The organism is Mesohalobacter halotolerans (assembly GCF_006120725.1).
Taxonomy (GTDB): Bacteria; Bacteroidota; Bacteroidia; order Flavobacteriales; family Flavobacteriaceae; genus Psychroflexus; species Psychroflexus halotolerans.
This window is the reverse complement of sequence record NZ_SWMU01000002.1, coordinates 288,357-346,027: the sequence shown is the minus strand read 5'-3', so window position 1 is coordinate 346,027 and position 57,671 is coordinate 288,357. Positions and strand designations below refer to the sequence as shown.

Genomic DNA, 57,671 nt, shown 5'->3' with positions numbered 1-57,671 from the left:
GCTGCATCTTTCGACGAACCTAAATTGGCCCTAAAGGACAACTCCAAAATATCGGCCAAATGAAACGCATTTCTAGCCAAAAATGAAGTATTGACACCAATCCCAAAATCCTGAATATTACTTTGGGAGACTTCAAAATTTGGTGTAAACCCAAAACGCTTCTTTGGGGTGAGAAAAATATTGGCAATCAAATTGTCTTCGCCTGGTGTTCTCGGGTCTTTTTGATAGTTAATGTTGGGATAATCAAATATCCGGATGTTTGAAAACCTGTTGTAGGTATTTTTTCTCTTTTCATCACTAAAAAGTTGTCCCTTTTCAATAAAAATAGCATCAGCCAATATTTTAGGATTAATCTTAACCCTATCTTCTGCATAAAACGTAATATTGTTGTACGATACAGAATCTTTTGCGATGTATTTAGATTTGTTTTTATAGTCAGTAAACACATTCACTTGACTAATTTTGTGCACTTTAAAAGGGACTTGAAATGCTGTATCAAGTACTTTTTTTTCACGATTTTTAATGTTCAACTCTATGTCTAGTTGTCTAGAATTATCGTTTAAACTGTCCGCAATAAAGCTGATGTAATCTCTATCAAAATGGTACAAACCATGATTTCTAAAATACTTTTCTATGCGTAGCCTTTCACCTTCAAAATTTTGAGAATTAAACAGTTGCTTTTCTTTGATCAATGCCATTGGTTTGATGGTATTATAAACAGAGTCTGCAACTGGTGAAGCTATGTTATAACTTATGCTATCGATGATATAAGGTCGATTTGGGGTAATCTTGTAGTTGACTTTAGCTTTTTGATTGAGTGTGTCTTTTTTGATATCGTAATTAACTTCAGCATCAAACCAGCCTCTATTCCAATACCAAGACTTAAGTCTCTCTCTGGATTGTTCGAGCTTTTTATCAGTGATAATACTTGGCGGTTCACCATTTTTACGTCTTCCTTCGTGGATATCAACGTAAAATTCTCCCAAATTTTTTAACTGCCGCTCAGACAAAAAATTACTCCAACGGTTTTCTCTATTAGGGTTCTTCTTGAGCCAATCCACAAAAAGGGAGTCTGGCTTAGGTTTTCCCCAGTTATAAATATAGAGTTTTAAAGGTATTCCAAATAAAAATTTTGAGTTGGGTTTAAGGCTTAAAAAAGGCTTTAATGTATTGGCATTTATGCTATCTACACCAGTATCAATAGTGTTTTCAGTCAACAAAAATTCATCATCAGCAACGCGCTTTGTAGAATTACAAGACACAAAAAATAGTATTATGCCAAAAAGAAATGATATTTTTGTCAATCTGTTTTTCAATCTGTATTGTAAGTGTTTAAAATAAAGCTATGCATTCAATAAGCAAAAGTCAACAAAAATTAATTAATAGCCTAAAATATAAAAAATACAGACATAAGAACGGGCTTTTTGTAGTTGAAGGTATAAAGGTGATCAAAGAATTTTTAAACAGCAACTATTCTTTAAAAAGTCTTTACAGTATCGCTGATGTATTTTCGGTAAAAAATCAAACCGTCAATATCATCAGCCCTAAAGACCTTAAAAAAATTAGCTTTTTAAATTCGCCCCAAGTCGCAGTAGGGGTGTTTAAAATTAAAACCCCTAAACCCCTAAAGATAAAAGACCTGACTTTGGCTTTAGATGGCGTAAAAGATCCCGGCAATCTCGGGACAATCATTAGGTTATGTGACTGGTTTGGTATAAAAAAAATAGTCTGTTCAGAAGAAACTGTAGATTGTTATAACCCCAAAGTTGTTCAAGCTTCTATGGGCTCCTTAACCAGGGTTAAATTGTATTACCAAGACTTGAAAGCGGTATTGTCTCAAACGAGTTTACCAATTTATGCTGCAGACATGAATGGTCAATCAATTTACAAAACTGAACTAGACAAAAAGGCAATCTTACTCATGGGAAGCGAGTCACACGGCATATCATATCCGCTACAAGCATTAGTAGAAAACACTTTGAGTATTCCACAATTTGGCAAACACAAAGAAACCGATAGCCTTAATGTGGCTATGGCCACGTCTATTATGCTAAGTGAATTTAAACGGCGAACTATTGAAAGGTAAAATTGATAAATATACCTCTCGTATTGATTTCGTCAAGATTGCTAGTCCATGGACTGTCAGGATTATTATCTTTAATCAATTCATTGCTTAACCCAAACACACCTTTAATCGAAGGTGTAAATTTGAAATACTCCAGATAAAAGTCAATACCAAAACCGACTTCATAAAAATAATTGGTCGTTTTCATTCTAAACTGACCTGCCGAATTATCATCTGGATTGTCTTGGTTACTACTTAAATTGTGGGCTATTCCAATACCACCTGTGACAAAAGGTTTAAAATTATTTAGCCTTTTGGTAGAGAACTTTAATACCAGTGGAACATAGACATAGGCCGCTTTGGTTTCTCTTAAGGCCGCAACGTCATCATTGCCAAAAGCAGTAAAATTTAAATCCCGATTTGAAAAAATAACACCAGGCTCCAATCTCAAATCTAAGTAATTATTCAATTTATAGTTTCCTATTAAACCTACATTAAAACCTACGTTTTTGGTAACAAGTACGGCTTCACTTTCTGCTATACGGTCAATTTTAAAATCTAAACTATTAAACCCTAAATAATAGCCCCAAGACCATTTGCGTTGATCGAGATAATTTCGATTATTCTCGACCTTTTCTTTGTTAAAAAAACCTTGACTGTAGCCCTCGGAGAGCCCTAAAAACAATATCAATAGAATGCTAACTGTTAGTCTCATAAATTATTTTGAAGCTTTGTAAATTGTTGAAACCCCAAAGGTTTGTGGATAATGCTTTACCTCTATAAACCCATTTTTTTTCAAAATATTGTTGAAGGCTTCACCAAAAGGAAAAACAGAAGCACTTTCAGATAAATAGGTATAAGCACTTTTGTCTTTTGAAAATAGTTTTCCGATTGTAGGTAAGATATATTTAGTGTAAATGTAATATCCTTGTTTAAATGGAAATTTTGTCGGGTTTGAAGTTTCTAAGACAACAAAAATACCTTTAGGTTTTAAAACGCGGTAAATTTCAGATAAACCACGGTCTAAATTTTCAAAATTTCTGACCCCAAATGCAACGGTTATCGCATCAAAACTGTTGTCTTCATAAGGAAGATTTTCAGAATCAGCCTGAACCATTTTAATTTGTTTGGATAGCTGTTGTGCCTTAATTTTTTGTCGGCCCACATCCAGCATACCTTTAGAAATATCTAAGCCGACAACTTTTTCTACTTTATGTTTAGCGAGTGCGATGGCCAAGTCACCGGTACCTGTCGCAATATCCAATGCCGATTTTGCACCAGAGGCTTTGACCATTGCGATGACTTTTTTTCGCCAGGATTGGTCAATGCCAAAAGAAATCACGCGATTCAGTCCATCATAATTGGTAGAAATTTTATCAAACATACTCTCGACCTGCTTTTTCTTTTGGTCTTTAGAGCCTTTGTATGGTGTAACCGATTTGTGCATGCAAAAATTTTGGCAAATATAAGCTTTCAGTTTGAGCTTATTTGATTTTCAAAAGGCTTTTTAGTTTCATTTAATCCAATTGAATTTCTTGATTTATTTTAAGTTTAAAACGCTCTCTAAACGCATAAACAATAAGATAGAGTAGTGGTGTGTCTAAAAGCGCAACAATGACTTTAAATAAAAACCCCGATAGCAGAAGAGTGCCAAATTTGTCCCATGAGATTTCACCAAAACTACACAGCAATCCTACAACGACTAGGGTATCCATAAACTGAGAACTAAAGGTAGAAAAGTTGTTTCTTAACCAAAGGTATTTGCCTTTGGTCATTCTTTTCCAAAAATGATAAATAGAAATATCAATGTATTGTGCTAAAAGATAGGCAATCATCGATGCTGAAACCGCGATACCGGTCGATCCAAAGACTTGATTAAACATATCATCTTGAACAGGCGAGCTCGAACTCGCGCTAACTTGGTTTGAAACTAAAATGATGAGCAAAGAAAAAAGTGAAGCAAATATACCGACGGTTACTACTTGATTTGCCTTTTTTTTGCCATAGATTTCACTAATGCTATCTGTAATCAAAAATGTAAGTGGGTAAGGCAGAATGCCAACGGATATTTCAAAAGTGTACACCCCAAAAAAGTCCCACACAAAGAATTTTTTAAAAATAAGGTTGGAAGCAACCAAAGAAGCTATAAACAGAGCGGCCAAAATCATATAAATGAATAGCGCTTGTTTTTGTTGTTGAGACGAATTCAAAATGGCTTATCAGTTTTTCTTGCAGGCAAAAATAAAGGGTTGTAGCTTTGCACAGCGAGTTTTTGTTAAAAATTATCGCTCATCATTAGGTAAAATTTTCTTAACACATTGAATACACTCAAGAGCGTTTACATAGCTTTAGGTAGTAACCAAGGTCAACGTCAACAATTTTTACAAAAGGCCATTGATGATATATTTGAACACATTGGTCACATCGAAAAGCTCTCTAATGTCTACGAAACTCCGGCATGGGGTTTTAATGGGAATGCTTTTTTAAACGCTTGTATCAAAATAAAAACAATACTCAGTCCACCTCAAGTTTTAAACGCTATTCAGTACATAGAACATAAATTAGGTCGAATACGAAGTAATGAGGGCTATCAAAATAGGAATATCGATTTAGATATTTTGTTTTATGAAAATGACTGTATCGACGATACACATTTAAAAGTTCCACACCCTGAGTTGAGTAAACGCGATTTTGTATTATTTCCTTTGTCAGACATCGCAGCAGATAAAAAGCATCCTATCTTGGGCGAGAGCATTTTAAATTTAAAGCAAAAGCTTGATTCTAAGAGTAAAATTTTAAAAACAGATTTTCAACTTAAATCCAAAACTTATCCTCAAACAAAAATTAATTATTTATGTATAGAAGGCAATATTGGCGCCGGAAAAACGACATTTGCTCAAATGCTTGCTCAAGATTACAATGCCAAGCTCATTTTAGAACGCTTTAAAGATAATCCCTTTTTGCCCCAGTTTTACAAAGATCCCAAACGTTATGCGTTTCCAACTGAGATGGCGTTTTTGGCAGACAGACACCAACAACTTGTTGATGATATCTCTCAGCTTGATTTGTTTTCAGATTTGAGTGTAGCCGACTACGATTTGTATAAAAGTCTCATCTTTGCTCGTGTAACGCTTCAACCCAAAGAATTGGATCTCTACAAAAAGGTGTTTGATATCATGTACCGGGACATTCCTAAACCAGACTTGTACGTTTACTTTTATCAAAATACCGAGCGATTACTCGATAATATTAAAAAAAGGGGTCGCTCTTATGAACAAAACATAGATGCTGAATATCTTGAAAAAATAAATGCCGGTTACCTTGACTTTATCAAAAACCAAAACCGTTTTACTACAAAAATCATAGATCTTTCAAACTATGATTTCGTCAACAACAGAAGCGATTATTTAAAACTAATCGATTTGATTTTTAAAACTTAACTCTCATTCTTTAAGCCTTATTTTGATGATGCCATCGTAATCTTTTGAGGTTTCTTTTTTTATCAAAATCTTATTTTTGACCACTTCTATATTGTCAATATCATTGGGTTGCAGGTCGTGAATATCTTCTTGTGAAACCACCTTACCATCAACCATAAATAAAATATTCTCTTCTGCATAACCTTTTACTGTATTTATAGGTTTAGCATAAAAAGGACGAGTTGATATTTCTATCACCCCATTTACAGCTTGAGCTCCGTATTTTTTAATCCACTCAGATTGATTTTTAGGCTTAAAACTGATCTTCATGATATCTGATTTAAAAAAATCAAGCTGGATAACTTTTTTAGAATGAGTCACTACCTTATCATCAACAATGACGAGCGGGTTTTCTTTTAACATATCCTGTGCAATTGACTGCTGTATAAACTGTTGAATATAGGTTTTATCTGTTTGGTTTTCATCGCGTAACACATATTCCTGAGAAATTGCAGTTAAAGAAACTAAGCTGATAAGTAAAACGAAATAGACTCTCATAATTTTTTTTTTATAAATATAAACAATATTTAATCAACGCTTAATTTAAATTTTTTTCATCGAGTTCGTGAAAAAGCACGATGAATTCTTTAAATCTCAGAAATTGAGGATGTATTATTTCATTCAAATGCCTTAGATTTGAAGCCTATTAAATTTATTAAAATCAATACCAAAAATATGATTAAAAAACCAATCAAAGCCGTCCAAAACTTTCACGATGCTTTTGGCTTAGGCATTAAAAACAAGCCAACAGCAAGTTTAGGCAAAGATAAAAACAAGCTCAGATTTAACTTGATGAAAGAAGAAAATAAAGAATATTTTCACGCTGCACAAAACAACGACTTGATTGAAGTTGCTGATGCTTTGGGTGATATGTTATATATTCTTTGTGGCACCATCATAGAACACGGTATGCAAGACAAAATAGAAGAGGTGTTTGATGAGATACAGCGCAGCAATATGAGTAAACTCGGTGAAGATGGTAAACCTGTATATCGTGAAGACGGTAAAGTGCTCAAAGGTCCTAATTATTTTAAACCTGATATTAAACGTATATTAGACTCATAAGCAAAACAGACTAATATCACCCGGAATAATATCAATTAATGTTTTTAAGTAATATTGTTATGGTATGCCTAGCGTATTTGGTTACTTTTTTGGATAATGCAAAAAAAAAGTACACACTAAATTATTTAAGGCAGAATTGAAAATCGCCCTATTTTATGCTAATGTTTAAAATATTCGCAGATTTTAGGAGTTATATCATAGATCAAAATCCGTTATTTGTAGAGTTAATTTGTCATATATGAATTTAAAACAATATAGTCTTTTTCTTTTTTGTATTGCTTCTGTCAGTCTCTTTGCTCAGAAAGATAATGATACCATCAAAACTGAAAAACTCATTATCGTTAAACAGTATTCACCAACCCTGAATGATGCGTTTAAAGTGAAATCAAAACCCCGAATATCAGACTCTATCAAAAGTGCCCAAATAGATGTGGATTACAGCATATTTTCTGTGCCTGTAGCTTCAACTTTTACACCTACAAAAGGAAGAGCTGGGTCAGTAAGACCTCAAGCCAAACCTTACAATTATCAAAATTATGCCAGAGTGGGCGCCGGTAATTTTACTAATATTTTAGGACAGTTTTATGGGAGCTTGTTCTTAAGTCGATATCAGAAATTAAATATAGAATTTGATCACTTGTCGTCTTCTGGTGGTATCGATGGTTCACTAACTGACGATGGTTTTTTAGATTCAACATTAGACCTCAACCTACAATCTGCAGAACGCTATTTCAATTGGGAAGCCGGTTTAGGTGTAGACTATAAGCGTTATAATTGGTATGGCTTTGACCAAGAAATCCTTAGTGTTTTTCAAGATAATTTTCAAATATTTGGCACCGATATTTCAAGCATAGACACTTTGCAAACTTATTTGGGCTTGAGCGCTTATGGACAGCTCGAATTTGAAAACAGCTTAGTTAAAACTGTTAAACTCAACTTTCAAAACTTTACAGACGATTACGGTTCAGCTGAAAATCAAATCGACCTGAGTAGTGATTTTCAATTTTATTTGACTGATCAGATATTAGATTTTGAGGCAGATTTAAACTATCTCACTGGAAGTTTTGATCAAGCTTTCAATCAACCACAGCTAAGTATAGATTATGGTTTTTTAACGGCATCAGCTCAACCCTCAATGCAATTTGAATTTGGTGATATCAATTTAGACCTGGGATTGAAAGCCACTGTACTCAACGACATAGAATTAAGTGATACCGAATTTTTTATCTATCCTAAAATTAAAGCTGCTTACAAGTATAGCGATGAGATTGTGTTTTACGCCGGTGCTGATGGCGATTTAAATCAAAATTCTTACCAGAGTATCGTCAATCAAAACCCGTTTGTCTCACCAACGCTACTTTTACAGCCTACCGATAATTCTATTTCAGGTTTTACCGGTTTAAATGGTAAAATCGCAAGTTTAAGTTACAATCTTAAAGCATTTTACAAACAAGAGAACAATTATGCTTTTTTTACAGAGAACCAAACAGTGGCCGGAATATTACCTTTTCAGCCAGAAAATAATTTTGAATATTCAAATTCATTTGGGTTGTTATACGACGATTTAACAACACTGGGGCTGAATGCTGAAGTCAATTATGCTGCTTTTGATGATTTTAACATCGGTCTTTCGGCCCATTATTTTAATTATTCGGTAGATATTTTACCCGAAGCCTCTTATTTGCCTGAAATAAAATTGGATTTGCATGCAAACTACCAAATCGGTGAGAAGTGGTATTTGCATTCGACCCTCTTTTTTGTTGGTGATCGGGAAAGCGTCCGGTATACAAATTTACCCGCCGATGGTATAGGCTTAACTTCAGCGACTGTAGACAGTTTTATAGATGTAAATTTTGGTGTAGATTATCAGCTGAATGAACGTTTGGGTCTTTTTGTGACCGGAAATAACTTAATTGGCGATAACTATGAGCAATGGCGTAATTTCCAAGTTCAAGGCTTACAAATTTTGGGTGGCTTGTCTTATCAATTTGATTGGTAAAATTTCTTAACGTTTTGGAAACATTAGAAAGATAAACACCACTTAGATTTGCGATGACTTATAGCTAAAGCATGGGGAAAAGAAATAATACCAGACCAAATCTAAAACTCTTTGACTTTTTTGTAGAGGAAAAGAATTTCCTAATCATCATTATCACTGGCTTTATTCTTGCTGGGGCTTCTACAGCCTATAATTGGCAAATCGCCATGTGGATTGGATTCTTCTTTGCAGCTTACGCAGCTGTTGCCAATGATAGTATTCAAACTATTGGGACGTTTATAGAAAGTAATTCTGATAAAAAATGGTGGTATCTCTGGTTGTTTATCGGTACAATATTTCTCGCTACAGTAACTTACAGCTGGATTGTTTTTGACGGTGATATCACCTTTCAGCGTTTATTAAAGCCTGATGGGACAACACCCTATCCACATCCTGAAGAATTTTCATTTTTTCAAATTATAGCACCATTAGTTTTGTTGATACTTACACGATTGAGAATGCCTGTCTCCACGACATTTCTCTTGCTCAGTGTATTTAGCGCTTCATCTTCTGGAATTACTTCTGTGGTTTATAAGAGTTGGACGGGATATATCCTGGCATTTATTCTTTCCTTTTTAATTTGGAACCTCGGATATAACTTAATCAGAAAACACTTTAAATCTAGACGTTTTAACAAGACTTGGACTTATATCCAATGGTTTGTCAGTGGTTCACTTTGGTCGGTTTGGATTATGCAAGATGGCGCCAATATCGCAGTATTTTTACCAAGACAACTGGAGTTATATCAATTTGTGATTTTCTCCGCTACAATTTTTATCGGGCTCGGCTTACTCTTCTACTTTAGAGGAGATAAAATACAGCAAATCGTAAGTGAAAAAGCAAGAATTTCTGATGTGAGAGCAGCGACTTTGGTGGATTTCTCTTATGTTATTCTATTGATTTATAAACTTTTTATCTCCACAGTACCCATGAGTACGACATGGATTTTCCTTGGTATAATTGGCGGTCGTGAAATTGCCATCAGCTTTGCGCGAAAGAAAAAAGGAACAAGACACAAAAGAAAAGCATTTAAACTCACGCTAAGAGATTTCGGTTCGGCAATGCTCGGGTTACTGATTTCTGTGGCGCTTGCTGCAGGTGCGAACCCAAGTATCAGAGAAGAGATCATAAATCTATTTATCGGTTAGTTTTCGTAAATAAATTTAGTGAAATATTTACGGCACTTCTTACAACACATACATTTCTCGATACACCGAGTTTTCCAAACTCGGCACTCGAACTGACGTCGTATGATTTTAACGTCACTCCTGAACTTAAATAAAACAGAATGCAATGGCTCAAGACTGAGTCTCATAGTGACGGAACATTACATTATCATGGCGCCTGTCTCGATTTTATTGGGAAGGACGATAGGACGAAGCAATCTTTAGAACTGAAAACTAACTCGTTTTCAACACCCACAAAGAACTCAATTATCCCAAGATTGCCACGGTCATTTTGCCTGCAGTTGGCAGATAAATTGACCTCGCAATGACGGTTAAAAAAACTTTTTTAATTTTAATTTCTATTTGATTAACAAAATGAAAAAATCTTACACATATTTACTTAAAAATAAGAACAACAGCGTTATTTATACTGGTGTTACATCAAACCTACTCAAAAGAATTTATCAACATAAAACTGGAATATTTAAAGGATTTACAAAACGATACAACTGTAATAAGTTAGTCTATTATGAAGAATTTAGAGATATAAATGAAGCTATTCAAAAGGGAAAAACAAATAAAAGCCGGCAGTCGACAAAAAAAGATAGACCTGATAAATAAAGAAAACCCTGAATGGAAAGATTTATCTGATGGGTGGTTATTTTATTTTGATGGTTGATTTTTTAATAAATTATAAAAGCTAAAAAATACCACCGTCATTGCACTTGTCCCTTTTTTATCGGTAAGCAGGCACGACGAAGCAATCTGTTGATTTGAAATGCCACCGTTATTGCGCCTATCTCGTTTTTATTGGGAAGGACGATAGGACGATGCCAACTTTTGAATTGTTTCAAAACCAACAAAATCTGCCTTATCAAATTAACCTTTTAATTTTGAAATAATAGTTATTGCCGTTAACAAATCTGAAGTACCCTCATCAGAAGATTGCTCGATATTGGTCTTTAAGTGAAGCTCGTCAAACTTGATCAAATTCCATTTTTTATCATGGTATTCTAAAGCTGTCAGATTTTCGACCCAATCCCCAGAATTCAGATATAAGCAAGTGCCCTCATGATTGACCTTACGAACCATCTGAGGCTGATGGATATGGCCACAAATCACATATTTATACCCATTTTCAATGGCCAGGTCAGAAGCTACATTTTCAAAGTCCTGGACATATTTGACAGCTTTTTTAACTGAATTTTTAATTTTTTTAGACAGCGAAAATTTCTCGCGTTTAAATTTTATCAACCAAAAGTTTATAAACCGATTCAACAATATGAGTAAATCATAACCCCAGCCACCAAGTTTGGCTAACCATTTGGCTTGTTGAATAGAGACATCAAAGACGTCACCGTGAAAAAACCATGCCTTTTTGCCATCGAGATCCATCACTTTTTTATCGACAACAGATAAATTCCCAATTTTAATATCACTAAACTTTCTAAGCATTTCATCATGATTGCCGGTGAGGTAAATGACTTCAGTGCCGGAAGCTGATAAACTGATAATTTTTTGAATGATTTTAAGGTGTGATTTTGGAAAGTAATTTTTTCTAAACTGCCAGATATCTATAATATCTCCGTTGAGTATCAAAGTTTTAGGTTGAATACAATTCAAGTACTGAAGTAGTTCTTTGGCGTGACAGCCAAAGGTTCCTAAATGAACATCTGAAATTACTGCAAGTTGTACGTGTCGTTTTTGTGTCAAGGTATTGAGGTTTTATCAAATAAACAATATTTTAAAAAAAATAAAGTCAAGCTATTATTACGCTTATGTAGCGCCAATGTTAAAAAAGTCACTTCGAAGGTTAGCAGTTTATTAAGTTTAACCCTAAATCCATAAGGATTGATAGTCAAAGAAAACCTGTCAATTTTAGGGCTTAGGACGACGCCATCTTTTGAGTTGAAGTAACACCGTCATGGCGCCTGTCCCGTTTTTTATCGAGAACGAGGCACGACGAAGCAATCTGTTGAATTGAAAACTAATGCCTTATCAACACCCACAAATAACTCAAAATACCCCAAGATTGCCACGGTCATTTTGCCTGCTGTTGGCAGATAAATTGACCTCGCAATGTCGTTGCATATCTATGGCGTCACAACCTTGTTTCTATATTTACGCCTGGAATGCGTTAACAATAACAAAACCTTAAATATTGTAATATATTTTAATTACCCCTATAAAATAAGGGGTTAAAATTTAAAAAATAATAAAAATGAGTTTAAAGTATAAAAAATTGTAGGGGATTATAAAAATATACAATAAATTTGGCGAAAATTTTTGTCATGAAAAAAGTAGAAGCCATCATTCGAAAATCCAAATACGATGCCGTCAAAAAGGCATTGCATGATATTGAGGTTAATTTTTTTAGCTACTGGGATGTAACTGGTGTTGGTAATGAAGAACAAGGACATGTATATCGTGGCGTAGCCTATAGCACAACAGATATCCAAAGACGCTATTTGGTCATTGTCGTTTCCGATGAATTTTTAGACAAAACTCTGGAGACTTTAATCGCTGCATCAAAGACCGGCGATGTGGGTGACGGTAAAATATTTGTTTCAGAAATTTCTGACGCCATACGCATACGAACCGGAGAAAAGGGAAACAAAGCTATTAACTAAAAAAATCTCAACTATGGAACAGTCACTATTTACGGCAAACAACGTTTGGATGATGATTTGCACCGCCTTGGTATTTTTTATGCACTTGGGGTTTTCATTATTAGAAGCCGGACTGACACGTCAAAAAAATACGATAAACATATTATTTAAAAATTTATTTATCATTTGCGGCGGGCTAGTGGTTTACTACGTCGTAGGCTTTGGTTTGATGTATCCCGGCGATTTTAATGGATATATAGGCTTTGCGGGATTTGGTATAGAATCTCCGAAAAATGGCAACTTATTTTCATACGCAGATGGTGGCTATACCTATTGGACCGACTTTTTGTTTCAAGGGATGTTTGCGGCAACAGCGGCAACAATTGTATCCGGAGCCGTGGCAGAACGTATAAAGATCCATGCTTTTATGCTGTTTAGCATCATTTATATCGCTGTCGTTTACCCAATTGTTGGTTCGTGGCAATGGGGTGGCGGCTTTCTCTCAAGTCTTGGTGAAGTTTTTGGCAAAGAAGGTGGATTTTATGACTTTGCCGGTTCAACGCTTGTGCATTCTGTAGGCGGTTGGGCGGCATTGATTGTCATTATTGTTTTGGGTGCTCGATTGGGTAAATTTGACCAAAACAAAAATTCTAAAGCGATTCCCGGCCACAATATACCATTAGCAACCATGGGGGTTTTAATTTTATGGTTAGGCTGGTTTGGGTTTAACGGCGGTTCGGTATTAAGTGCCAATCCTGCATTGACATCTTTAGTTTTAGTCACCACAAGTTTATCGGCAGCCGCTGGTGGTTTGGGGGCTTTTGTCGTATCAGCTATAAAATTTAAAAACTTTGATATTACAATGTTTATGAATGGTATTTTAGGTGGGCTCGTCGGTATTACAGCAGGTGCCGATTTGATGTCACCATTAGAATCTATTGCCATAGGGATTATTTCAGGCGCTATAGTGGTTTATGCCGTAAGCTGGATCGATCAACTGAAGCTCGATGATCCTGTTGGTGCTGTAGCTGTACATTTGTTCTGCGGCTTTTGGGGAACTTTAGCGGTTGGAATTTTTGGAGATAAAGCCGGCTTTTATCAATTGGCTTACCAGTTGATAGGTGTTTTTGTGATTGGTGTATTTTGTTCTGTGTCGGCTTTTATTGTAATCAGTTTAGTCGATAAATTGGTAGGTGTTCGCGTTGGAAAACGTGAAGAAGTCGAAGGTCTGGATATCCATGAACACGGCATGGATGCTTATGCAGATTTTGGACTTAATGATCACTAATCGGCTTGTTGAGCCTCAGTTTTTTTGTTTTGCCATAACTCTACAAGGTCGAGATAGTCAATTTCAAAAGCCGGATCGTGATTGTCCAGCACACCGTCTTTAAAAGATCGCCTGAGGATGTCTTCGATTAAATAATCTTCTTTTACGCTATAAGGATCATATTTTTCTTTGAGTGAAATATTGAATAAACTCGCGGTGGTATTGTACCAAAAGGCGCGCCATCCGCTTTTTAACTCTTTGACCAAATCAAAAGTTGTGATACCGGTTTGTCGGTGCATCAATTTAACTAGGATTTGCCCTTCGGTTTTAGTCAGCTTTTTGAGACGATCGGTAAATTTGCCTTCGATATATTTTTGAATACGCTTGGTGTAACGACGCTTTTTTCGTTTAGAATCTAATTGTTCTAATCGGGCATTTAAAGTCTCAAGTCTTTCTGCAGCCAAAACGGCATAAGGCCATACTTTTCTAGTTTTGCGTTTTAAAATAAGATATGTTTTATATTCAGATTTTGATTCAAATCTTAATGGTTGGAAGACAATCACTTCATCTAAAGTAATCTCATTGACAACCAAAGTATCATGTTCTATGATAATCATTTCTTTTGGTGCCGTCTTATCTTTAGATTCTGGGACATACTCTTTAATTTGAGCATGTAAAACCTGAATAAAACTACTGCAGATTAAAAACGTAAATAGGGTAAATTTCATAAATATAATTCTCCAAAAATTATTCCAAAATTAGACTTTTATCTTCAGTAAGTCTTTTAAAATTGATTAATTTAGCTCAAAATTTTACGTTTTATGGATAAGACATCACTCAAATTTTTAGAGCAATATTTAAACAATGCCTCACCTACAGGCTATGAATCTGAAGGGCAGAAACTTTGGATGAATTACTTAAAGCCTTACGTTGATGAATTTATTACAGATATTTATGGTACAGCTGTGGGTGTGATAAATCCTGAAGCTCAATATAAAGTAGTTATCGAAGGTCATGCTGACGAAATTTCTTGGTATGTCAATTACATTACTGACGAAGGCTTGATTTATGTAATAAGAAATGGCGGTAGCGATCATCAAATTGCGGCTTCAAAGCGAGTGAACATCCATACTAAAAATGGTATTGTCAAAGGCGTTTTTGGCTGGCCGGCAATTCACACGCGAGATAAATCTAATGAAAAAGCCCCACAGTTGGATAATATTTGCATCGATGTAGGTTGTTCTACAAAAGATGAGGTTAAAGCCCTCGGCATTCATGTTGGCTGTGTAATTACCTATCCCGATGAGTTCTTTGTGCTCAACAAAGATAAATTTGTATGCCGTGCTTTAGATAACAGAATGGGTGGATTTATGATTGCAGAAGTGGCTAAAAAATTAAAGAAAAACAACAAAACACTTCCTTTTGGACTTTATATCACCAATTCTGTTCAAGAGGAAATCGGTTTGCGTGGCGCAGAAATGATCACACAGTCTATAAAACCCAACGTGGCTATCGTCACCGATGTGTGTCATGACACAACGACTCCTATGATTGATAAAAAGAAAGAAGGACTGACCAAAATAGGGGATGGACCGGTGATTAGTTATGCGCCGGCGGTTCAAAATAATTTAAGGGAAATGTTAATTGAAACGGCAGAAAGTCATGAGATTCCATTTCAACGCATGGCGGCAAGCCGAATGACTGGTACCGATACCGATGCTTTTGCCTATAGCAATGGTGGCGTGGCTTCAGCTTTAATCTCTCTACCACTGCGTTATATGCATACTACCGTAGAAATGGTACATAAAAATGATGTGGAAGCCGTGATTGAACTTATCTACCAATCCTTACTAAACATTGATTTTGGTGATGATTTTAGTTATTTTAAGTAAGAGAGAATGTAAATCCTTACATTAGACATATTGATACAGGTTATAATTAAAGCTTTTATCAGTCATAGTGAAACCTACATCTGGCAATCGATATTTGGTTTTTTTCGTATCTGTAAATAAGTTATTGCACTCTGTCTATACGGTTAGACCTATATCCATCGTATTTGTGTCTCAAAGGTTTAGGATTGCCGCTACCCTTAAAAAGGTAACGGGCAATGTCTTTAAGTGATTATTTATTGAGATTTTGGTACGGTAACCATAAAGCCAATTAATTTCTTTTAGTGGATTTTTAAGCAAAATATACCCGCCAATGATAAATAGGATACTAGTAGAAAAAAGCCTAAAAAAATAGGATTGTAAAATAAAGGATATGGATGGTTTGAATAAATCAAATAATCCATATCCATGTGATAAAATTTTAGTTAGCCGTTTGATGTTCAATATCAATGACGAGTTCTTCAGCTTTTTTATCAAAATCCATTTTGATGTAATCGCCTTCAGAAATATCTGAATTCACAATTTTTTCAGCTAAAGCATCTTCAATGTATTTTTGAATAGCTCGATTAAGTGGTCTCGCACCGTATTGCTTGTCAAATCCTTTTTCGGCAATATATTTTTTAGCCTCGTCAGTCAAGTCAAACTCGTAGCCCATTTCTTTGATGCGTTTAAAAAGTTTATCGAGTTCGATATCAATAATTTTAAAGATATCGTCTTGTTCGAGGGCGTTAAAGATGACCACATCGTCAATTCTGTTTAAAAACTCAGGGGCAAATGCTTTTTTAAGCGCACCTTCAATAACTTTTCTCGTATTGGCATCCTCTTGTTCTTTTCTCGCTTTGGTACCAAAACCAACACCTTGACCAAAGTCTTTGAGTTTTCTTGCGCCAACATTAGAAGTCATGATGATGATGGTATTTCTAAAGTCAATTTTACGCCCTAAACTATCGGTAAGATAACCGTCATCGAGAACTTGTAATAACATGTTGAAAACATCCGGATGGGCTTTTTCGACTTCATCTAAAAGGACGACTGCATAAGGTTTGCGTCTAACCTTTTCGGTCAGTTGACCGCCTTCCTCATAGCCGATATAACCTGGAGGTGCACCAATCAATCGTGATACCGCAAATTTTTCCATATACTCACTCATATCTAAACGAATAAGTGCATCATCATTATCAAATAACTCGCGGGCTAGAACTTTTGCCAATTGTGTTTTACCAACACCGGTTTGTCCTAAAAATATAAAAGAACCAATAGGTTTGTTAGGATCCTTAAGTCCGGCGCGATTACGCTGAATTGCTTTTGAAACTTTGGCAACGGCAACGTCTTGACCTATAACTTTACTTTTTATCACTTTGGGCAATTGAGCCAACTTGTTGCTTTCTGTTTTGGCAATTCGATTGACCGGAACACCGGTAATCATAGAAATAACATCTGCAATATGGTCTTCAGTTACTGTTTCGCGATTTTCCTGAGAATGTTTATCCCATTCCTCTTGAGCAATTTCTAATTCTTGTTCAATATTTTTTTCATCATCTCTCAATTTGGCCGCCTCCTCGTATTTTTGCTTTTTAACAACAGAATTTTTGTGTTCTCTTATCTCGTCAAGTTGTTGCTCGAGGTTAAGTACCTTTTGTGGTACTTTAATGTTGGTGATATGAATTCTGGACCCGGCTTCATCAAGGGCATCGATAGCTTTGTCCGGTAAAAATCGCTCTGTCATGTAGCGGGATGTCAAAGTGACACATGCTTCAATCGCTTCATCGGTATAAGTGACGCTGTGATGATCTTCGTATTTTCCTTTTATATTGTTTAAAATTTCTATAGTTTCCTCCTTATTAGTGGGTTCTACTATAATTTTTTGGAAACGTCTTTCTAGGGCACCATCTTTTTCAATATTTTGACGATATTCATCAAGGGTTGTAGCACCAATACATTGTATTTCACCTCTTGCTAAAGCCGGTTTAAACATATTGCTGGCATCCAAGCTGCCAGTAGCGCCACCAGCACCTACAATGGTGTGAATTTCATCGATAAACAATATAATGTCATCGTTCTTTTCAAGTTCATTCATGACGGCTTTCATGCGTTCTTCAAATTGACCTCTATATTTTGTACCAGCCACTAGGCTCGCCAAATCTAAAGTCACTAATCGTTTGTCGTATAATATACGAGAGACTTTTCTCTCGGTAATCCTCAAGGCTAAACCTTCAGCAATGGCACTTTTACCAACACCGGGTTCGCCGATGAGCAAAGGATTGTTTTTCTTTCTACGACTCAATATTTGAGATACCCGTTCAATTTCTTTTTGTCGTCCTACGACGGGGTCAAGCTTACCTTCATCAGCAAGTGCTGTCAAGTCACGGCCAAAATTATCTAAAACCGGTGTTTTTGATTTTTTAGAAGTCGATCCTTTGGAAGCTTTACTGCTTTCAAACGGGTTTTTTCGCTTGTCGTTATCAGAGTCATCAGAAATTGAACTCGCCGATGGAGACTCTATAAAATCATCTTCCATACCTTTTAGAGATTTAAATTTTTCTTTCACTATATCGTAGTCTATTTTAAGTTTGTTGAGCAGTTTGGTTGTAGGGTCATTGTCATTTCTTAAAATACACAATAACAAATGCGCTGTATTAATAGAAGAACTTTGAAACAATTTAGCTTCTAAGAATGTCGTTTTTAAAGCACGTTCGGCTTGTCTGGTCAGATGTAAGTTCTTTTTCTCGTTGGAGATGTGAACTGGATTAGGCTCTGTGGGATTTAAAATCTCAACTTTACGTCTTAAATGATTCAAATCTATCTCTAAGGTGTTTAAAATATCTATAGCCATACCATCGCCTTCTCTTAAAAGACCAAGTAACAGGTGTTCTGTACCAATAAAACTATGCCCCAATCTTAAAGCTTCTTCTTTGCTGAAAGCAATAACATCTTTTACCTTTGGTGAAAAATTATCATCCATAAATTAATTATCTTTTTCCTTTAAATTATAAAGCATAAATCACGCCATACATGATAGCAAATAACAATTTTTTTGTTTAAAATACTCACAAAATAATGCTAAGTTATTAACGAATTTATAATAATTCTTTGTTAATAAAAAATTTGGAAAAGCTGAGTAGAAAGATTTTTCTTTTTAAAAATTAATTAAATTAGCAGATTGATAATTTAGTAAATCAAATTTTAAAAAATGTCAGATAAAGAACAACTTATTCCTATCAATATTGAGGATGAGATGAAAACAGCTTACATAGATTATTCTATGTCTGTAATTGTTTCAAGAGCATTGCCGGATGTCAGAGATGGTTTAAAACCTGTTCACAGACGAGTGCTGTTTGGGATGCATGAACTGGGTATCACCTCAAATAAACCCTACAAAAAATCTGCGCGTATAGTTGGTGAAGTTTTGGGTAAATATCACCCACATGGTGATACTTCTGTTTACGACACCATGGTCAGAATGGCTCAAGAATGGAGTATGCGGTATCAACTTATCGATGGACAAGGTAATTTTGGGTCTGTAGACGGCGATAGCCCGGCTGCGATGAGATATACTGAAGCTAGAATGCAGAAGTTAAGTGAAGAGATGTTATCTGACATTGATAAAGACACGGTCGATCATCAACTTAACTTTGACGATACTATCCACGAACCTACAGTTTTGCCCACTCGTATTCCTAACTTACTTGTCAATGGAGCTAGTGGGATAGCAGTTGGTATGGCGACCAATATGGCTCCGCATAATCTTTCTGAAGTTGTAGATGGCACTATTGCTTACATTGACAATAAGGAAATAGAGATAGAAGATTTAATGCAACATATCAAAGCGCCTGACTTCCCAACCGGCGGGACTATCTATGGCTATGACGGAGTAAAAGAAGCTTACAAGACGGGTAGAGGTCGCATTGTTATGAGAGCCAAAACACGTTTTGAAGAAATCAACGGCAAAGAGTGCATCATAGTAGATGAAATTCCATACCAAGTTAACAAAGCGGATATGATCAAAAAAACCGCAGATTTGGTCAATGATAAAAAGTTGGAAGGTATTTCTTTGATAAGAGACGAGTCGGATAGAAATGGGATGCGCATTGTTTATTTCTTAAAACGTGATGCTGTTCCAAATGTAGTTTTAAATACATTGTTCAAACACACTGCACTGCAGTCGAGCTTTAGTATAAACAATATAGCTTTAGTCAAAGGTCGACCACAAATGCTCAATCTGAAAGACCTGATTAGCAACTTTGTGGAGCACCGACATGATGTTGTCGTTAGAAGAACCAAATTTGAACTCAAAAAAGCTGAAGATCGCGCTCATATACTAGAAGGACTTATCATTGCTTCAGACCATATTGACGAAGTGATAGCCCTAATCCGTGCCTCAGCAAATGCTGAAGAAGCCAGAAGTAAACTTATCGAGCGCTTTGAGTTGACAGAAGTTCAGGCAAAAGCGATAGTAGAAATGCGTTTGAGACAATTGACCGGTCTTGAACAAGACAAGTTAAGAGATGAATACAACGAACTTTTGAAAACCATTGAAGATCTCAAAGACATATTGGCCAATGAAGATCGTAGAATGACTATCATCAAGGAGGAACTCGAGGAGATTAAGAAAAAATATGGTGATGAAAGGCGTTCTAATATTGAATATGCCGGTGGTGATGTGAGCATGGAAGATATGATTCCAGACGAGCAAGTCGTCATAACGATATCTCATGCAGGGTACATCAAACGTACACCACTTACAGAATACAAAACTCAAAGTCGAGGTGGCGTAGGCCAAAAAGCTTCAACGACAAGAGATGAAGATTTTTTAGAATATATCTTTGTGGGAACAAACCACCAATACATGCTATTTTTTACTAAAAATGGTAAATGCCACTGGATGCGTGTCTTTGAAATTCCCGAGGGCAGTAAAGCTTCAAAAGGTAGAGCAATACAAAACCTGATGAATATTGAAAATGACGATAAAATACATGCTTTTATCTGTACCCAAGATTTAAAAGATGAAGACTACGTTAACAGCCATTACGTCTTAATGGCAACCAAAAAAGGTCAGGTTAAAAAGACTTCTTTAGAGCAATATTCCAGACCTCGAACAAATGGTATCAATGCCATTACTATAAAAGAAGGCGACGAATTGCTATCTGCGAGCTTAACAACAGGTGATAGTCAAGTTATGCTGGCTTTAAAAAGTGGTAAAGCGGTTCGCTTTGAAGAAGAAAAAACACGACCTATGGGAAGAACCGCGTCTGGTGTTAGAGGAATTTCACTTGCTAATGATTCTGATGAAGTCGTTGGTATGATAATTGTCAATCATCCACAAGAAGAAACGGTTTTAGTGGTTTCTGAAAACGGCTATGGTAAACGAACTTATATAGACGATCCTGAAACAGGTGATCAAATTTACAGGTTAACCAATCGAGGCGGTAAAGGCGTTAAAACCATTTCTGTTACAGAAAAAACAGGAAATTTAGTATCCTTAAAGTCGGTAACTGATCAAGATGAGTTAATGATTATTAAGAAATCTGGTGTCGCCATTAGAATGTCTATGAATGAGTTGAGAACTATGGGGAGAGCTACACAAGGGGTAAAACTCATCAATATAAAAGACGGTGATGCTATTGCTGCTGTAGCCAAAATTATGGTAGAAGATGATGAGAATGACGATATCAAAGACATTGAAAGTCAAGACAATATTGATAAAGAATAAATCGAAAACAAAATATACAAAACCAAAACCTAAAATGATGAAAACTAAGATTTTTTCACTATTATTAATGTGCTTTGTCATAACAGCTTATGCACAAAAAAAAGAAATTAGAAATGCCGAAGATGCCGTTGAAGATAAAAACTTTAGCGAAGCCAAATCTTTACTAAAAGAAGTTGAAAGTACATACACCAACGAGAAAGAAAAATGGCAATCCAGATATCTGTTAACTAAAGGTAAAGCCTATTTAGCTAACGGGTTGGGGAGTTCTTTTGAAGACTTAAAGACAGCAGCTGATGCATTTCAAAAAGCTGTAGACTTAGGAGAAGATGTAGACGATGCAAAAAAAGGACTTGAAGAAGTAAGAGCCGCATTAGTCAATAATGCAGTAGAAGATCAAAAAAAACAAAAAAATCTGATTGCCGCCAACAAACTTTACAGAGCTTATGAACTTGGTAAACAAGATACGTTGTACCTGTATTATGCTGCATCGAGCGCTGTAAATGCTCAAGAATATGATTTGGCGCTCGAATACTACAAAAAGCTTTTAGATCTAGATTATGATGGATCACAAGTATTGTATCAAGCTACAAATGTTGAAACAGGAGTTGTAGAGACGTTTGGAAACAAAACCCTTAGAGATGCTTCTGTGAAATCTGGTTCGCATAAAGATCCAATAGATAATAAAACTCCTTCAAAAGCAGGTGAAATCGCTAAAAATGTTTCACTTATTTATATTGAACAAGATAAACCGGAAAAAGCAATAGCTGCAATGAAACGCGCTAAAGCTGAAAATCCAGACGATGTTGCTCTTATGCAGGCTGAAGCTGATTTATATTACAATATGGGTAACATGGAAAAATATAATGAAGTAATGTCCTTCATTGCTAAAAAGAACCCCAATGATCCAGTTGTATTTTATAATCTCGGTGTGAGTGCAGAGAAATTGAAAGATTTTGATAAAGCAAAAAAAATGTACTTAAAAGCTATTGAATTAGATCCCGAGATGGCCAATGCTTACAATAATGTCGCTAGCATTATCCTGGCTAAAGACAGAAAAATTACTGAAGAAATGAATAAATTAGGAATGTCTCCAGCAGATACTAAAAAGTATGACAAGCTAAAGGCAGAGAAAATCGATATACTTAAAGAAGCTATTCCGTACTTGAAGAAAACAATTGAGCTGGATTCATCAAACATTAATGCGATGAAATACTTAAAAAGTATTTACTATCAAACTCAAGACAATGAAAAAGCTCAAGAAATGGATAAACTCATTAAAGAAAAAGAAAGTCAACAAAACTAATTTGTAAATTCAAGTCAAAAAAAAGCGGTTGAAATATTTCAACCGCTTTTTTAGTATGAAATCATCTTAGATTAATGTGTGGACATTTTTTCCTTTTTCTTTTGTAATTGACGCTTAAGCTCATCTACACTTTTGCTAATAGCCGCTTCAAATGTTTTTTCACTAGAGGATGTAAAAACATTTTGTCCCGGAGCACTGATCTGTATATCACATATCATACCCGTTTCTGGACTCGATGTGTTTTCTTTTTTTAAATGAACTTCAGCTCTTACAATCCAGCTGTATCTGTCTTTTAGTTTTTTTAGACGTTTAGAGGTAAAAGATTCAAGTCGTTCACTCGCTGATACATGTACATAATTAAAATTGATATCCATAACTTGTATATTTTAGTTTTTACTAAGATAATAATTAATCTTTAATAATTTTAATTCATTTAGCGATTAGCTGACTATAATCATCTTTTAAAGTTTAAATTAATATATAGACTGTTGTATTAGTTTTGATTAATAGCAAAATACCATATAAATAATTTATAATGATTTAAATTTTATATCAAAAAAATATACTATCTTTTTTTGCAAGACATTTAAAAAATCCATTACTTTAACAACAAAATCAAAAAAATGACCAAACAGCAACGCCTCATCATTGAAAATGTATCACCACAACTCAACTTTGGTCTTTTTTTTATAAAGCGTGTCGTCAATGAAGTTGTCAATATCTCTGCAGATATATTTGGTGATGGACACGATGTGATCCAAGCCGAAGTTGAAGTTAACCATGTAGACAACAAGCATAATTTTATATTAAGATTAGATCATGAAGTCAACGATGTTTTTAAAGGACAGTTTTATGTTGTACATCAAGGCTACTACACTTATAAATTAAGAGCATGGGTTGATCATGCCCTAAACTGGCATCACGGGATTTCTGCAAAAATAGCTGCAGAGACTCACGTCAAAAGTGAACTTTTAGAAGGGGTTCAATATTTAGAAGTTTTACTGGACAAAATCACTAAAAAAGAAGATTTAAATTTTATTCAGGACTTGATCAAATTATTTCAAAATGAAAATCAATATCAAGAGGCTTGTGATCACGCTAAATCTGATAGGTTGAAAAGATTGTTTATTGATTTTCCAACAAAATCCTTTGCTACCGAAACTCAAGATTATCAAATTTATGTCGATAGAGATAAGGCAAGATTCAGTACCTGGTATGAGTTTTTTCCACGTTCATCATCACCAAAAGAGGCTCATCATGGAACATTTAAAGACAGTGAGCAACTTTTAGAACGCATTGCTAAAATGGGTTTCGATACTTTATACTTTCCACCTATTCATCCAATCGGAGAAAAAAATAGAAAAGGTAAAAATAATACCACTCAGGCACAACCGGACGACTGCGGCGTACCTTGGGCGATAGGTTCAAAACTCGGCGGCCACAAAAGCATTCACCCTGATCTTGGGACTTTAGATGACTTTAAATCACTCATTCAAAAAGCCAAAGCTCTGGGTATCGAAGTTGCCATGGATTTGGCATTTCAGGCCGCACCTGATCATCCATATCTTACTGAACATCCGGAGTGGTTTAAATTTAGACCAGATGGGAGTATCCAATATGCTAAAAATCCACCCAAAAAATATCAAGACATCGTCAATTTTAACTTTGAGTGTGAAGCGGTTGATAAGCTTTGGGATGAACTTTTGAGTATAGGATTATATTGGGCAAAGCAAGGCATAAGAGTATTTAGAGTAGATAACCCACACACTAAACCTTATCGTTTTTGGCATTGGTTTATAGCCGAAATAAAACGTAAATACCCGGACACCTTATTTTTGTCAGAGGCATTTTCAAGACCAAAGGTTATGCAGCAGCTAGCAAAGCAGGGTTTTAGCCAGTCTTACACCTATTTTACTTGGCGAGTTGATAAAAATGAACTGATAGAATATGTCAACGAATTGACAAAAACATCTATGAAAGAATACTTCAGACCTAATTTTTGGGTCAACACACCTGATATTAATCCCTATCACTTGCAAGGTGCTAATGAAACGATGCACGTCATTAGATATGCTCTTGCCGCAACACTATCCAGTAATGCAGGGGTTTATGGGCCGGTATTTGAGCAAATGCTTAGTGAAGGTGTTTTAGGTAAAGAAGAGTACCAGAATTCTGAAAAATATGAGATTAAACACTGGGATTGGTCTATAGAAAATAAGATCACTTTTTTGATGTCCAAAATTAACCATATTCGAAAATCCCAACCCGCATTACAGCAAACCAATTATATTGAGTTTTGCGGTATCGAAAACGAAAATCTTTTAGGCTATGTTAAATGGAATGAGGAAAAAGACAATTTAATTTTAGGAGTTGTTAGTCTTGATGCTTATTACACTCAAAAAGGCATGTTAAGATTGCCTTATGAAGTGTTAGGGTTTAATGTAGGACAACATTTTAGATTAACAGATTTAATTACAGACAATCATTACAATTGGTATGACGAGTGGAATTATGTTGAGCTAAATCCAAGTCTACCATTGCACATCTTTAAACTAGAATTGGTTTAATGTCAGACAACAAACCACATATTAATGCTATTTTTAAATATGGCTCCGCATGGGAATATATATTTGAAAACCAACGGTTTATCAATGAGTTTTGCAGTGATGTTTTAGAAGATTATATTGTTTCACAACGTTGGTACGGTGGCAAAGCAAGTGCTTTAAAATATATTGATATTGAAAGTTTTTTTAAAATTGAAAATGAAAATGATTTATTTTACGGCGTTGTTTTAGAAGTCAATTTTAAAGAAGCCTTTGTTCAAGAGTATTTTTTACCAATAGGTTTGGTTAAAGAAAAAGACTATGTAGACCATAATATCATTGCTCGGATTAATCTCAATGGTGAAAAAGGCTACCTGGTTGATGCAATACTTTTAGAATCTTTCCGGTCTCAAATTTTTGATAAAATAGTAGAAGGTAATAAGTATAAATACAATAAAGTTGAATTTCGTCGTGGGCGAAAATGTAAAGCTAGTGCTTATGAGAGCTCAAAATTCTTAAGTGCTGAACAAAGCAACACCTCTATCATTTTTAATGATAAATATATTTTAAAGTTTTTTAGAAGAGTTTACACAGATCAAAATCCTGATTATGAAATTAGTAAGTATTTGACCAATAAAGGATACTTTACCAATACACCCGGATACGCAGGTAGTATTACCATTAAATTTAGCGATAAGAATATCATGACGTTAGCATTAATGCAAGAACTTATCCCTAACCAAGGAGACGCCTGGGAGTATTTCGTCCAGAATATTGAAAAAGCATATAGAAAGCTTACCGAAAAACAATACAATGTCAAATCCTTAAACGTACTGAAAAAATACAATCAAATTAAGGTCGATGATATTGATCCAAAATTACTCAAGTGGTTTGATAGAGACATTTTTGAAGATGTAGAAAAACTTGCCCTTAGAACTGCTGAAATGCATATTACTTTAGGTATGGAGCGCATCAATGCTAGTTTTACACCTACTGCATACACTTACGATTATACGGTTTGGTTAAAGAATCGACTTATGTATATGCTTGACAACCGTATAAATCTTCTCGAAAACAACTTACACAAGCTAGATGGTATGATGGTCGAAATGGCCAACGACCTCTTAGACCATAAAAAAAAAATCAAAAAGCGGTTTTTAGATTTTGATGAGAGTCAACTTAAAAGTGAACGCATAAGAGTTCATGGCGATTATCACTTGGGTCAAGTCCTGGTTCAAGACCGCGATTTTTTTATTATAGATTTTGAAGGTGAGCCCGAAAGTACAATTAGAGATAGAAAAGTAAAACAGCCGCCGCTCAAAGATGTTGCTGGGATGTTTAGGTCATTCAGCTATGCTGTTTATGCCACGATTTTCAACAATATTGACCACTATCAACATCCGGTAAAAGACTTGTTTCACAGCGCAGAAGTTGTTTATTCTTATATGGTTGGTGTGTTTTTAAACGCCTACATTGAAAAAGTGCAAAACAATAATGTCAATATCGGTTACCTGAATGAAATTGAATTTTTATTAGAATATTGTTTGCTCGAAAAAGCAATTTATGAGTTAGGTTATGAGCTCAATGCTAGGCCACAATGGTCAATTATTCCTCTCAAAGGCATAGTAAACATTTTAAAACAAAACAACGATGAGTAAAGTCAAAGTACACAGCCTATTTACAGATTTTGATATCGATCTTTTTAAAACCGGAAAACACTTCAGACTTTATGAGAAATTAGGTTCTCACCCTATGACTGTTGATGGTGAAGAAGGAACTTACTTTGCTGTTTGGGCACCTTCAGCAAAAAAAGTATCGGTGATTGGCAACTTCAATTACTGGATAGAAGGTGAACATCAGCTCAATGTAAGATGGGATGAAAGTGGTATTTGGGAAGGATTTATTCCTGGTGTGAAGCAAGGTGATATTTATAAATACAAAGTTTTATCACATAATAATGACATCAAAACTGAAAAAGCTGACCCTTTTGCAAAACACTGCGAGCATCCTCCAAAGACTGCTTCTGTGGTTTGGAAACTGAATAAAACATGGAAAGATGGAACTTGGATGCAAAAAAGAAAAACTAAAAACGCCATCAAATCCCCTTTTTCAGTCTATGAAGTTCATTTAGGGTCCTGGAAAAAAGTTGTCGAAGAAGATCGAAGCTTAAGCTATTTAGAATTGGCTGATGACCTCGTCAAACACGTAAAATCATTAAATTTTACTCATGTTGAGTTTATGCCTATTATGGAATATCCATACGACCCAAGTTGGGGCTATCAAATTACAGGCTATTTTGCCCCAACATCAAGGTTTGGTTACCCCGAAGAATTTATGACATTGGTAGAAAAATTTCACCAGAATGATATTGGTGTTATTTTGGATTGGGTGCCATCACATTTTCCGGAAGATGCTCATGGATTAGGGTTTTTTGATGGTACACATCTTTATGAACATCCAGATAGGAGTAAAGGTTATCATCCCGACTGGAAATCTCTCATATTCAATTATGGACGAAACGAAGTTAAAGCGTTTTTAATCAGTAATGCATTATTTTGGTTAGACAAATACCATATTGACGGTCTGAGAGTCGATGCCGTGGCATCAATGCTGTATCTAGACTACTCAAGAGAAGACGGTGAATGGGAACCCAATATTTACGGTGGTAATGAATATCTCGAAGCCGTTTCATTCATCAAAGAATTTAACGAAGAGGTTTACAAAAATTACCCTGATGTACAGACCATCGCAGAAGAATCTACAAGTTATCCGCAAGTGTCTCGCCCCACTTTTCTAGGTGGTTTAGGATTTGGTATGAAATGGATGATGGGCTGGATGAATGATACTTTAGAATATTTTTCCAAAGAACCAATTTATAGAAAGCATCATCATAACGAATTGACTTTTAGTTTAAATTATGCATTTACAGAAAATTTTATGCTTCCGCTATCGCATGATGAAGTGGTCTATGGCAAACAATCTTTAGTAAACAAAATGCCTGGAGATCAATGGCAAAAGTTTGCTAATTTGAGGCTGTTATTTGGTTATATGTTTACTCATCCAGGAACCAATTTAATCTTTCAAGGTGCAGAATTTGGTCAATACGATGAATGGAATTTTCAGAATAGCCTTGATTGGCATCTGTTAGAAAATAAACTTAACAAAGGTGTCTTAAATTTAATAGCAGAACTCAATGCTTTATACAGAAAAGAAACAGCTCTACACGAACAACAATTTATTGATAAAGGCTTTGAGTGGATTGACTATAACGATGCTGAAAACTCTGTTTTATCCTATATCAGAAAAGATAAGGATAATCATAAATTGATTGTGGTTTGCAACTTTACACCGGTACCTCGTGAAAACTACAGAATAGGAATTGAAAACATAAAATCTTTGAAGCTTTTGCTAAATTCAGATGACAAAACCTACGGTGGTACCGGACATTATAAGAACAAAAACGTAAAAATAGAAAAGCTTGAACACCATAATAAAAATACATCAATTAATCTTGACTTACCACCCTTAGGATTTTTAATTTTTAAAGCTATTTAAATAAAGCAAGCCTTATATTTGTGCCTTAAAATAATTGACTAAGATATGATTACAAACACCGAGTTGCATGAATTGGGAAATCAATTTCCTAACGAAGTTATTTCATTTGAACAAAATGTAGATAAATTATACTTTAAAACTAAAAATAATATTGTCTTAGAACTCAGTATTTTAAGAGATAGTGTGATAAGATTTAGATACGGCGTACGAGGGCAACTTGAAGATGATTTTTCATATGCAATATCAGAAAAAAGCGTTAAGGGATACAACAAGTTAGAAGTGTCTGAAGATGTAGAAAATTATATTGTAACCACTTCAAAACTTGTATGTAAAATAGAGAAAAAGAGTCTCCAAAATAAAATATACGATACCAAGGGTCAGCTTATCAATGAAGATGAAGTAGGCTTTCATTATGAAGAATTATACGACAAAGGCGGAAATGTCGTAAAGATGAGTAAAAAAACCCAAGAAAAAGAGGCGTTTTACGGTATGGGCGATAAGCCTATGCACTCTAACTTAAGAGGCAAGCGTGTTCAAAATTGGCCAACAGACGAATATGCATTTTCTAAAGATAAAGATCCTATTTACAAAGCTGTTCCATTTTACATCGGACTTCACCATCAACAGGCTTATGGAATATTTTTTGACAATTCATTCAGAACATTTTTTGATTTTTGCCAAGAACGCCATAATATCACAAGTTTTTGGGCACAAGGTGGTGAAATGAACTACTACTTTATTTACGGGCCAAAAATGGAAAATGTTGTGAGTAACTATACAGATTTGACTGGCCATGCCGAATTACCACCATTGTGGGCTTTAGGCTATCATCAATGCAAGTGGAGTTATTATCCAGAAAGTCGGTTTAAAGAAGTCGCTCAAAAATTTAGAGAACTTAAAATACCCTGTGACGGCCTTTATCTCGATATTGATTATATGGATGGGTTTAGATGCTTTACGTGGAATAAAGACTATTTTCCAGATCCCAAAAGAATGGTAAAAGAACTGGCAGATGATGGCTTTAAAACTGTTGTCATTATTGATCCGGGTATAAAAATAGACGACGAATACGAAATTTATAAAGACGGTTTAGAAAAAGATTATTTTTGTAAACGTGCAGATGGTCCCCACATGATAGGAAAGGTATGGCCTGGTGAGTGTTGTTTTCCAGATTTTACAAAACCAGAGGTCAGGGAATGGTGGGCAGATTTATATAAAGATTTAATCGCTGATATTGGTGTTAAAGGGGTTTGGAATGATATGAATGAACCCGCTGTTATGGAAGTTCCTAATAAGACCTTTCCAGACGATGTAAGACATGATTACGATGGTCATCCATGTAGTCACAGGAAAGCCCATAATGTTTATGGAACTCAAATGGCTAGAGCAACCTTTGAAGGAGTTAAAAAATACGGGTATCCCAAACGTCCTTTTGTGATTACCCGTTCAGCCTATAGTGGTGCACAGCGATACGGAACTTCATGGACTGGGGACAATGTTGCAACCTGGGAACATCTATGGATAGCCAATACACAAGTCCAGCGTATGAATTTGTCCGGTATGGCTTTTACAGGTTCAGATATTGGTGGTTTTGCAGAACAACCCAATAGTGAATTATTTGTGAGATGGATACAACTCGGGGTATTTCACCCGTTTTGTCGTACCCATTCAAGCGGTCATCACGGCGATCAAGAGCCTTGGACATTTGACGATGATGTCACAGACATTACCAGAAAATTTATTGAGTTGCGCTATACTCTGCTTCCTTATTTGTATACAGCTTTTTATCAATACTCAACTGAAGGTCTTCCCATTATAAAACCACTAGTCTATTTTGACCAGAATGATCCTCAAACTCATTTTAGAACTGATGAATTTATTTTTGGTAACAAAATATTGGTTTGTCCCATTTTAGAACCGCATTCAAAAGGTCGACGTATGTATTTCCCAAGAGGAGAATGGTATAATTTCTGGGATAACACTTATTTTAGTGGAGGCAAAGAAATGTGGGTAGATGCAGATATGGACAGTATGCCAATATACGTTAAAGCTGGTGCTATCATTCCAAAATACCCTGTACAACAATTTGTTGGTGAACTTGAAATTAAAGAACTAAAACTCGATATTTACTTTAAACTTGGTGAAGAAACTTCTCAAGTATATGAAGATGCACAGGATGGCTATGATTACAAAAAAGGGCGATATAGCTTTAGAAATTTTAAACTGACCGGAAAACAAGATGATCTCATCATTGCACAACATAAATTAGGTAAATACGACACATCTTATGATTATTTTAAAATCAATTTAGTAGGCTTGCCGTTTGATATTTTTGAAATTGAAATCGATAATGTTAAGGTAAGTTTGGACGAATTAGAGTTTGACGAATCTAAAACCAGTTTCAAAATCACTAAAGATTTTTCTGAAATCCATATCAAATCCAGTAATGACCGATAGAAAATTTAAAGATTACCTTTTAATTTCTTTTAAAGGTATGGCTATGGGTGCCGCTGATGTCGTCCCCGGTGTCTCTGGAGGTACTATTGCATTTATTACGGGAATTTATGAGGAATTAGTAACCACAATCAGTAATATTGATTTGAGCTTATTGAGAATCTGGAGTCAGCAAGGTTTTCCAGAGATGTGGAAAAAACTTAATGGTAATTTTTTGACATCATTATTGATTGGAATTGGCATCAGCGTTTTGTCATTAATGAAACTGATGAAGTATCTGTTAGACAATCATCCTATTATGGTTTGGTCATTTTTTTTTGGATTAGTCCTGGCCAGTGTGTGGTATATTGGTAAACAAATCCCAAAGTGGAAACTCAGTTATATCCTGTGTTTGGTTTTGGGAGCAGTTATGGCTTACTTTATTACTACCTTAACTCCGGCTGGAGAAACCCAAAGCTTAGTTTACCTCTTTTTTTGCGGTGCTTTAGCCATTTGTGCAATGATTTTACCTGGAATTTCAGGTGCTTTTATTTTAGTGCTATTAGGCGCATACAAACAAATTTTAGAGGCTGTCAGTGCTTTAGACGTCAAAACTATAGCCACTGTTGGAATTGGTGCTGTAGTTGGACTCTTGTCATTTTCAAGACTTTTAAAATGGTTGTTTCAACATTATGAAAATATAACCCTAGCCATATTAACAGGATTTATAGTTGGGTCTTTAAATAAAATTTGGCCTTGGAAAAATGTCATTAATTCTGAAATCATTCAAGGCAAAGAAGTGATTTTAAGGCAAACCTCCGTTTTGCCACACAACTTTGACGGTCAGCCACAAGTGATTACTGCTATCCTTTTAGCTATTTTAGGATTTGCATTGATATTCATTTTAGAACGATGGTCTTATAAGAAATCTTAAAAATGGAAGCCACGCGCACTTTAACAGACAAAGTAATACTCGTAGTCAAAGGAATTGCTATGGGTGCTGCAAATAAAGTCCCTGGGGTTTCTGGTGGTGTAGTCGCTTTTGTTGCAGGATTTTATGAAGAATTTATTTACTCACTTCAAAAGTTTAATACCAAAGCAGTGTTGTTGATTGTAAATGGTAGATTTAAAAGCTTTTTACAATATATCAATTACAGATTTATCAGTCTTTTAGTTTTAGGAATGGTTATCAGCTATTTTAGTGTTTCAAAAATCTTAGATTACTTGATCATAAAATTTGAAATCTATGTTTGGGCTACTTTTTTTGGAATGATTCTAGGGTCTATTTATTACCTTAGTAAAGATTTTGATCTCAAGTCAAAATCTCAAATTGTTTTTATGAGTTTAGGCGCAATAGGTGGTTTGATGATTAGCCTTTTAGAACCTGCTACACAAAATGATAACCTTTGGTTTGTGTTATTGTGTGGATTTGTGAGTGTTTCGGGTATGACTTTACCGGGTTTATCGGGATCATTTTTACTCATTTTAATGGGAAATTATGTGCTGTTATTGGTTGACTCTGTTAACGCTCTTTATGATACTATCACTGAAATATTCAGATGGGATTTCAGTTTTACGGATAATGCACAAAGGGTTCATTTACTCAAAATATTAGGTGTTTTTACAGCTGGATCTGTATTAGGATTAGTCAGCATCTCTCATGTTTTAGGTTATGTATTGAAGCATTTTAGAAATAATACATTTGCAACAATTATTGGTTTTATAACTGGGAGTTTAGGTGTTGTTTGGCCATGGAAAGAAAAAATCTTTGATAAGAATAGCGCAGGAGAAATACTTTTGGATTCAAATCAAGAGCCTATCATTAAAAATTACAAGCGCTATTGGCCAGATTTTGATTTATCTTCTACTTACATGGCTATTTTTTTTATCCTTGTAGGTATTTCCATTATATTATTTTTAGTTTGGTACGACAAACGTAATAAAACTAAGCGCTATGCATAAATTTGGTTTAATTGGAAAAGATATAGATTATTCTTTCTCAAAGACTTATTTTACTCAAAAGTTTGATAACTTAAATATTGATGCTACGTATGAAAATTATGATATTGATAATATTTTAAAGTTAAAATCAGTATTAATTCGCGAAAAAAATTTAAAGGGTTTAAATGTTACGATTCCTTATAAACAAAGTGTCATAGAGTTTTTAGATCAATTAGATCAAACCGCTAAAGCTGTAGGTGCTGTAAATACCATTAAAATTGTCCAGAATAAATTATACGGCTATAATACTGATGTATTTGGTTTTATGTCGGCGCTGTTTCCTTTACTAGAAAAACATCATCAAAAGGCATTAGTTTTAGGCTCTGGCGGTGCTTCAAAAGCAATTTGTTATGCCCTGAAGTCCTTTGATATCGATTATAAGATAGTATCCAGACAACCTGTTAACAACCAAATCCATTATAATGATATCAATAAGAATACAATGAACGCTCATTATCTTATCATTAATTGTACACCGCTGGGAACTTATCCGAATATTGATGAATCGCCGGATATTCCCTATGCCTATTTAAATCAAAAACATTTTTTATTTGATTTGGTTTACAACCCTAAAGTAAGCACCTTTTTAGCCCAAGGAAATAATCAAGGTGCTAAAATTTGTAACGGTTACGATATGTTGAGATTTCAAGCTGAAAAATCCTGGGAAATTTGGAATGCATAATCATATCTTTTTCCAAAATTTATATACCACAATCGAGCATGTTAAGGTTATCAAAGCAGAAAATAGAGTAGAAGAGAGGTGACCAAATATGGCCTGGCCAATACCAAACAGCAAAGCATAAACCCCAATGGTTGCTGCTAAAAATGATACAATTTGGTACTTAAAATTATGAAATTTTGAAGCGTTTTTAAATGCTTTCTGATCAAAGGATTCTAATGTTGATTTTTGACTTGGTGAAGTCAGTAAACTCACCCCCATCCATGCTATGCTTGTAATAATAACACCATAGATAAGTTCTTCATATTGTTGAATTGCAAACCACTGATAATCAGTTTTTTTATTAACAAAAAACACCAACGCAATGAGAAAAGAAACCAGCATGGCTGTGATTTCGCTATAGGGATTCACGCGATACCAAAACCATCTTACGATAAACAACAACCCTGTACCAGCCCCAATTTGAAGTAACAAGTCAAATGCATCTTTAGCTTCTTCTAGAACAAAAGCCAATAAAGCAGACAATACCATCATGATTAATATAGATAATCTCCCAATAAGAACCTGTTCTTTAGACGATGCATCTGGTTTGATAAATCTCACATAAAAATCATTTACGATATAACTGCTGCCCCAATTTAAGTGTGTTGATATCGTACTCATAAATGCGGCAATTAGCGAAGTCACGACGATACCAATTAGTCCAGCCGGTAAAAGTTGAAGCATAGCAGCATATGACAAATCGTTTTTGATAAATTCTGAGTCCAAGTTAGGATAAGCTTGTTGGAGATCAATAAGATTTGGATAAATCACAATAGAAGCCAAACCCATAATTATCCAAGGCCAAGGTCTTATAGCATAGTGCATGACATTAAAAAATAAAGTCGCTAAAGTCGCGTGTTTTTCATTTTTTGCAGCCAACATGCGTTGGACGATGTATCCGCCACCACCGGGTTCTGCACCGGGATACCAAACACTCCACCATTGAACGGCTAAAGGAATTACAAGTAATGGTATATAAACTTCTGGTTGGTCAAAATTGGGAAATATATTGAGCTTATGCTGTACATCAACATGCTGCATTAAATTTTGAATTCCACCAATCTCAGGTCTATTAACGATAAATATGCTAGCCCAAATACTTCCAGTCATGGCTATGATAAATTGAACGAAATCTGTAATAAGAACGCCTTTAAGACCACCTAACATCGAGTAAAATGCTGTGATACTACAGGCAATTATTAGTGATGTAGAAGCCGAAAACCCAAATAAGACATGTCCTATTTTTATCGCAGCCAGACATACTGTTGCCATGATAACAACATTAAAAAATACCCCAAGATATAGCGCTCTAAAACCTCTTAGAAATGATGCACTTTTACCACTGTAACGCAATTCGTAAAATTCTAAATCTGTTGTAATCCCTGTTCTGCGCCACAGTTTAGCATAAAAAAATACGGTCAACATCCCTGTAAGTAAAAAACTCCACCACACCCAATTACCACTGACACCATCTTCTCTGACAATTCCAGCCACTAAACCCGGTGTATCAGCTGCAAAAGTCGTAGCCACCATAGAAACCCCTAAAACCCACCACGGCATGTTTCGACCTGATAGAAAAAAGTTTGAGACACTTTTTCCACTAAACTTTAAAGTATATATACCAATACATAAGCTTAGTACAAAAAAGCTTATAACTATTGCCCAATCTATATAGGATAAGCTCATAATGCTAATCTAGACCTGCTATGAGGCTAATTTCTATATTGACATCTTTAGGAAGTTTAGCGACTTGAACAGTCTCTCTGGCCGGAGCTGTATCAGACTTAAAATATTTACCATACACAGAATTGACTACCTCAAAATCTGACATATGTTTTAAAAATATGCTAACCTTGATAACGTTATTAAAATCTAAGCCGGCTTCTCTCAAAATCGCTTTTAAGTTTTTAAAAACCTGATGTGTTTCGTCTTCAATTGAATCCTGAATTAACTTACCGTTGAGATCTAAAGCAATTTGTCCGGATGTAAATAATAAGTTACCATATCTTACTGAGTGGTTGTAAGGACCTATGGGTTTTGCTGCATGGGCGGTGTTGATAATTTGTTTTGACATATAATCCTTTTTTAAGTATGAAATGTATGAAACTTTAATTGAGTCTTCTATCTGGTTCACGGTTTTTATCGTATTTGATATCTCTAAAAATACCTGATTTTATCCCAATAAAGAAAAACCAAGACCGCTGATTGCCAATCGGGCGCCAATTAAAACTCATTTGCCAACTTTTTAAATCTCTACTAAATCTAAGTTGGGTGAAGGTAAATCCCGGGTCGACTAGATCAAACCCTGACGAACCTCCAATCGACCAGCGAGGAGACAACTCAATGTCACCGGAAAACATGATCGAGTGACTTGAAATTTCATTTTGTCGGGCAGAATTATTGTAAGTCATTGCATATTGAAGATTTAATGACCATGGTGGTTTATAATTATAAAATTCGTTGTCATCTGTTTTAGGTTTATCTTTTTTACCATTGGGGTTTAAACGATCATTTAAAGGGTCACCACTCCCAAATAAATCATCTGGTCGACCACCACTTAAAAAAGTATCATTGTTTAAATCTTCTTCTTCATCTTGCTCTTCATCCTCGTCTTCTTCTTCTTTTGTAAAATCTTCATTAGATAATCTATAACCAAAACTCACATTAGCGCGTGTTAACCTAAATAGGCTTCCACCGTTATTAATATTTAAAGTATTAATTCGTCTATTATTACTGTCCAGTGCATACATGTCTAAAGCACCAATAATATTTATATTAACTTTTTCGTCGAAAAGCGGAATATTACCTCTAAGGCTTATGGGACTTAATTTTAAGGAATCTGCAGCAAAATTATAACTCGCATTAAGCCCCAGATTACTCAACAATTTTACTTTTTTGTAAGCTTCATCACCTGTCAGTGTTGTATCTTTTTTTCTAACCTTTGCTTCAAAATCATTTGTCAAGCCAAAAGACATACTACTGGCAAAATTTGGGTTTGGTGCCCCAAACAAAGTACCATCAAATCTTGAAACTTGTCTTGTTCTGTCAGGTGTAGTTCCTACTCCTGGAATATTGATCTCTTCAAAATACTGATCAAAACCCGGATTGATTGAGTAAGACACCGTTGGGCGCATAACATGTCTTATAGCCTTTATTTTTTTATCATCACCAAAATTAAACATGCCATAAACTGTAGTTCCCACACTGGCAGAGACATTGTAAGTTCGATAAGAATCAAAACCACTGATTGTGTCACGTGCTATTGTTTGACTTTCTTCATCAAAAAAAGGTTCAAAAGTTTCAAAAACCCAGGTTTCTTGATAATTTAAGTTTGTTGATACACTAAAGTGATCAAACACTTTAAAGTTTGTCGTGATTGGAATACTATGTTGAATCCCGGCATTCAGGTCATCAAACATTTGAGGTTTTAAAAACAATGAGTCTGTAGTTTGTATTCGGTTTTCACCCCTTAAATTGTATTGAAGGTTTATGTTTTCAATTGCCCCTTTTTTTGCTCTAAATTTTGGTTCAAAAGGGTAAATACGATTTATACTAAATTGCAAGGTGGGCAACGTCATGTTAATTTGTTCCGTATTGGTATTTTGGCTATGGGTAGCAGATATATTTAAGTTCATTCCCGGTTCGCCTTCAAAAGTTTTAGAATAGGAAATAGAAGAGTTAAACGAATTGTTTAAAAAATTACCTGTATTTGTTTGATTTACAGATTGTCTGAAGAATTGACTTGAGCCTAAATTTACAGAAGCTGAAAACCTTGAGCTCGGGTTGGCTTTTTGGTCTTGATTGTGGTTCCATCTAAAATTAAATATCTGTTGTTCAGAGAAATTTGGAAAACCGCGTTCTTCAATAAATAATTTTTCATAACGCAAACTTACCCTGCCATTAAATTTATAGCGGAAAGCATAATTAGAGTCAAATCTCAAGCCATAACTACCGTTTGTATATATATCTCCAAGAACTTTTAAGTCTACATAGTCGCTGATGGCAAAATAATATCCGCCATTTTGAAGAAAAAAACCACGATTTCTATTATCGCCAAAGGATGGAATAATAAACCCAGAGGATTGTTTATCTGCTAATGGAAAAAAACCATACGGCAGACCAAGTGGTGTAGGAACATCTGCAATATACATATTTACTAAGCCTGTCACGACTTTACTGTCGGGTACAAATTTTATTTTACGCGCAAGAAAATAGTATTCTGGGTTGTCGACATCTTCAGAAGTTGTAAACTTGGCATTACGCATATAATAAACCGAATCATTGACTCGCTTGGAAGCTTCGGCTATAATATTGAGCTCTCCGTCTTGGGTTCTAGAATTATAAATTAACGCTTTTTTTGTTTTGTAATTAAAGAAAATACTATCAGGTTCTACCACATTGCTGCCTTGTTTAAAAACTGGTCTTTGTGTATAGCCTGTTGAGTCTTTTATACCTGCTGCAAATACATTGTCGTTATTATTATTTAAAATGATGCGTCCAGCCGTCAACTCAATATCACCATATTGGATTTTAGCTTCATCATAGAGATACATTTTGTTTTCAACCTTTGACATTCTTTGATAACCTGAAGCTTCCTTTTTAACAATGTCTGTCAGTGCTGCATTATTAACAGTGTCAGTTCTTACGCTGTCATTTACAATTGGATTTCTCGGGACAGTTATGATGCCTTTAGATTCTATTTTTAGGTTATCGTTTTGAATAATATCCTTTTTCTGAAGACTATCAGGGGTTGATGGAAGTGGGTTTTGATCAATTTGGGCATGAATATTAAAGCTTACGCTAAAACAAATGCATAAAAGTATATGTGGTATTCTTGCCTGCAAGATTTATAGTCGTATTTTTGTTATAATGATACTGTTATAAAAACCGTCAAAATTACATATTATTAAATGAATAGGTCACAAAAATTAAAATTAAAGCTTCAAAGTCTTTATAAAGCCTTGACTTTTAAAAAACACTTCACTTTGGGCTTTATTGTTCTTTTACACTGTTTTAATAGTGTTGCTCTTCAAGCTCAAAACCAAGAAAAGTTTAAAGTCGTTATTGATGCCGGACATGGCGGGAAGGATACCGGAACAACTGGATTTGGAATTTATGAAAAAGATATTGTTCTAGCGGTCGCTTTAAAAGTAGGTGAAAAACTCAAAACCTATCAAGATGTACAAGTGATTTATACCCGTAAAAACAATGAGTTTATTGGCCTAAATGAAAGAGCAGTTATTGGCAATAAGGCCAAAGCAGATTTGTTTGTCTCTATTCACTGTAATGGTGTAAAAAGCCGCTCACCTTACGGAAGCGAAACTTTTGTCTTGGGTTTACATCGAAACCAAGACAACCTAGAGGTAGCAATGAAAGAAAATCAAGTCATTGAACTTGAGAAAAATTACGAAGAAAAATATGGAGGATTTGATCCAAATTCCCCAGAATCTTACATTGGTTTTAGTTTAATGCAGGAAGAATATTTAGATCAAAGTATTTTACTGGCAGATTATATTCAAAAGAATTTTACTGAAAACTTAAAACGTAAAAACAGAGGTGTAAAACAAGCGGGTTTTCTAGTGTTAAGAGAAACCTATATGCCAAGTGTTCTGGTTGAATTGGGATTTTTATCTAATAAGAATGAAAACAAATTTTTAAAATCAGAGAGTGGACAATCTCATTTGGCTAAACAAATAAGCCAAGCTGTGATTAATTACAAAAATGCACTTCATATAGAAAATGATAATAATTACGCCGGTTCTGAAGTTACCAAAAATCAAGATGTTAGTGATGAATATCGGGCCACATTTTACGTACAAATTGCAGCAGCAAAGCGAAAAATTAAGGCCAGTGCAGAGAATTTTAATGGCTTAGACCCTATTTTTAGAATAAGAGAAGGAGATTTGTACAAATACCGATATGCAGAATCTCATTCTCATAAGTATATACAAAACAAGCTTTTAGAGGCCAAAGATAAAGGTTATAAAGGCGCTTTTATTATCGCCTATTTAGATGATAAGAAAATTAGTATAGAACAAGCCTTGAAAACCCAAATCAAATAATTATTTTTACCCTTATTAAATTCAACGTCTGTGAACATTTCTAAAGAATTAAGAGTGGGTCTTATGGCTATCGTTGCGATAGCTTTACTCATTTTCGGGTATAATTTTTTAAAAGGAAAAAATCTATTAGAAAATTCTAGAACATTCTACGCAGTATACGATCAGGTTGAAGGTTTAAGCCCATCTTCTGCTGTCACAATCAATGGTCTTCAAATTGGTTCTGTGACCGATATCAAAATAAGAAATGATGCTAAACTAGTAGTTACCATGAATATCAAAAATAGCTTTTCTTTTTCAGAAACTAGTATCGCTGAAATATATGGTGGTGATTTGATAGGCGGGAAGTCTATTGCAATAGTTCCAGATTTTGAAAATAACATCAATGCTAAATCCGGAGATACACTTCAAGGTCAAATAGAGGCTGGGTTATTAGAATTGGTAAATGACCAACTAGCACCTCTTCAAACTAAGGTTGAAAGTGTTGTCTCTAGTGTTGATACCTTGGTTCGCTCTGTCAATTATGTTATGGATACAGGCACTAGAGAGTCTATTAAAAAATCTATTAATGATTTTAATAAAACCGTTAAACACTTGAATTCTACAGCTGAAAATGTAGATTTTGTCTTGTCTGAAAACCTTGAGGATATTCAAAATACAATTCACAATGCTTCAGAGACTTCTGAAAAATTAAAACAATTTTCAGATACCCTGTCTCAAGTTGAGTTTGGTAAAATGGTAAATAACATAAATACCACAATTAGTAGTATCAATAGCATTACGGCAAAAATTGATAATGGTGACGGTAGTATTGGTAAGCTAATGAATGATGATAAACTCTATGTTAATCTGGAAAAAGCTTCAAAACAACTGGAAGAATTGTTACAAGACTTAAAACTTAACCCCAAACGCTATATGCATTTTTCTGTTTTTGGAAAAAAGAATAAAGAATACGTCAAACCTGAAAATCGAGACCAATAAATATGATGTCTTATTTACCACAAATTCTGTTTATTATATCTTTAGGGTTTTCGATTTGGTTTTTTTCTAGAAATGTAAACCGGCTGAGAAGAAACATTTTATTAGGAAAAGACATCGATAAAACAGACCATAAGTCAAAAAGGTTGAAAAAAATGATAAGGGTAGCTTTAGGGCAATCCAAAATGGTCACAAGACCCATAGCGGGTTTTCTTCATGTTCTAGTATATGTTGGTTTCGTCATCATCAATATTGAAGTTTTAGAAATTATAATTGATGGTATCTTAGGGACGCATCGTATATTTTCATTTATTGGGCCGGTTTATGATGTATTAATTGGGAGTTTTGAAGTTTTAGCCTTGTTGGTATTAATAAGTGTAATACTTTTTTGGACACGACGCAATATTTCTAAAATTAAACGATTTTGGTCTAAAGAGATGACCTCCTGGCCAAAAAATGATGCCAATAATATTCTGTATTTTGAAGTGGTATTAATGGTATTATTTTTAACCATGAACGCTACCGATTATCAATTACAGCTCAATAACGCAGAGCATTATAGTCAAGCTGGAGCTTTCCCAATCAGCCAATATTTATTGCCACTTTTTGAAGGTTTTTCTAATGCGACACTAATTACAATCGAACGCTCGGCGTGGTGGTTGCATATTCTAGGCATCTTTTTCTTTCTGAACTATTTATACTATTCTAAGCATTTGCATATATTGTTAGCCTTTCCAAATGTATATTATTCCAGGCTAAAACCTAAAGGGCAATTTAGTCACAATGAAACAGTGGCTAGTGAAGTAAAAATGATGATGGATCCCAATGCAGACCCGTATGCCGCACCTGCAGAAGGGGATTCTGATGCATCAGAAGAAATCCCCGAAAAATTCGGAGCTAGCGACGCTACTGATCTCAATTGGTTCCAGCTTTTAAGTGCTTACACCTGTACTGAATGTGGTCGATGCACTTCAGAATGCCCGGCAAACCAAACCGGAAAGAAGTTATCTCCACGTAAAATCATGATGGATACAAGGGATCGACTGGAAGAAATAGGGGAGAACATCAATAAAAATGGCGAGTTTAAATCCGATGAAAAGCAACTTTTAGACGATTACATTAGTCGAGAAGAACTATGGGCATGCACAACTTGTAACGCTTGTGTTGAAGCTTGCCCGATTGGCATTGACCCACTATCTATCATCATGGATATGAGACAATATCTTGTTATGGAAGAGAGTGCAGCTCCAGCAGAATTAAATAATGCCATGACCAATATAGAAAACAATGCTGCACCATGGCCGTACAATCAACAAGACCGATTAAATTGGGTTCAAGACAACTAACCAAAATTATTTTCTTATGTCTGATAAAACTGAGAACGATAAATTTTTAAAAGAAACTATAGCTGGTGACCAACATGTCAGTCCAATGTTACCGGATCATATCAAAAATTATTTGATTGATATTGACGGAACAGTCACAGAAGATGTTCCCAATGAAGAACCCGAACGCATGGCCACATGTAAACCCTTTGAAGACGCATTAAAAACTATTAATAAATGGTATGAAGACGGACACAGAATCTGTTTTTTTACCTCTAGAACCGAAGACCATAGAGAAGTGACTGAAAACTGGCTACAAAAGCACGGTTTTAAATATCATAGCTTACTCATGGGCAAGCCGCGAGGTGGAAATTACCACTGGATCGATAATCATTTGGTGAAAGCTACTCGTTATAAGGGTAAATTTACAGATTTAGTGATGAAAAATGTTAACATACAAGTGTTTAAAGATTAAATGATATGAGCGAAAATTTAAAAGTGCCTACAATGGCAAACCTCATGGCAGAAGGAAAAGAACCCGAGATCTTGTTTTGGGTAGGTTGTGCTGGGAGTTTTGATGATAGAGCAAAAAAGATAACTAAGGCTTTTGTAAAAATTCTCAATAAAATTAATATTGATTTTGCTGTATTAGGCACCGAAGAAAGCTGTACAGGCGATCCGGCCAAGCGTGCAGGAAACGAATTTTTGTTTCAGATGCAAGCTGCTACAAATATCGAAGTATTAAATGGATACAATATCAAAAAAATTGTTACCACCTGTCCACATTGCTTTAATACTATCAAAAATGAATATCCTGCTTTGGGTGGTGATTACGAAGTTGTCCATCATACTCAATTTTTGAAACAGCTACTTGAGGGTGGCAAACTCAAAATAGAAGGTGGCGAATTCAAGGGTAAACGCATTACGTATCACGATCCCTGTTATCTTGGACGTGCAAACGGTGAGTACGAAGCCCCTAGAGAGTTGCTCAGAAAAATGGATGTTGAACTCGTAGAAATGAAAAGCTGTAAAAGTAGAGGTTTATGCTGCGGTGCCGGTGGTGCTCAAATGTTTAAAGATGCCGAACCCGGCAACAAAGAAGTCAATATCCATAGAACAGAAGAAGCTTTAGAAACTCAACCCGAAGCTATTGCTGCTGGCTGTCCATTTTGTAACACCATGATGACAGATGGGGTTAAAAACAAAGAAAAGCAAGACAGTATCAAAGTCTATGATGTTGTAGAAATGATTGCTGAAGCTGATGAATTATGATAGCTTGATGTCGGCTTATTTTTATGTTGTTAGTTCTTTTAAGTCAAAATTGACAAGCAATTTTTTTCTTTATATTTTAATTTCAGCTTTCTTTTTAAAAAAGAATAATTTAAGTCATCTTTATAAATATTGCATCTTTTAAATCTTAGCACTATTGTAGAACCGGTGACATGAAAAACAAAAAAGTAACTCTTCTCGGTGCGACAGGTCTTATTGGTCATCATGTTTTAAACTATTTAATCAAAGATGAATCTGTCACACAGATTACAACAATCTTAAGACGAAAAGTTAATTTTTACCATCCTAAGGTTAAAGAGGTTGTTATTGACTTTAAAGATGATAAAGCCTTTCGAGATGCCATTGAACCCCAAAGTATCATCTATTGCGCTATAGGGACAACCAACAAAAAAGTCAAAGGCAATAAAGAAAAATACCGTTCAGTAGATTATGACATTCCTGTAAAGGCCGCTAGATTTGGTTTGTCTAAAGCTTGTAATACTTTTGTTTTGGTTTCTTCGGTAGGTGCAGATGCCAAGAGCTCAAATTTTTATACAAAATTAAAAGGAGAAGTCGAAGAGGAGCTATCCCAACTTGGATTTCAATACCTACATATATTCAGACCTTCAATATTACTCGGTAAAAGACAAGAATTTAGGTTTGCTGAAAAAGTGGCCAAAATCATCATGAAGACTTTTTCGTTTTTATTACCGTCCAAAATTAGACCGATTCACGCTAATGATGTTGCAAAAGCTATGGTAGAAGTTGTAAGGCAAAAGAAAGAAAAAGACGACATACAGATTTATCATTATAACAATATCATACAACTCGTTCAAAACCATTTCTAGTTAATACATCAAAAAAATACTTGATTTTTACGCTCATTTTTGGGTTATACGATAAAATAACATATAAATATTTACAATATTAGTTTTTTTGTAAATTTATGAATCAAACCATTTAGTATGTTAGCCAGTGTCATAGTTTCAGTTGCGTTAGGTGTAATTTTTTTATTAATCGCCATTTTATACAAAAAGAAATATCTATTCAGAATAATTCTCGGTACTTTAGGCATAGTCCTTTTGCTTTATGGTGGTTTTAGTTATGGTGCGTTAAGGCCGATAGCCGATATTGAAACTTTTGATGTGGGGAATACATCTGATATTGAATACCCTATCAAAAAAGTTCAGGTTACATCACCAGTTGAAGGAGATACGGTTAATTGTCGAATTCTCAGCATGGGTGTTTACCCCAAAGGCCATAACAAAGACATTTGGGTTTTGCTAAGACCATCTGACCAAAAATATTATCCGCAATCCGATTATACCAACACATCTTACAAAGAAAATGGTAAATGGCAAGTGGTTACAAGATTTGGTGGTGACAAAGGTGAGATCTTTGATTTAGTCGTATATGAAACCGATTCTTTGGCTTCAGCTTTTTTTAGTGAGACCATACTCAAGTGGAAAGACTCAAATCAGTACGAAGGTTTATCCAGTGCAATGCTACCGCCAGGTGCTAAAGAAATTGAAAGAATACAAGTAAAATTAAAACGCGATTGTAGAGGTGTCTTTTAGCTACTAAATTTTAGACTAGTATTACCATTTTCAACCAAGCACGTTCATTATATTTGCAATGAATAAATTAAAAATATGCTAGTTAAATTCGACGAGTTACCAAAATCCTCAAAAATTTGGGTTTACCAGTGTAACAGAAGCTTTACAGAGGAAGAAATTTCAAAACTTAACAAAGACATCAAAACGTTTTTAGAAGCTTGGTCAGCCCATGGTAATCAGTTAAAAACATCATTTCTTATAAAATACAGACGCTTTATTATTATAAGTGTTGACGAAAGTCAATCTAATGCATCGGGTTGTTCAATTGATAGTATGGTTCATTTTATTCAAAGTTTAGAGAAAGAATTTAAGGTAGATTTGCTAGACAAAATGAACGTCTCCTACAAACATGGTGAACATATAGCGTTTAAACCCCTATTAGACTTTAAAAAAATGGTTAAACAGCGTGCTGTTAATGCAAATACAATTGTTTTTAATAATTTGGTAGCTTCAAAACAAGAATTTGAAGATTATTGGGAAGTTCCTTTAAAAGATAGCTGGCACGCTAGGTTTCTATAAATAATTTTAATTTAATGAAATACTTATACAGTTTCGGTCTACTCTTTTTTTGGTATATATCATTTTCTCAGTCTTCTTTTAAGCCTTTACAAACTCATGACCACTTGTCACAAAAGCAATGGGTAGATAGCCTCTATGACGCTATGAGCCTAAATGAAAAGATTGGACAGCTATTTATGGTTGATGTTTTTTCAGAAAATCCTAGAGCAGATATAACAAAACTTATCACAAAATACCATATTGGTGGTGTTATTTTTTCTAAAGGCGGACCCACAAAACAAGCTCAGCTCACCAACCAATATCAAGCCTTAAGTAAAACTCCCTTAATGATAGCCATGGATGCCGAATGGGGTTTAGCCATGCGACTCGATTCGACTTATGCGTTTCCCTGGCATATGACTTTAGGGGCAATTGAAGATATCAAAACTGTAAAAGATGTCGCGTTGCAAATTGCAAAACACAATAAACGCCTTGGTGTACACATCAATTTTGCGCCTATAGTCGATATTAATACCAATCCTAAAAATCCAATTATTGGTAACAGATCTTTTGGCCAAAACAAAAGAAAGGTCACTGCAAAAGCAAAAGCCTTTGTGGAAGCTTTTAATGAAGTAGGCATTTTGTCTTGTGCCAAACATTTTCCGGGTCACGGAGACACAGATACTGATTCGCACAAAACATTACCATCAATACAATTCTCAAAAGAGAGATTAGAAAATGTAGAGCTTTACCCATTTGAACAACTTACAAAAACGCAACTGAGTAGTATCATGGTTGCCCATCTCAATGTTCCAGCCCTAGAATCTCAAAACAACCTACCGACTTCGCTTTCTAGAAATGTGGTAACAGGTCTGATCAAAGGAAAATTTAACTTTGAAGGACTTATTTTTACAGATGCCTTAAACATGAAAGGTGTTGCCAATTTTGATGAGCCAGGAGAAATTGACCTTCAAGCTTTTTTGGCAGGAAATGATATTCTTTTGATTTCAGAAAATATCCCTTTGGCGGTAAAAAAAATTAAAAAAGCCTACAGAAAGGGTCAAATTACAGAAAACCGATTAGCCTACTCTGTAAAGAAAATATTGTATGCTAAATATAAGTTAGGGTTGTCAAACTACAAGTCTATAGACACTCGACATTTGAAAGATGACCTCAATTCTGCAATGGATGATGCTGTTTATATGAAATCAATTGCTCAGGCAGTTACAGTATTAAAAAACAATGCCAACATTTTACCCTTTCAAAATTTGGAAAAAGAACGTATCGCTTATCTTAAAATGGGAAATGCAAGCAATAAAAAATTTATTGATATCTTAAACCGATACGATACAATTGATACCATAAACTCTAATCAACTTCTCAATGAAAAAATAGATAAGCTGAAGCGTTACGATAAGGTTGTTATTGGTCATCACACCTCAAATGCAACACCGTGGAAATCTTATCAATTTACAGACAAAGAACTCGTTGCGCTACATGAAATCAGTCTTCAAGTACCTGTAATTTTGGTTAATTTTGCTAGTCCTTATGCCTTAAGTGACATCAAAAGCACAGTAAATATTAAAGCCATTGTCCAAGCCTATCAAAACGCTGATTTGGCTCAGTCTGTCGTTGCACAAATTCTCTTTGGCGCCAGACCAGCACGTGGGAAATTACCCGTAGATATCAGTATTATCTATCCTGAAGGTTCTGGTTACCGTTTTAATTCTTTAGAGAGGTTAGCATACGGTTATAGCCAAAATCAAGGTATAAATCCAAAATTTGAAACCAAAATAGATTCAGTTGTCAATCATGCTGTTAAAGAAAAAATGATACCGGGAGCACAAGTCATGGTGACTAAAAATGGTGTAAGCATCTATCAAAAAAACTTCGGGTATCACACTTATGATAAAAAGATAAAAGTTAAGAATGACGATATTTATGATTTGGCCTCTTTGACCAAAATTTTAGCTACTTTACCTTTATTTATGAAACTAGAAGAAGAAGGCAAAGTAGATATTAATGACAGTTTATACCAGCACTTACCTAAACTTTCAATGACAAATAAAGCCTCTATTGATTTTAAACATATGCTATCACACTATGCTGGCCTTAAATCTTGGATTCCATTTTATTTAGAAACACTTAAAGATTTAGACAAATATTATAAGGATACACCAGACTTTAATTACTCTACTCAAGTTGCAGAAAATATGTATGTCAGAAATGATTTTAGAGATAGCATCTACAACAAAATTTACGAAAGTGAGCTTTCTAGTGATTTAGAGTACAAATACAGTGATCTTCCGTTTTATATTATTCAACAAATTATCGAACGCTATGAAAATGAACCTTTAGATCAACTTATTGTTGATAAGTTTTACAGTAAAATGGGTATTAATATGATGCGGTATCACCCCATAAAGGAATTTGACAAAAAGAATATTGTCCCTACAGAAAATGATACTTTATGGAGAAAGCAACTCCTCAAAGGTTACGTTCATGATCAAGGGGTTGCATTGCTCGGTGGTGTAGGTGGTCATGCCGGTTTATTTGCCAATGCTAATGCGGTGGCAAAATTTATGCAAATGTTTCTGAATAAAGGGGTTTATGGTGATGCAGAATTGTTAAAAGCTTCAACAATCAATAAATTTAATACCTGTTATTATTGTGAAGACGATGTAAGACGTGGGTTGGGTTTTGATAAGCCACAACTCGAAGAGGTTGGTCCGACCTGCGGTTGCTTATCGATGAGTAGTTTTGGACATAGCGGCTTTACAGGAACCTATACTTGGGCTGATCCTGAGGAAAATATTGTGTATGTGTTTCTATCAAATCGTATCCATCCGGACATGAGTAACACTGAACTGATTAAAGAAAACATCCGTACCGAAATTCAACAAATTATCTACGATCATGTTGAAGATTAATAATTTTGGAGTTTCTTAAGACTAATGACCTGGAAATAGAATTATCTTAGTACAAAATTTTTTACATGAAAATAGCTATTGTTTGCTATCCTACTTTTGGAGGAAGTGGAGTAGTGGCAACCGAATTGGGCATTGGTTTATCCAACCGGGGACATGAAGTACATTTCATCACTTATAAACAACCTGTTAGGCTTGAATATTTATCTGCAAATATTCACTTTCATGAAGTGTCTGTTCCTGAATATCCTTTATTTCACTACCAACCTTATGAACTGGCATTATCAACCAAGTTGGTTAATACCATCAAAAAATACGATATTGATATTCTCCATGTGCATTATGCTATACCACATGCCTATGCTGGCTATATGGCAAAACAAATGTTGAAAGAAGACGGTTATCATATTAAAATGATGACAACGCTACACGGTACAGATATTACGTTGGTGGGAAGCCATAATTTTTATAAGGGTGCAGTAAATTTCAGTATCAATAAGAGCGACTGCGTTACATCAGTTTCAAATAGCTTAAAAATTGATACCTTAAGAATATTTGATATTAAAAACAAAATATATGTCGTCCCAAATTTTATTGATTTTGATAATCTCAATGACGACGTTGAAGACTGCCAAAGGCACACTATGGCGGATGACGATGAGATGATCATCACACATGTTAGTAATCTTAGACCGGTTAAGCGAATAAGTGATGTCATAAAAATATTTGCCAATATCTTAAAACATCAAAAAGCTAAGCTCATCGTAATTGGTGATGGACCGGATCGGGATAAAGCTGTTAACGTTGCTTTAGAGCTTGGTGTTAGAAATCAAGTGATTTTTATGGGGAAAAGTAACGATATTGAAAAAATATTGTGTTTTTCTGACCTGTTTCTTCTGCCGTCAGAAAAAGAAAGTTTTGGTTTAGCCGCTCTTGAAGCTATGGCACATAGTGTCCCGGTTATTTCTACAAATACCGGTGGTTTACCTGAGGTTAATATTCAAGGTAAGTCAGGATATTTAAGCAATGTAGGCGATGTGGATGATATGGCCAAAAATGCCTTAAAAATTTTAAGCAACCCCAAAACACATCAAAAATTTAAAGATGCTGCCAAAGCAAGAGCTCGTGATTTTGATATCAAAAATATTATCAAATCCTATGAAGAACTTTATAAATCTATGCTCGTAGAATCTTAAGATGTAGATCGGTTTTTAATTTCAAGAGTTTCAGAACGAAATTTATTTTTTCCAAAGTCTAATGTACGAATTGGGAACGGAATGTTGATGTTGTTTTCGTTGTAGGCTTTTTTGATAGCTTTAACTGCAATGTGCTTGGCTAGTAACTCATCTTTTGCGTTTGTCTCTTTAATACCAAAACGGACTTCGTAATTTATTGAACTGTTACCAAACTCTTTGTAGAAAAATTCAACTTTTTCGGTTTTCTCTTGTGGTAAGGCCTCTTCAATTGCTTGTTTTGTAATCTTTTCGACAAATTCCAGATCACTTTCATAGCCCACTCCGCATTCTAGAATAGCAATACTCCGATCGTCAGAACTCAAATTTTTAAAAGGGTTGTCAACAATTTTTGAATTTGGTATAGAAACCAAATTTTGATCAGCTGTTTTTAAGGTTACACTTCTGAGGTTGATGTCGATGACAAAACCTTCAAAGCCATTGGTTTCTACCCAATCCCCAATTTGTATTTTGGGAATAAAGCTCAACACCACTCCAGAAAAAGTGTTGGTTAACGTGCCTTGAAGTGCAAGACCGACAGCTAAACCTAAAACACCTGCTGCACCTAGTACTGAGGTCAGCACTGTACTCAAATCTAGAATACCTAATGCAATAAAAAACCCTATTAGAATCACAATAGCTTTGTAAATTCTAATAGCAACTACCCTTACGGAATGCTGAGCCTTAGTTTTACGTAAAATTTTATTGATTCCAATCGCCGATAAATTGGCTATGAGAATAAAGAGAATAAAAACGAGTACTGCTAAAATAAAATTGGGCAGATTCAATATTAATGAATCCACCCAATTATCTAATTTATCTTGTAATTCTGACCAAGCTGTATGTGTGTTGTCAAAGATTTGGTCAGTTGTATCTTTTGTAGCTTTATCTTGATAAACCATTCAATTCGTTTTGGACTACAAATTAACGCAATTTTTTAGTCCAAACGTCTAACATCCAACTTGTTTTTTCTAACTCTCTAATATATGCGCCTGTCAAGTCAATGGTGCCTTCATCATTAGCTTCGTCAGCAGTTTCAACAACTTTGCGCATTTGAGAGATAATTTTGCCGTGATCACTTAACAATGTGTCTACCATCGCAGAATCATTAAGGTCATTTTTGGACTCTTCTAGATTTGTGATATTTAAATAGTCTGTTAAATTACTTTTTGGGGAATGTTGAAGCGTAAGAATTCTTTCAGCAATTTCATCAATTTTTTCTTTGGCATCATCATACATTTCTTCAAATTTTTCATGCAAGTCAAAGAAATTAGTCCCTTCTATATTCCAATGAAAATTTCTCAATTTTTGATAGTACATGTGATAATCGGCTAAAAGAATGTTTAGCTGTTCTACTGTTTTTTGTGTTTTATCTTTGTCTAAACTTAAATAACTCATAGTTTTTATTTATCGATTTTAATTTTACAATACAAATATACAATAGTTTATGCTATAAAACCTTGAAAGTGACTTATCTTAATATAAGTTTAACGGCTTAACGGTTTAATTTTTCTTGGAGTTGTTTTGAAATTTGACCACCGGATACTCCATAACCGTCGACTAACAGCCCTTTACGGCCGTCTGATGTTGTAATAGCATATAGTATAGAATTGTCTGCAGGATTGGTCATGCCTTCAAACCTATAGACCTTATCAACATTAAATTGGTCTGGTAAATAAGAAGAATCTAGAGCTTTGTCTGTAATTTTATCATCATCCAGGTTAAAGTCATTAGTATAACCTTGTTTCTTAAGTTCGTTTATTTGTTGAGATAGTGTTTTATCATTCATGTCTTTTACTTTTATTAAAAAAATTGAACCCGATAGGTAGAATTAGGAAGAGAAATAAATAATATCCCGTTAGTAGACCTATAATGGCGATAACAAGACCTAATATGTTTAGTATAGTTATCCATTTCATATGTTAAATATACAAATATAACTATGCATTATATACAGGTTTGATAAGCTTTTAACAATAATCAAATATAGCTTATTAGGGTTTGATATATAATCATAATTAATACCAAATCAGTCCTCGCCGGGCAGACAAGCTAGGCGAGTAGAGTAGTGGTCTTCTGGGTGTTCCCGTCAGGCGATCAGCACGTTGGTAAACTGCATTTTTTACTCTAAAAGAGCCAGAATATATAGGCTGGTCGTTATAATCCATAAATACTGAAGATTTAGAATTGTCTATTTCTACAGTAAAATCTGAATACTGCGCCATTTGACGGTTGATGGCATCATAAAAATTTTGATAGGAAGGTCGACGGTTTTTTGATGCTGATGCTTGTATAAAATCAAAAGTGTTTTCTGCATTTGGAGATGCAAAAACATTGATGTTTTTAACTAATAATTCAAATTTATAAACACCAAAGTCTTGATATAAAGGGGATTGTATTTTAGGCGATAATTCGTTTGAGTCTAAAGGTGGTAAACTGATTTCCTGAGCCAAATTGTATTTAGCTATGGAAACCATCAGTAATAAGCTCAAAATGTATCTCATCAACTATACTATATCAAATTTTATTCCATTTCTTAAAATTCTAAAATGGAGTCATTTTCCCATAATTTAGGAAAAAATGTACGCTTTTGAAATTTTGGATGTAAATATTTTTCCCATTGAGATCCACCAGTGGCAGTTTTGGCTTCACCTTTTTTGGTCAGGTAATGTTTTGCTGTGTTATAATGTACCATCGGCCATTTTACATTGTAAGCGTTGTCAAAAGTCTTCATTAGCCTGATAAGATCTTCCGAAGGCGATTGAATTTGATGAAATTTATCGTAAATGGTATTCCCTTTTGCTTTATTGATATATTCTGCAAATACGCCAAGGTATTTATCTTCAAATAATTTTAGTGTTGTACTTCTAGATTTTGTTTTTGGGTTGTATCCTGCCAATCGCCAGTAAACGTGTTTTAGATATTCTTCTGCTGTGGGTTCTTTAGATAGGGCTTTGTGTTTTTCTTTATGAATAAGATTAAGGATAGGTGTACAATATATTTCTAAAAATCGAAATTGAGCACTCTGAAAACCGCTGGCAGGCGTCAGCGTTAGTCTAAATTTATTGTAATCTTCATGACTCATGCCTTCTTTCATCACATCAAAAGAGGTGATGAGCATATCTGTATAACGAATCAAACGTTTCAATTTGTCTTTTAACAATTCTTCTGTTGGTTTTTCTGAAGATATTACTTGTTCAACCTCGTGTATCATCAGTCTTAGGACCAGTTCGGTGACTTGATGATAAACAATAAAGACAAATTCATCCTTAAAATCTGTCCGTGGTTTTTGTAAACTTAACAGCGTATCAACTTCGATATAATCCCAATACGTAATAGGCTTTGAATATAAAAGGCCTTTGAGATAAGGTTCTGGATTTTCACCTAAATTGGCATATTTTTTTTCAAGTTCCTTAAGAATGTCGTCTGACATAGAATATATTTTACACAAAAATACTAAAATAAATACTGATTAGCCTTAGAGTAGAATGAAGGTTTTAAATACAAGTGAATGGGGTATTCTTATAATTCTATTTTACATAATATATATTATGATTAAAGCGTGTTGTAAAAAAAATCACCGTAGACAATTATTACCAAATACCCCAAATAGATAATACATTTGTTATTCCACGGTGATTCTTTACAAATATATATGAATATTTTAAATTTGTATAGCTTTTTGCAAATATATTTTTTAAAGTATATTTTTCTTTTTAAACCAAATCCAAATGCCTACTGATATAATAAGCATGATTAGCCACACAACGACATAAGAATACTCCCATTCAAGTTCCGGCATAAACTTAAAATTCATACCATAAATACCAGCTATAAACGTCAACGGTAGAAAAAATACCGAAAATACAGTTAGAAGTTTCATCACTTCGTTATTCTTTTGGGCTGTAATAGACAGGTATGAATTTAGTAAAGACTGAGTATCTTCAATAATTTCATCAGCGGTAAGCAACAAGTTTAGTGTGGTATCTTTAATATCTTGCAATTCTGAATGATACGAAGCATTTTTGATGGCGATTTGATTAAGCACATTTTGGTTGACTTGTATTATTTTTTTGTGCATTCTCGTTTTAGATTTGATATAATAGAGTTTGTCAATCGAAAAGTCTTGTGCATTTTTTAAAAGTAATTCTCTCTCTAAGACATCAATTGTTTTACTGTGGGTTGTTAAAGGTTTTTCAAAACTATTAATCATATTCTTAATAGAAAAAAACAGTATTTGCTCTATTGACTTAAATTCTTTGTCATAATGAGTTAAGTAATCGAAATGCTTTCTATGGATACTGATTAAGATATTGTCGTAGATTATAAATGCAATTTTATTAGAAACCTGTGCAACATTGACGATTTCTGGTTGTTTTTTATCAGAAAAAGCCCTGAGAATAATAAGTTCGAAATTCCCTTTTTTTTCATATTTGGGTAGATGCCCAAGCTCTAGACTGTCTTCAATAAAATTTTTAGGAATTTGATCAAAGATTTCGAGCTGCTTTAATGCTTTGATATCTGCACGGTTACAATCGTACCAAACAAATTTTTCGCCTTTATATTCTGTTAATTGCATAGGTTTAAGCCATATCAAGTGTTAAACCATTATACTGCTCTATCAGTGCTTTTGCAGCTGATTCGCCATTTAGCATAGCGGCATTTAAAGACCCGTTTGATAAGACATCTCCCGCTAGATAAATATTATCTTTTATTTTGGTTTCTGTATGCGGCATTTGATAATTTAAATCGTGTATTTGCGGTAAAGCTTTGGGTATTTTGTAGTGTTTCAATAATTTTTTGACTTCTATATCGCATATATCATAAAGCTCATTTTTGACTTTTTTTACCAATTCTTCTCGACTTAAGTCATGGGTTTTGACTACACTTACTGATAAAATTTGTTGGCTTTCAGAAGCTAAGCTGGCGTAATGAAAATTATTGACAAAGGTGTCATTTTCTGCTATCAATGCAATCATAGGCAAATTAACAACCCGATTCTTTACCTCAAAGTAAAGATTGTCTACACTTTTCCACAGGCTTTGCTGGTTGTTTAAATTTGTTATCAGTTGTGAAGGCTCAGTGGCTATGATAATAAAATCAGCCTTTTCTTTGGAACCATTTGAAAGCCAGATGGTCTTATCTTCGACCTTATTTATAGCAGTATTAAAGTGAAAAGTTGTTTTTTTGAGTTGGTTAGCCAATTGATTGGGGATGGCTTGTATGCCTTTTTCGGGTATTCCGGCTTTACTCTCTGAAAATAATTTAAACGTAAATTCAAACATGCGGCTAGAAGTTTCTAAGTTTTCCTCGAGAAACACTCCAGCATAAAATGGTCTAAAAAAATTGTGAATTACTTTATTTGAAAACCCAAAAGATTTGAGGTATGACATAGTACTTTGACTTGGAGACTCAAAAATTTCCTCAAATGATTTGTATTTTAATGACCTGTAGAGTTTGATAATCTTTAACTTATCTGAAAAACTGGCCAATTTTGAGAATAAAGTTGAAAACAGTAAATCAAAACCTTTAGCCGGATTGCCCAATTTGCTTTGATATCCTTTTTTAAAAACAAACGCACCTGATGCGAAGTATTTTAAATGGAGTAACCTGACATCGAGATATTTTTGAACTGCCGGATAATTGGGTAGCAAAATTTGAAATCCTTTATCAAATGCCTGACCATCAATATAATCGGTTTGAACACGCCCACCTACCCTATCATTTTTATCATATATTATAGGATGTATACCTTCGTTTTCTAAATTAATAGCTGCAACTAAGCCACTTACACCTGCACCTATAATGATAACTTTTTTATTATCCATTCTACGTTTTTTTCTAAACTTATAAATATTTACTAAAAATAAGCTAAGACTTTGAGACTTCAAATGAAATAACGTTAATTCATATAAAAAAATTATGATATCTAAAGATTCTAAACAAATTAATTTATATTATCATCCTAATTATCAATTGTCTAAAAAGTGTTTGGCTATTGCAAAGGCCAATAAGGCTGTTATTTTACCTATAGATATAAGTAAAACCGGAATAAGCCAGACCGATTGGTCAGAAATGGCAAATATGCTTAATTTAAGTGTAGTTGATTTAATTGATTTAAACCACGACATCATTATTTCAAAATTTGGGAAATCTCCAGATATTGATGAATTTGATGCTTTAAAAATTATTGAAAATCATCCTGAAGTAGTCGATAAACCTATCGCAATTCGAGGAAACCAAATTGTGAGAGCCTCACATGCCAATGATATTTTAAAATTACAGTCTTCTGATACCGGCGAAATTAGAATACCTTAATATGTTTAAACTCTTGCTTTGCTTTGCAGTTTGTATCAATTTTTAAATATTTTTGATTTTTAATTCATGTGACGATTTACACCCTCAATTATGAATGTACATCACGTTTCTGCAGAAAACTCAGTCCTCAATCAATTTTTGGTTGAAATAAGAAACAAGTCTGTGCAACAAGATAAACTGAGATTTAGGCATAATCTCGAACGTATTGGTGAGCTTCTTGCTTACGAGATGAGCAAAACATTAAATTATGACGTCAAAGAGATTCAAACTGTATTAGGAAAACACCAAAAAGCAGTAATTTCAGATTCATTAGTTATTTGTTCAATATTAAGAGCTGGATTACCAATGCACAATGGTGTGTGTAGAATTTTTGATGATGTTAATCATTCATTTATTTCGGCTTACAGAACACATAATAAAGCAAACGAAACCTTTGATATACATATAGAATATTGTGCAACCTCAGACCTCACCTCAAAAACCCTAATTCTTGTCGACCCTATGCTAGCCACGGGTCATTCTATTGTTGAAGTTTATAAGTTTATAGCTCAAAAGTTTGATATATCATCATTAGTAATATTGTCTGCTATAGCTGCAAAACCCGGTGTTCAGTATTTAAAAAAGCATTTACCTAAGAACACACAAATTTGGATTGCCGATATCGACGAATCATTAAATGAAAAAGGATATATTGTACCGGGTCTCGGTGATGCCGGAGATCTTGCTTTTGGACCTAAACTTTAAAGTCTATTGTTGTCTTGTATTGGGAAATACAATATAATCTGGCACTAAACTCTTTTCTTCTTTGTTGTCGTCTTTTGGCTCAGGATTCTTAGAATTATCGATTTTTTTCTGTTGCTTAGCTTCTTGTTTTAATATTTTTCTAAGCAATTCACCAAAAGTTTCAAAGTTGACCGTATAAGAGACCCCAACACCTTGAGTATAGCCCAATTCCTCACCTATAAACTGTATGTCACTTTCTCTATTAAAAACTTGCGCTCTTAATGAGCCCGATTCATTGAGTAAAAAATTGATTTCAACATCACCAAAAACAAAAGATTGGGTTTGTCCACCAACCGGCACTCCAAAACGGCCATTGATAAAAATTTTATCACTGAGTTGAGTTTGAAGTGTCATCCCTACTCTATCCGATCCTACTGCATTTTGAGAAGGTGTTCGTTCTGCCTGTACATAATCTAAACCAATATTAAATTTACCTTCATCATCTTTTAAAATTTGATCTAATATACTTGTGGCACGTTCTGCAATTAAATTTGATCCGATAGAATTGAGACCTACGGCTTCATCATTGTAAAAAGTACCTTGAACAACAAGTGATAGCGCTTGACGTTCAGTATTTTCTCGACCTTGAATTCTGTAGTCAAGTTCAGATTCTACAACCGAACTGAGATTGGGGTAATCTAAATCAAAATTGATGTCTGGTTGCATCAATTCTCCGTTTAGAGAAATAATTACGTCTATTGGAATTTCTCTATTGATTATTGGGTTTTCTAATAAAACAGCAGGATTTGCGTTGGTCGTATACTTTGCCTTAATGTCCATATTAGCATCTACAGGATTACCTTGCCAAGATAGGTAACCACC

General features: G+C 34.6%; 51 protein-coding genes (2 of these 51 cut by a window edge). 30 read left to right on the top strand and 21 right to left on the bottom strand.

Annotated elements, in window-relative coordinates; genetic code table 11:
* Window positions 1-1,262, bottom strand: partial view of a translocation and assembly module lipoprotein TamL gene (gene tamL / locus FCN74_RS06130; RefSeq protein WP_246062572.1) — the 5' portion only. The gene continues 1,237 nt to the left of window position 1, outside the view; only the first 1,262 of its 2,499 coding nucleotides appear in the window; its start codon is at window positions 1,260-1,262; the stop codon falls past the left edge of the window.
* A gap of 83 nt (window positions 1,263-1,345) precedes the next feature.
* On the opposite strand from tamL, the gene FCN74_RS06125 reads away from it, so the two are divergent.
* A complete protein-coding gene (locus FCN74_RS06125) occupies window positions 1,346-2,086 on the top strand; it encodes an RNA methyltransferase (RefSeq protein WP_138931709.1) in 741 nt (246 codons plus the stop codon).
* Here the strand turns inward: FCN74_RS06125 and porT are convergent.
* From porT to FCN74_RS06110, 3 genes are all read right to left on the bottom strand, one after another.
* Complete coding sequence (gene porT / locus FCN74_RS06120; RefSeq protein ID WP_138931708.1) at window positions 2,073-2,780, bottom strand: type IX secretion/gliding motility protein PorT/SprT; 708 nt, start codon at window positions 2,778-2,780, stop codon at window positions 2,073-2,075. The genes FCN74_RS06125 and porT overlap by 14 nt on opposite strands.
* A gap of 3 nt (window positions 2,781-2,783) precedes the next feature.
* Window positions 2,784-3,512: a bifunctional demethylmenaquinone methyltransferase/2-methoxy-6-polyprenyl-1,4-benzoquinol methylase UbiE gene (gene ubiE, locus FCN74_RS06115; RefSeq protein WP_138931707.1), complete on the bottom strand. Its 729-nt coding sequence runs from the start codon at window positions 3,510-3,512 to the stop codon at window positions 2,784-2,786.
* Window positions 3,513-3,582: 70 nt separating this feature from the next.
* A complete protein-coding gene (locus tag FCN74_RS06110; RefSeq protein WP_138931938.1) occupies window positions 3,583-4,233 on the bottom strand; it encodes a queuosine precursor transporter in 651 nt (216 codons plus the stop codon).
* Between the two features lie 150 nt (window positions 4,234-4,383).
* On the opposite strand from FCN74_RS06110, the gene folK reads away from it, so the two are divergent.
* Window positions 4,384-5,505 (top strand): 2-amino-4-hydroxy-6-hydroxymethyldihydropteridine diphosphokinase, encoded by a 1,122-nt coding sequence (gene folK, locus FCN74_RS06105; RefSeq protein WP_138931706.1) that lies wholly within the window; start codon window positions 4,384-4,386, stop codon window positions 5,503-5,505.
* Window positions 5,506-5,508: 3 nt separating this feature from the next.
* Here folK and FCN74_RS06100 read toward each other — a convergent pair whose 3' ends face one another.
* Window positions 5,509-6,042 carry a hypothetical protein gene (locus FCN74_RS06100; RefSeq protein WP_138931705.1) on the bottom strand — a complete coding sequence of 178 codons (534 nt, stop codon included), beginning with the start codon at window positions 6,040-6,042 and terminating at the stop codon, window positions 5,509-5,511.
* A gap of 180 nt (window positions 6,043-6,222) precedes the next feature.
* Between FCN74_RS06100 and FCN74_RS06095 the strand changes: the two genes are divergently transcribed.
* The 4 genes from FCN74_RS06095 (at window position 6,223) to FCN74_RS06080 (ending at window position 10,434) form a co-directional block, all read left to right on the top strand.
* On the top strand, window positions 6,223-6,609 hold the full coding sequence (locus FCN74_RS06095; protein WP_138931937.1) for a pyrophosphohydrolase domain-containing protein: 387 nt from the start codon (window positions 6,223-6,225) through the stop codon (window positions 6,607-6,609).
* 238 nt (window positions 6,610-6,847) lie between these two features.
* Window positions 6,848-8,608: a TonB-dependent receptor gene (locus tag FCN74_RS06090; protein ID WP_138931704.1), complete on the top strand. Its 1,761-nt coding sequence runs from the start codon at window positions 6,848-6,850 to the stop codon at window positions 8,606-8,608.
* Between the two features lie 71 nt (window positions 8,609-8,679).
* Window positions 8,680-9,795, top strand: a complete 1,116-nt coding sequence (locus FCN74_RS06085) for a hypothetical protein (protein WP_138931703.1) — start codon at window positions 8,680-8,682, stop codon at window positions 9,793-9,795.
* A gap of 393 nt (window positions 9,796-10,188) precedes the next feature.
* Complete coding sequence (locus FCN74_RS06080; protein WP_317128768.1) at window positions 10,189-10,434, top strand: GIY-YIG nuclease family protein; 246 nt, start codon at window positions 10,189-10,191, stop codon at window positions 10,432-10,434.
* A gap of 258 nt (window positions 10,435-10,692) precedes the next feature.
* On the opposite strand, the gene FCN74_RS06075 is transcribed toward FCN74_RS06080, so the two are convergent.
* Complete coding sequence (locus tag FCN74_RS06075; protein ID WP_138931702.1) at window positions 10,693-11,526, bottom strand: UDP-2,3-diacylglucosamine diphosphatase; 834 nt, start codon at window positions 11,524-11,526, stop codon at window positions 10,693-10,695.
* Between the two features lie 578 nt (window positions 11,527-12,104).
* Between FCN74_RS06075 and FCN74_RS06070 the strand changes: the two genes are divergently transcribed.
* Complete coding sequence (locus FCN74_RS06070) at window positions 12,105-12,443, top strand: P-II family nitrogen regulator (RefSeq protein ID WP_138931701.1); 339 nt, start codon at window positions 12,105-12,107, stop codon at window positions 12,441-12,443.
* A gap of 13 nt (window positions 12,444-12,456) precedes the next feature.
* Window positions 12,457-13,710 carry an ammonium transporter gene (locus tag FCN74_RS06065; protein WP_138931700.1) on the top strand — a complete coding sequence of 418 codons (1,254 nt, stop codon included), beginning with the start codon at window positions 12,457-12,459 and terminating at the stop codon, window positions 13,708-13,710.
* Here FCN74_RS06065 and FCN74_RS06060 read toward each other — a convergent pair.
* Entirely contained in the window at window positions 13,707-14,417 is a 711-nt protein-coding gene (locus FCN74_RS06060) for a DUF4294 domain-containing protein (protein WP_138931699.1), read from the bottom strand. The genes FCN74_RS06065 and FCN74_RS06060 overlap by 4 nt on opposite strands.
* Window positions 14,418-14,510: 93 nt before the next feature.
* Between FCN74_RS06060 and FCN74_RS06055 the strand changes: the two genes are divergently transcribed.
* On the top strand, window positions 14,511-15,581 hold the full coding sequence (locus tag FCN74_RS06055) for a M42 family metallopeptidase (RefSeq protein ID WP_138931698.1): 1,071 nt from the start codon (window positions 14,511-14,513) through the stop codon (window positions 15,579-15,581).
* A gap of 121 nt (window positions 15,582-15,702) precedes the next feature.
* Here the strand turns inward: FCN74_RS06055 and FCN74_RS12195 are convergent, their stop codons facing one another.
* Window positions 15,703-15,798, bottom strand: coding sequence for a type II toxin-antitoxin system RelE/ParE family toxin (locus FCN74_RS12195; RefSeq protein WP_246062585.1), 96 nt, complete (start codon window positions 15,796-15,798; stop codon window positions 15,703-15,705).
* 201 nt (window positions 15,799-15,999) lie between these two features.
* Complete coding sequence (locus tag FCN74_RS06040; RefSeq protein ID WP_138931696.1) at window positions 16,000-18,540, bottom strand: ATP-dependent Clp protease ATP-binding subunit; 2,541 nt, start codon at window positions 18,538-18,540, stop codon at window positions 16,000-16,002.
* A gap of 228 nt (window positions 18,541-18,768) precedes the next feature.
* Between FCN74_RS06040 and gyrA the strand changes: the two genes are divergently transcribed.
* Both gyrA and FCN74_RS06030 read left to right on the top strand, forming a co-directional pair.
* Window positions 18,769-21,288, top strand: coding sequence for a DNA gyrase subunit A (gene gyrA / locus FCN74_RS06035; RefSeq protein ID WP_138931695.1), 2,520 nt, complete (start codon window positions 18,769-18,771; stop codon window positions 21,286-21,288).
* A 37-nt stretch (window positions 21,289-21,325) separates the two neighbouring features.
* The gene (locus FCN74_RS06030) at window positions 21,326-22,591 is read left to right on the top strand and encodes a tetratricopeptide repeat protein (RefSeq protein WP_171047126.1); all 1,266 of its coding nucleotides are present in this window, start codon (window positions 21,326-21,328) and stop codon (window positions 22,589-22,591) included.
* A gap of 71 nt (window positions 22,592-22,662) precedes the next feature.
* Here the strand turns inward: FCN74_RS06030 and hpf are convergent, their stop codons facing one another.
* Window positions 22,663-22,965 carry a ribosome hibernation-promoting factor, HPF/YfiA family gene (gene hpf / locus FCN74_RS06025; protein WP_138931693.1) on the bottom strand — a complete coding sequence of 101 codons (303 nt, stop codon included), beginning with the start codon at window positions 22,963-22,965 and terminating at the stop codon, window positions 22,663-22,665.
* A 249-nt stretch (window positions 22,966-23,214) separates the two neighbouring features.
* Here hpf and FCN74_RS06020 point away from each other — a divergent pair, with 249 nt between their 5' ends.
* Genes FCN74_RS06020 through FCN74_RS05990 form a run of 7 tightly spaced genes read left to right on the top strand, consistent with a single transcriptional unit; the run spans window position 23,215 to window position 33,805 of the window.
* A complete protein-coding gene (locus tag FCN74_RS06020; protein WP_138931692.1) occupies window positions 23,215-25,158 on the top strand; it encodes an alpha-1,4-glucan--maltose-1-phosphate maltosyltransferase in 1,944 nt (647 codons plus the stop codon).
* On the top strand, window positions 25,158-26,792 hold the full coding sequence (locus FCN74_RS06015) for a trehalose synthase (RefSeq protein ID WP_138931691.1): 1,635 nt from the start codon (window positions 25,158-25,160) through the stop codon (window positions 26,790-26,792). Before FCN74_RS06020 ends, FCN74_RS06015 begins: the two co-directional genes overlap by 1 nt.
* Entirely contained in the window at window positions 26,785-28,689 is a 1,905-nt protein-coding gene (gene glgB, locus FCN74_RS06010) for a 1,4-alpha-glucan branching protein GlgB (protein ID WP_138931690.1), read from the top strand. Before FCN74_RS06015 ends, glgB begins: the two co-directional genes overlap by 8 nt.
* A 45-nt stretch (window positions 28,690-28,734) precedes the next feature.
* Window positions 28,735-31,146: a glycoside hydrolase family 31 protein gene (locus tag FCN74_RS06005; RefSeq protein ID WP_138931689.1), complete on the top strand. Its 2,412-nt coding sequence runs from the start codon at window positions 28,735-28,737 to the stop codon at window positions 31,144-31,146.
* Window positions 31,136-32,056, top strand: a complete 921-nt coding sequence (locus tag FCN74_RS06000) for a DUF368 domain-containing protein (RefSeq protein WP_246062571.1) — start codon at window positions 31,136-31,138, stop codon at window positions 32,054-32,056. Before FCN74_RS06005 ends, FCN74_RS06000 begins: the two co-directional genes overlap by 11 nt.
* Before the next feature lie 2 nt (window positions 32,057-32,058).
* Window positions 32,059-33,084, top strand: coding sequence for a DUF368 domain-containing protein (locus FCN74_RS05995; protein WP_138931688.1), 1,026 nt, complete (start codon window positions 32,059-32,061; stop codon window positions 33,082-33,084).
* Entirely contained in the window at window positions 33,077-33,805 is a 729-nt protein-coding gene (locus FCN74_RS05990) for a shikimate dehydrogenase family protein (RefSeq protein ID WP_138931687.1), read from the top strand. The genes FCN74_RS05995 and FCN74_RS05990 overlap by 8 nt, the downstream gene beginning before the upstream one ends.
* On the opposite strand, the gene FCN74_RS05985 is transcribed toward FCN74_RS05990, so the two are convergent.
* From FCN74_RS05985 to FCN74_RS05975, 3 genes are read right to left on the bottom strand one after another with little or no spacing between them, the layout of a single operon-like run.
* The gene (locus FCN74_RS05985; RefSeq protein ID WP_138931686.1) at window positions 33,806-35,530 is read right to left on the bottom strand and encodes a sodium:solute symporter family protein; all 1,725 of its coding nucleotides are present in this window, start codon (window positions 35,528-35,530) and stop codon (window positions 33,806-33,808) included. It abuts the gene before it with no gap.
* Between the two features lie 4 nt (window positions 35,531-35,534).
* Entirely contained in the window at window positions 35,535-35,918 is a 384-nt protein-coding gene (locus FCN74_RS05980; RefSeq protein WP_138931685.1) for a Rid family detoxifying hydrolase, read from the bottom strand.
* Between the two features lie 34 nt (window positions 35,919-35,952).
* The gene (locus FCN74_RS05975; RefSeq protein ID WP_138931684.1) at window positions 35,953-38,688 is read right to left on the bottom strand and encodes a putative LPS assembly protein LptD; all 2,736 of its coding nucleotides are present in this window, start codon (window positions 38,686-38,688) and stop codon (window positions 35,953-35,955) included.
* Window positions 38,689-38,754: 66 nt separating this feature from the next.
* On the opposite strand from FCN74_RS05975, the gene FCN74_RS05970 reads away from it, so the two are divergent.
* The 10 genes from FCN74_RS05970 to bshA all read left to right on the top strand — a co-directional run bounded on the left by FCN74_RS05970 (window position 38,755) and on the right by bshA (window position 49,712).
* Window positions 38,755-39,906: an N-acetylmuramoyl-L-alanine amidase family protein gene (locus FCN74_RS05970; protein WP_138931683.1), complete on the top strand. Its 1,152-nt coding sequence runs from the start codon at window positions 38,755-38,757 to the stop codon at window positions 39,904-39,906.
* A 30-nt stretch (window positions 39,907-39,936) separates the two neighbouring features.
* Window positions 39,937-40,884, top strand: a complete 948-nt coding sequence (locus FCN74_RS05965) for an MlaD family protein (RefSeq protein ID WP_171047125.1) — start codon at window positions 39,937-39,939, stop codon at window positions 40,882-40,884.
* A gap of 5 nt (window positions 40,885-40,889) precedes the next feature.
* Window positions 40,890-42,227, top strand: a complete 1,338-nt coding sequence (locus FCN74_RS05960) for a 4Fe-4S dicluster domain-containing protein (protein WP_138931934.1) — start codon at window positions 40,890-40,892, stop codon at window positions 42,225-42,227.
* Window positions 42,228-42,243: 16 nt separating this feature from the next.
* Window positions 42,244-42,681, top strand: coding sequence for an LNS2 domain-containing protein (locus tag FCN74_RS05955; protein ID WP_138931682.1), 438 nt, complete (start codon window positions 42,244-42,246; stop codon window positions 42,679-42,681).
* A 5-nt stretch (window positions 42,682-42,686) separates the two neighbouring features.
* Window positions 42,687-43,478, top strand: a complete 792-nt coding sequence (locus FCN74_RS05950) for a (Fe-S)-binding protein (RefSeq protein ID WP_138931681.1) — start codon at window positions 42,687-42,689, stop codon at window positions 43,476-43,478.
* Window positions 43,479-43,648: 170 nt separating this feature from the next.
* On the top strand, window positions 43,649-44,323 hold the full coding sequence (locus FCN74_RS05945) for an NAD(P)H-binding protein (RefSeq protein WP_138931680.1): 675 nt from the start codon (window positions 43,649-43,651) through the stop codon (window positions 44,321-44,323).
* A 117-nt stretch (window positions 44,324-44,440) separates the two neighbouring features.
* Entirely contained in the window at window positions 44,441-45,052 is a 612-nt protein-coding gene (locus tag FCN74_RS05940) for a hypothetical protein (RefSeq protein WP_138931679.1), read from the top strand.
* 75 nt (window positions 45,053-45,127) lie between these two features.
* Window positions 45,128-45,610 carry an ABC transporter ATPase gene (locus tag FCN74_RS05935; protein ID WP_138931678.1) on the top strand — a complete coding sequence of 161 codons (483 nt, stop codon included), beginning with the start codon at window positions 45,128-45,130 and terminating at the stop codon, window positions 45,608-45,610.
* Window positions 45,611-45,624: 14 nt separating this feature from the next.
* Window positions 45,625-48,519: a glycoside hydrolase family 3 N-terminal domain-containing protein gene (locus FCN74_RS05930; protein WP_138931677.1), complete on the top strand. Its 2,895-nt coding sequence runs from the start codon at window positions 45,625-45,627 to the stop codon at window positions 48,517-48,519.
* Window positions 48,520-48,584: 65 nt separating this feature from the next.
* On the top strand, window positions 48,585-49,712 hold the full coding sequence (gene bshA / locus FCN74_RS05925) for an N-acetyl-alpha-D-glucosaminyl L-malate synthase BshA (RefSeq protein ID WP_138931676.1): 1,128 nt from the start codon (window positions 48,585-48,587) through the stop codon (window positions 49,710-49,712).
* On the opposite strand, the gene FCN74_RS05920 is transcribed toward bshA, so the two are convergent.
* From FCN74_RS05920 to FCN74_RS05890, 7 genes are all read right to left on the bottom strand, one after another.
* Window positions 49,709-50,650 (bottom strand): mechanosensitive ion channel family protein, encoded by a 942-nt coding sequence (locus FCN74_RS05920; protein WP_138931675.1) that lies wholly within the window; start codon window positions 50,648-50,650, stop codon window positions 49,709-49,711. The two genes, bshA and FCN74_RS05920, sit on opposite strands and share 4 nt — an antisense overlap.
* A 22-nt stretch (window positions 50,651-50,672) precedes the next feature.
* Complete coding sequence (locus FCN74_RS05915) at window positions 50,673-51,146, bottom strand: Dps family protein (protein ID WP_138931674.1); 474 nt, start codon at window positions 51,144-51,146, stop codon at window positions 50,673-50,675.
* 97 nt (window positions 51,147-51,243) lie between these two features.
* The gene (locus FCN74_RS05910) at window positions 51,244-51,537 is read right to left on the bottom strand and encodes a phosphoribosylpyrophosphate synthetase (RefSeq protein WP_138931673.1); all 294 of its coding nucleotides are present in this window, start codon (window positions 51,535-51,537) and stop codon (window positions 51,244-51,246) included.
* 229 nt (window positions 51,538-51,766) lie between these two features.
* Entirely contained in the window at window positions 51,767-52,240 is a 474-nt protein-coding gene (locus tag FCN74_RS05905) for a hypothetical protein (RefSeq protein ID WP_171047124.1), read from the bottom strand.
* 44 nt (window positions 52,241-52,284) lie between these two features.
* A complete protein-coding gene (locus FCN74_RS05900; RefSeq protein ID WP_138931671.1) occupies window positions 52,285-53,181 on the bottom strand; it encodes a tryptophan 2,3-dioxygenase family protein in 897 nt (298 codons plus the stop codon).
* Between the two features lie 264 nt (window positions 53,182-53,445).
* Complete coding sequence (locus tag FCN74_RS05895; RefSeq protein ID WP_138931670.1) at window positions 53,446-54,327, bottom strand: CorA family divalent cation transporter; 882 nt, start codon at window positions 54,325-54,327, stop codon at window positions 53,446-53,448.
* A gap of 4 nt (window positions 54,328-54,331) precedes the next feature.
* Window positions 54,332-55,576 (bottom strand): protoporphyrinogen/coproporphyrinogen oxidase, encoded by a 1,245-nt coding sequence (locus FCN74_RS05890; RefSeq protein ID WP_138931669.1) that lies wholly within the window; start codon window positions 55,574-55,576, stop codon window positions 54,332-54,334.
* A 94-nt stretch (window positions 55,577-55,670) separates the two neighbouring features.
* Here FCN74_RS05890 and FCN74_RS05885 point away from each other — a divergent pair, with 94 nt between their 5' ends.
* The gene (locus FCN74_RS05885) at window positions 55,671-56,066 is read left to right on the top strand and encodes an arsenate reductase family protein (RefSeq protein ID WP_138931668.1); all 396 of its coding nucleotides are present in this window, start codon (window positions 55,671-55,673) and stop codon (window positions 56,064-56,066) included.
* Between the two features lie 90 nt (window positions 56,067-56,156).
* Window positions 56,157-56,810, top strand: coding sequence for a uracil phosphoribosyltransferase (gene upp / locus FCN74_RS05880; protein WP_138931667.1), 654 nt, complete (start codon window positions 56,157-56,159; stop codon window positions 56,808-56,810).
* A 3-nt stretch (window positions 56,811-56,813) separates the two neighbouring features.
* On the opposite strand, the gene FCN74_RS05875 is transcribed toward upp, so the two are convergent.
* On the bottom strand, window positions 56,814-57,671 hold the final stretch of the coding sequence (locus FCN74_RS05875; RefSeq protein WP_138931666.1) for a translocation/assembly module TamB domain-containing protein. The gene runs 3,528 nt beyond the window's last position; 858 of the gene's 4,386 nt are visible here — the last part of the coding sequence; the start codon falls outside the window, past its right edge; its stop codon occupies window positions 56,814-56,816.

What these genes read in the sequence shown, in the direction of transcription:
- FCN74_RS06125 (WP_138931709.1), top strand. Translation starts at nt 1,346, where the DNA reads ATGCATTCAATAAGCAAAAGTCAACAAAAATTAATTAATAGCCTAAAA.
- porT (WP_138931708.1), bottom strand. Translation starts at nt 2,780, where the DNA reads ATGAGACTAACAGTTAGCATTCTATTGATATTGTTTTTAGGGCTCTCC.
- ubiE (WP_138931707.1), bottom strand. Translation starts at nt 3,512, where the DNA reads ATGCACAAATCGGTTACACCATACAAAGGCTCTAAAGACCAAAAGAAA.
- FCN74_RS06110 (WP_138931938.1), bottom strand. Translation starts at nt 4,233, where the DNA reads ATGATTTTGGCCGCTCTGTTTATAGCTTCTTTGGTTGCTTCCAACCTT.
- FCN74_RS06100 (WP_138931705.1), bottom strand. Translation starts at nt 6,042, where the DNA reads ATGAGAGTCTATTTCGTTTTACTTATCAGCTTAGTTTCTTTAACTGCA.
- FCN74_RS06090 (WP_138931704.1), top strand. Translation starts at nt 6,848, where the DNA reads ATGAATTTAAAACAATATAGTCTTTTTCTTTTTTGTATTGCTTCTGTC.
- FCN74_RS06085 (WP_138931703.1), top strand. Translation starts at nt 8,680, where the DNA reads ATGGGGAAAAGAAATAATACCAGACCAAATCTAAAACTCTTTGACTTT.
- FCN74_RS06080 (WP_317128768.1), top strand. Translation starts at nt 10,189, where the DNA reads ATGAAAAAATCTTACACATATTTACTTAAAAATAAGAACAACAGCGTT.
- FCN74_RS06070 (WP_138931701.1), top strand. Translation starts at nt 12,105, where the DNA reads ATGAAAAAAGTAGAAGCCATCATTCGAAAATCCAAATACGATGCCGTC.
- FCN74_RS06065 (WP_138931700.1), top strand. Translation starts at nt 12,457, where the DNA reads ATGGAACAGTCACTATTTACGGCAAACAACGTTTGGATGATGATTTGC.
- FCN74_RS06060 (WP_138931699.1), bottom strand. Translation starts at nt 14,417, where the DNA reads ATGAAATTTACCCTATTTACGTTTTTAATCTGCAGTAGTTTTATTCAG.
- FCN74_RS06055 (WP_138931698.1), top strand. Translation starts at nt 14,511, where the DNA reads ATGGATAAGACATCACTCAAATTTTTAGAGCAATATTTAAACAATGCC.
- FCN74_RS06040 (WP_138931696.1), bottom strand. Translation starts at nt 18,540, where the DNA reads ATGGATGATAATTTTTCACCAAAGGTAAAAGATGTTATTGCTTTCAGC.
- gyrA (WP_138931695.1), top strand. Translation starts at nt 18,769, where the DNA reads ATGTCAGATAAAGAACAACTTATTCCTATCAATATTGAGGATGAGATG.
- FCN74_RS06030 (WP_171047126.1), top strand. Translation starts at nt 21,326, where the DNA reads ATGAAAACTAAGATTTTTTCACTATTATTAATGTGCTTTGTCATAACA.
- hpf (WP_138931693.1), bottom strand. Translation starts at nt 22,965, where the DNA reads ATGGATATCAATTTTAATTATGTACATGTATCAGCGAGTGAACGACTT.
- FCN74_RS06020 (WP_138931692.1), top strand. Translation starts at nt 23,215, where the DNA reads ATGACCAAACAGCAACGCCTCATCATTGAAAATGTATCACCACAACTC.
- FCN74_RS06015 (WP_138931691.1), top strand. Translation starts at nt 25,158, where the DNA reads ATGTCAGACAACAAACCACATATTAATGCTATTTTTAAATATGGCTCC.
- glgB (WP_138931690.1), top strand. Translation starts at nt 26,785, where the DNA reads ATGAGTAAAGTCAAAGTACACAGCCTATTTACAGATTTTGATATCGAT.
- FCN74_RS06005 (WP_138931689.1), top strand. Translation starts at nt 28,735, where the DNA reads ATGATTACAAACACCGAGTTGCATGAATTGGGAAATCAATTTCCTAAC.
- FCN74_RS06000 (WP_246062571.1), top strand. Translation starts at nt 31,136, where the DNA reads ATGACCGATAGAAAATTTAAAGATTACCTTTTAATTTCTTTTAAAGGT.
- FCN74_RS05995 (WP_138931688.1), top strand. Translation starts at nt 32,059, where the DNA reads ATGGAAGCCACGCGCACTTTAACAGACAAAGTAATACTCGTAGTCAAA.
- FCN74_RS05990 (WP_138931687.1), top strand. Translation starts at nt 33,077, where the DNA reads ATGCATAAATTTGGTTTAATTGGAAAAGATATAGATTATTCTTTCTCA.
- FCN74_RS05985 (WP_138931686.1), bottom strand. Translation starts at nt 35,530, where the DNA reads ATGAGCTTATCCTATATAGATTGGGCAATAGTTATAAGCTTTTTTGTA.
- FCN74_RS05980 (WP_138931685.1), bottom strand. Translation starts at nt 35,918, where the DNA reads ATGTCAAAACAAATTATCAACACCGCCCATGCAGCAAAACCCATAGGT.
- FCN74_RS05970 (WP_138931683.1), top strand. Translation starts at nt 38,755, where the DNA reads ATGAATAGGTCACAAAAATTAAAATTAAAGCTTCAAAGTCTTTATAAA.
- FCN74_RS05960 (WP_138931934.1), top strand. Translation starts at nt 40,890, where the DNA reads ATGTCTTATTTACCACAAATTCTGTTTATTATATCTTTAGGGTTTTCG.
- FCN74_RS05955 (WP_138931682.1), top strand. Translation starts at nt 42,244, where the DNA reads ATGTCTGATAAAACTGAGAACGATAAATTTTTAAAAGAAACTATAGCT.
- FCN74_RS05950 (WP_138931681.1), top strand. Translation starts at nt 42,687, where the DNA reads ATGAGCGAAAATTTAAAAGTGCCTACAATGGCAAACCTCATGGCAGAA.
- FCN74_RS05945 (WP_138931680.1), top strand. Translation starts at nt 43,649, where the DNA reads ATGAAAAACAAAAAAGTAACTCTTCTCGGTGCGACAGGTCTTATTGGT.
- FCN74_RS05940 (WP_138931679.1), top strand. Translation starts at nt 44,441, where the DNA reads ATGTTAGCCAGTGTCATAGTTTCAGTTGCGTTAGGTGTAATTTTTTTA.
- FCN74_RS05935 (WP_138931678.1), top strand. Translation starts at nt 45,128, where the DNA reads ATGCTAGTTAAATTCGACGAGTTACCAAAATCCTCAAAAATTTGGGTT.
- FCN74_RS05930 (WP_138931677.1), top strand. Translation starts at nt 45,625, where the DNA reads ATGAAATACTTATACAGTTTCGGTCTACTCTTTTTTTGGTATATATCA.
- bshA (WP_138931676.1), top strand. Translation starts at nt 48,585, where the DNA reads ATGAAAATAGCTATTGTTTGCTATCCTACTTTTGGAGGAAGTGGAGTA.
- FCN74_RS05920 (WP_138931675.1), bottom strand. Translation starts at nt 50,650, where the DNA reads ATGGTTTATCAAGATAAAGCTACAAAAGATACAACTGACCAAATCTTT.
- FCN74_RS05915 (WP_138931674.1), bottom strand. Translation starts at nt 51,146, where the DNA reads ATGAGTTATTTAAGTTTAGACAAAGATAAAACACAAAAAACAGTAGAA.
- FCN74_RS05910 (WP_138931673.1), bottom strand. Translation starts at nt 51,537, where the DNA reads ATGAATGATAAAACACTATCTCAACAAATAAACGAACTTAAGAAACAA.
- FCN74_RS05900 (WP_138931671.1), bottom strand. Translation starts at nt 53,181, where the DNA reads ATGTCAGACGACATTCTTAAGGAACTTGAAAAAAAATATGCCAATTTA.
- FCN74_RS05895 (WP_138931670.1), bottom strand. Translation starts at nt 54,327, where the DNA reads ATGCAATTAACAGAATATAAAGGCGAAAAATTTGTTTGGTACGATTGT.
- FCN74_RS05890 (WP_138931669.1), bottom strand. Translation starts at nt 55,576, where the DNA reads ATGGATAATAAAAAAGTTATCATTATAGGTGCAGGTGTAAGTGGCTTA.
- FCN74_RS05885 (WP_138931668.1), top strand. Translation starts at nt 55,671, where the DNA reads ATGATATCTAAAGATTCTAAACAAATTAATTTATATTATCATCCTAAT.
- upp (WP_138931667.1), top strand. Translation starts at nt 56,157, where the DNA reads ATGAATGTACATCACGTTTCTGCAGAAAACTCAGTCCTCAATCAATTT.